Origin of the sequence: Streptomyces sp. BE20 (genome assembly GCF_036322525.1) — a bacterium.
Classification (GTDB): Bacteria; Actinomycetota; Actinomycetes; order Streptomycetales; family Streptomycetaceae; genus Kitasatospora.
Window position 1 is genome coordinate 230687 of the sequence record NZ_JAQYWW010000904.1, and the last position, 56494, is coordinate 287180.

The 56494-nt window shown below is 74.9% G+C and carries 49 protein-coding genes (2 of these 49 cut by a window edge); 21 read left to right on the plus strand and 28 right to left on the minus strand.

The annotated features are described in order from the left end of the window. A protein-coding gene (locus tag PUR61_RS20455) for an aldo/keto reductase (protein ID WP_329880523.1) crosses the window boundary here: on the plus strand, positions 1-763 show its 3' portion. It extends 227 nt beyond the left edge of the window; the window shows 763 of its 990 coding nt (coding positions 228-990); the start codon falls outside the window, past its left edge; it ends in the stop codon at positions 761-763. Positions 764-1012: 249 nt separating this feature from the next. Here the strand turns inward: PUR61_RS20455 and PUR61_RS20460 are convergent, their stop codons facing one another. The 6 genes from PUR61_RS20460 to PUR61_RS20485 all read right to left on the minus strand — a co-directional run bounded on the left by PUR61_RS20460 (position 1013) and on the right by PUR61_RS20485 (position 7070). Further along, positions 1013-2089 carry an LLM class flavin-dependent oxidoreductase gene (locus tag PUR61_RS20460; protein ID WP_329880524.1) on the minus strand — a complete coding sequence of 359 codons (1077 nt, stop codon included), beginning with the start codon at positions 2087-2089 and terminating at the stop codon, positions 1013-1015. 3 nt (positions 2090-2092) lie between these two features. Further along, on the minus strand, positions 2093-2998 hold the full coding sequence (locus PUR61_RS20465) for an ABC transporter substrate-binding protein (protein ID WP_329880525.1): 906 nt from the start codon (positions 2996-2998) through the stop codon (positions 2093-2095). Between the two features lie 95 nt (positions 2999-3093). Next, the gene (locus PUR61_RS20470; RefSeq protein ID WP_329880527.1) at positions 3094-3867 is read right to left on the minus strand and encodes an ABC transporter ATP-binding protein; all 774 of its coding nucleotides are present in this window, start codon (positions 3865-3867) and stop codon (positions 3094-3096) included. Next, entirely contained in the window at positions 3864-4670 is an 807-nt protein-coding gene (locus PUR61_RS20475; protein ID WP_329880655.1) for an ABC transporter permease, read from the minus strand. Before PUR61_RS20475 ends, PUR61_RS20470 begins: the two co-directional genes overlap by 4 nt. Positions 4671-4855: 185 nt before the next feature. Then, positions 4856-5875, minus strand: a complete 1020-nt coding sequence (locus PUR61_RS20480) for an ABC transporter substrate-binding protein (RefSeq protein ID WP_329880529.1) — start codon at positions 5873-5875, stop codon at positions 4856-4858. A gap of 145 nt (positions 5876-6020) precedes the next feature. After that, positions 6021-7070, minus strand: a complete 1050-nt coding sequence (locus tag PUR61_RS20485; protein ID WP_329880531.1) for an ABC transporter substrate-binding protein — start codon at positions 7068-7070, stop codon at positions 6021-6023. Between the two features lie 386 nt (positions 7071-7456). Between PUR61_RS20485 and PUR61_RS20490 the strand changes: the two genes are divergently transcribed. Further along, entirely contained in the window at positions 7457-8239 is a 783-nt protein-coding gene (locus tag PUR61_RS20490) for an IclR family transcriptional regulator (RefSeq protein ID WP_329880532.1), read from the plus strand. A 197-nt stretch (positions 8240-8436) separates the two neighbouring features. Here the strand turns inward: PUR61_RS20490 and PUR61_RS20495 are convergent, their stop codons facing one another. From PUR61_RS20495 to PUR61_RS20520, 6 genes are all read right to left on the minus strand, one after another. Further along, positions 8437-9246 carry a winged helix-turn-helix domain-containing protein gene (locus PUR61_RS20495; protein ID WP_329880534.1) on the minus strand — a complete coding sequence of 270 codons (810 nt, stop codon included), beginning with the start codon at positions 9244-9246 and terminating at the stop codon, positions 8437-8439. 82 nt (positions 9247-9328) lie between these two features. Then, entirely contained in the window at positions 9329-9460 is a 132-nt protein-coding gene (locus tag PUR61_RS20500; protein ID WP_329880535.1) for a hypothetical protein, read from the minus strand. A 654-nt stretch (positions 9461-10114) separates the two neighbouring features. Beyond that, positions 10115-10792, minus strand: a complete 678-nt coding sequence (locus PUR61_RS20505; RefSeq protein WP_443035202.1) for a GTP-binding protein — start codon at positions 10790-10792, stop codon at positions 10115-10117. After that, positions 10773-11102 (minus strand): DUF742 domain-containing protein, encoded by a 330-nt coding sequence (locus PUR61_RS45460; RefSeq protein ID WP_380362063.1) that lies wholly within the window; start codon positions 11100-11102, stop codon positions 10773-10775. The genes PUR61_RS20505 and PUR61_RS45460 overlap by 20 nt, the downstream gene beginning before the upstream one ends. Before the next feature lie 263 nt (positions 11103-11365). Further along, a complete protein-coding gene (locus tag PUR61_RS20515; protein WP_329880538.1) occupies positions 11366-11785 on the minus strand; it encodes a roadblock/LC7 domain-containing protein in 420 nt (139 codons plus the stop codon). Then, positions 11782-14808 (minus strand): nitrate- and nitrite sensing domain-containing protein, encoded by a 3027-nt coding sequence (locus PUR61_RS20520; RefSeq protein WP_329880540.1) that lies wholly within the window; start codon positions 14806-14808, stop codon positions 11782-11784. The genes PUR61_RS20515 and PUR61_RS20520 overlap by 4 nt, the downstream gene beginning before the upstream one ends. 557 nt (positions 14809-15365) lie before the next feature. On the opposite strand from PUR61_RS20520, the gene PUR61_RS20525 reads away from it, so the two are divergent. The 3 genes from PUR61_RS20525 (at position 15366) to PUR61_RS20535 (ending at position 20160) form a co-directional block, all read left to right on the plus strand. After that, positions 15366-17210: an AMP-dependent synthetase/ligase gene (locus PUR61_RS20525; protein WP_329880657.1), complete on the plus strand. Its 1845-nt coding sequence runs from the start codon at positions 15366-15368 to the stop codon at positions 17208-17210. A gap of 204 nt (positions 17211-17414) precedes the next feature. Then, positions 17415-18623: a polysaccharide deacetylase family protein gene (locus PUR61_RS20530; protein ID WP_329880541.1), complete on the plus strand. Its 1209-nt coding sequence runs from the start codon at positions 17415-17417 to the stop codon at positions 18621-18623. 436 nt (positions 18624-19059) lie between these two features. Then, positions 19060-20160 (plus strand): nitroreductase/quinone reductase family protein, encoded by a 1101-nt coding sequence (locus PUR61_RS20535; protein WP_329880542.1) that lies wholly within the window; start codon positions 19060-19062, stop codon positions 20158-20160. Positions 20161-20258: 98 nt separating this feature from the next. On the opposite strand, the gene PUR61_RS20540 is transcribed toward PUR61_RS20535, so the two are convergent. The 3 genes from PUR61_RS20540 to PUR61_RS20550 all read right to left on the minus strand — a co-directional run bounded on the left by PUR61_RS20540 (position 20259) and on the right by PUR61_RS20550 (position 23634). Next, a complete protein-coding gene (locus PUR61_RS20540) occupies positions 20259-21059 on the minus strand; it encodes an SGNH/GDSL hydrolase family protein (RefSeq protein ID WP_329880543.1) in 801 nt (266 codons plus the stop codon). 448 nt (positions 21060-21507) lie between these two features. Beyond that, positions 21508-22125 carry a hypothetical protein gene (locus PUR61_RS20545; RefSeq protein ID WP_329880544.1) on the minus strand — a complete coding sequence of 206 codons (618 nt, stop codon included), beginning with the start codon at positions 22123-22125 and terminating at the stop codon, positions 21508-21510. Between the two features lie 210 nt (positions 22126-22335). Beyond that, positions 22336-23634 carry a hypothetical protein gene (locus PUR61_RS20550; protein WP_329880545.1) on the minus strand — a complete coding sequence of 433 codons (1299 nt, stop codon included), beginning with the start codon at positions 23632-23634 and terminating at the stop codon, positions 22336-22338. 203 nt (positions 23635-23837) lie between these two features. Between PUR61_RS20550 and PUR61_RS20555 the strand changes: the two genes are divergently transcribed. Both PUR61_RS20555 and PUR61_RS20560 read left to right on the plus strand, forming a co-directional pair. Continuing rightward, on the plus strand, positions 23838-25007 hold the full coding sequence (locus PUR61_RS20555; protein ID WP_329880547.1) for an exonuclease SbcCD subunit D: 1170 nt from the start codon (positions 23838-23840) through the stop codon (positions 25005-25007). Continuing rightward, positions 25004-28120, plus strand: coding sequence for an SMC family ATPase (locus PUR61_RS20560; protein ID WP_329880548.1), 3117 nt, complete (start codon positions 25004-25006; stop codon positions 28118-28120). The genes PUR61_RS20555 and PUR61_RS20560 overlap by 4 nt, the downstream gene beginning before the upstream one ends. Before the next feature lie 55 nt (positions 28121-28175). On the opposite strand, the gene PUR61_RS20565 is transcribed toward PUR61_RS20560, so the two are convergent. Then, complete coding sequence (locus PUR61_RS20565; protein WP_329880672.1) at positions 28176-28439, minus strand: hypothetical protein; 264 nt, start codon at positions 28437-28439, stop codon at positions 28176-28178. Positions 28440-28592: 153 nt separating this feature from the next. Between PUR61_RS20565 and PUR61_RS20570 the strand changes: the two genes are divergently transcribed. Beyond that, positions 28593-29258: a DUF1990 family protein gene (locus PUR61_RS20570; protein WP_329880550.1), complete on the plus strand. Its 666-nt coding sequence runs from the start codon at positions 28593-28595 to the stop codon at positions 29256-29258. Positions 29259-29354: 96 nt separating this feature from the next. On the opposite strand, the gene PUR61_RS20575 is transcribed toward PUR61_RS20570, so the two are convergent. Both PUR61_RS20575 and PUR61_RS20580 read right to left on the minus strand, forming a co-directional pair. Further along, positions 29355-29798: a secondary thiamine-phosphate synthase enzyme YjbQ gene (locus tag PUR61_RS20575; protein ID WP_329880552.1), complete on the minus strand. Its 444-nt coding sequence runs from the start codon at positions 29796-29798 to the stop codon at positions 29355-29357. 238 nt (positions 29799-30036) lie between these two features. After that, on the minus strand, positions 30037-30306 hold the full coding sequence (locus PUR61_RS20580; protein WP_329880554.1) for a hypothetical protein: 270 nt from the start codon (positions 30304-30306) through the stop codon (positions 30037-30039). 722 nt (positions 30307-31028) lie between these two features. On the opposite strand from PUR61_RS20580, the gene PUR61_RS20585 reads away from it, so the two are divergent. Further along, complete coding sequence (locus tag PUR61_RS20585) at positions 31029-33245, plus strand: bifunctional glycosyltransferase/CDP-glycerol:glycerophosphate glycerophosphotransferase (protein ID WP_329880555.1); 2217 nt, start codon at positions 31029-31031, stop codon at positions 33243-33245. Between the two features lie 119 nt (positions 33246-33364). On the opposite strand, the gene PUR61_RS20590 is transcribed toward PUR61_RS20585, so the two are convergent. After that, a complete protein-coding gene (locus PUR61_RS20590) occupies positions 33365-33577 on the minus strand; it encodes an EF-hand domain-containing protein (RefSeq protein WP_329880556.1) in 213 nt (70 codons plus the stop codon). A gap of 283 nt (positions 33578-33860) precedes the next feature. Here PUR61_RS20590 and PUR61_RS20595 point away from each other — a divergent pair, with 283 nt between their 5' ends. Beyond that, the gene (locus PUR61_RS20595) at positions 33861-34529 is read left to right on the plus strand and encodes a lysophospholipid acyltransferase family protein (protein WP_329880557.1); all 669 of its coding nucleotides are present in this window, start codon (positions 33861-33863) and stop codon (positions 34527-34529) included. Positions 34530-34658: 129 nt separating this feature from the next. Here PUR61_RS20595 and PUR61_RS20600 read toward each other — a convergent pair whose 3' ends face one another. Next, positions 34659-36515 (minus strand): ABC transporter ATP-binding protein, encoded by a 1857-nt coding sequence (locus PUR61_RS20600; protein WP_329880558.1) that lies wholly within the window; start codon positions 36513-36515, stop codon positions 34659-34661. A 192-nt stretch (positions 36516-36707) separates the two neighbouring features. Next, positions 36708-37484 (minus strand): SDR family NAD(P)-dependent oxidoreductase, encoded by a 777-nt coding sequence (locus PUR61_RS20605; RefSeq protein ID WP_329880559.1) that lies wholly within the window; start codon positions 37482-37484, stop codon positions 36708-36710. A gap of 181 nt (positions 37485-37665) precedes the next feature. On the opposite strand from PUR61_RS20605, the gene PUR61_RS20610 reads away from it, so the two are divergent. The 4 genes from PUR61_RS20610 to PUR61_RS20625 all read left to right on the plus strand — a co-directional run bounded on the left by PUR61_RS20610 (position 37666) and on the right by PUR61_RS20625 (position 41092). Next, entirely contained in the window at positions 37666-37866 is a 201-nt protein-coding gene (locus PUR61_RS20610) for a hypothetical protein (protein WP_329880560.1), read from the plus strand. 225 nt (positions 37867-38091) lie between these two features. Further along, positions 38092-38952, plus strand: coding sequence for a hypothetical protein (locus PUR61_RS20615; RefSeq protein WP_329880561.1), 861 nt, complete (start codon positions 38092-38094; stop codon positions 38950-38952). Further along, entirely contained in the window at positions 38949-39887 is a 939-nt protein-coding gene (locus PUR61_RS20620) for a DUF6895 family protein (RefSeq protein ID WP_329880562.1), read from the plus strand. Before PUR61_RS20615 ends, PUR61_RS20620 begins: the two co-directional genes overlap by 4 nt. A gap of 5 nt (positions 39888-39892) precedes the next feature. Then, entirely contained in the window at positions 39893-41092 is a 1200-nt protein-coding gene (locus tag PUR61_RS20625) for a serine hydrolase domain-containing protein (RefSeq protein WP_329880563.1), read from the plus strand. 55 nt (positions 41093-41147) lie between these two features. Here the strand turns inward: PUR61_RS20625 and PUR61_RS20630 are convergent, their stop codons facing one another. Genes PUR61_RS20630 through PUR61_RS20640 form a run of 3 tightly spaced genes read right to left on the minus strand, consistent with a single transcriptional unit; the run spans position 41148 to position 44613 of the window. Beyond that, complete coding sequence (locus PUR61_RS20630) at positions 41148-42041, minus strand: SDR family oxidoreductase (RefSeq protein WP_329880564.1); 894 nt, start codon at positions 42039-42041, stop codon at positions 41148-41150. After that, entirely contained in the window at positions 42038-43063 is a 1026-nt protein-coding gene (locus tag PUR61_RS20635; RefSeq protein WP_329880565.1) for an alpha/beta fold hydrolase, read from the minus strand. The genes PUR61_RS20630 and PUR61_RS20635 overlap by 4 nt, the downstream gene beginning before the upstream one ends. Continuing rightward, positions 43060-44613, minus strand: a complete 1554-nt coding sequence (locus PUR61_RS20640) for a flavin-containing monooxygenase (protein WP_329880658.1) — start codon at positions 44611-44613, stop codon at positions 43060-43062. Before PUR61_RS20640 ends, PUR61_RS20635 begins: the two co-directional genes overlap by 4 nt. 294 nt (positions 44614-44907) lie before the next feature. Here PUR61_RS20640 and PUR61_RS20645 point away from each other — a divergent pair, with 294 nt between their 5' ends. The 3 genes from PUR61_RS20645 (at position 44908) to PUR61_RS20655 (ending at position 47594) form a co-directional block, all read left to right on the plus strand. After that, complete coding sequence (locus tag PUR61_RS20645) at positions 44908-45684, plus strand: MerR family transcriptional regulator (protein WP_329880567.1); 777 nt, start codon at positions 44908-44910, stop codon at positions 45682-45684. 181 nt (positions 45685-45865) lie between these two features. Continuing rightward, positions 45866-46873, plus strand: a complete 1008-nt coding sequence (locus PUR61_RS20650; protein WP_329880570.1) for an ABC transporter substrate-binding protein — start codon at positions 45866-45868, stop codon at positions 46871-46873. Between the two features lie 124 nt (positions 46874-46997). Beyond that, complete coding sequence (locus PUR61_RS20655) at positions 46998-47594, plus strand: GNAT family N-acetyltransferase (RefSeq protein WP_329880572.1); 597 nt, start codon at positions 46998-47000, stop codon at positions 47592-47594. On the opposite strand, the gene PUR61_RS20660 is transcribed toward PUR61_RS20655, so the two are convergent. Next, the gene (locus tag PUR61_RS20660) at positions 47546-49462 is read right to left on the minus strand and encodes an SMI1/KNR4 family protein (protein WP_329880574.1); all 1917 of its coding nucleotides are present in this window, start codon (positions 49460-49462) and stop codon (positions 47546-47548) included. The genes PUR61_RS20655 and PUR61_RS20660 overlap by 49 nt on opposite strands. Before the next feature lie 458 nt (positions 49463-49920). Here PUR61_RS20660 and PUR61_RS20665 point away from each other — a divergent pair, with 458 nt between their 5' ends. Together PUR61_RS20665 and PUR61_RS20670 are read left to right on the plus strand one after the other, a co-directional pair. After that, positions 49921-50466: a GNAT family N-acetyltransferase gene (locus PUR61_RS20665; RefSeq protein WP_329880576.1), complete on the plus strand. Its 546-nt coding sequence runs from the start codon at positions 49921-49923 to the stop codon at positions 50464-50466. A gap of 70 nt (positions 50467-50536) precedes the next feature. Beyond that, positions 50537-51244: a bleomycin resistance protein gene (locus PUR61_RS20670; RefSeq protein ID WP_329880578.1), complete on the plus strand. Its 708-nt coding sequence runs from the start codon at positions 50537-50539 to the stop codon at positions 51242-51244. Between the two features lie 16 nt (positions 51245-51260). Here PUR61_RS20670 and PUR61_RS20675 read toward each other — a convergent pair whose 3' ends face one another. From PUR61_RS20675 to PUR61_RS20685, 3 genes are all read right to left on the minus strand, one after another. After that, positions 51261-52031 carry a dienelactone hydrolase family protein gene (locus tag PUR61_RS20675; protein ID WP_329880580.1) on the minus strand — a complete coding sequence of 257 codons (771 nt, stop codon included), beginning with the start codon at positions 52029-52031 and terminating at the stop codon, positions 51261-51263. Positions 52032-52207: 176 nt separating this feature from the next. Next, positions 52208-52609 carry a VOC family protein gene (locus PUR61_RS20680; RefSeq protein ID WP_329880582.1) on the minus strand — a complete coding sequence of 134 codons (402 nt, stop codon included), beginning with the start codon at positions 52607-52609 and terminating at the stop codon, positions 52208-52210. Positions 52610-52643: 34 nt separating this feature from the next. Further along, positions 52644-53624, minus strand: a complete 981-nt coding sequence (locus PUR61_RS20685; RefSeq protein WP_329880584.1) for a (2Fe-2S)-binding protein — start codon at positions 53622-53624, stop codon at positions 52644-52646. A 691-nt stretch (positions 53625-54315) separates the two neighbouring features. Between PUR61_RS20685 and PUR61_RS20690 the strand changes: the two genes are divergently transcribed. Continuing rightward, positions 54316-55566, plus strand: a complete 1251-nt coding sequence (locus PUR61_RS20690) for an ATP-grasp domain-containing protein (RefSeq protein WP_329880660.1) — start codon at positions 54316-54318, stop codon at positions 55564-55566. Continuing rightward, positions 55563-56494: the 5' end (the start) of an IucA/IucC family protein gene (locus PUR61_RS20695; protein ID WP_443035203.1), read on the plus strand. Its footprint extends 1063 nt past the window's final position; only the first 932 of its 1995 coding nucleotides appear in the window; its start codon is at positions 55563-55565; its stop codon lies off the right edge, out of view. Before PUR61_RS20690 ends, PUR61_RS20695 begins: the two co-directional genes overlap by 4 nt.

A 56494-nucleotide genomic window follows, 5' to 3' on the forward strand; every position in this document is an offset into this window, starting at 1 on the left:
CTTCGGCCACCTGTTCGCACAGGACTTCCGCCCGTACCGGGACGAGCTCTTCATCGCCTCCAAGGCGGGCTACGACATGTGGCCCGGCCCGTACGGCGAGGGCGGCAGCCGCAAGTACCTGCTGGCCAGCCTCGACCAGTCGCTGGGGCGGATGGGCCTGGACTACGTGGACGTCTTCTACTCGCACCGCTACGACCCGGACACCCCGCTGGAAGAGACGATGGGCGCGCTGGCCTCGGCCGTCCGGGCGGGCAAGGCCCTGTACGCGAGCATCTCCAACTACCCGGCGGAGCAGCACCGGGAGGCGGTGGCGATCCTGCGCGACCTGGGCACGCCGGTGCTCCTGAACCAGTGCCCGTACTCGATCCTCAACCGGTCGGTGGAGGACGGGGTACTGAACGCGGTCGGCGACACCCAGACCAGTCTGATCGCCTACTCCCCGCTCGCCCAGGGCCTCCTGACGGACCGCTACCTGTCGGGCGAGGTGCCGTCCGGTTCGCGGATGTCGGTCGGGCACTTCCTGAAGGAGGAGGCGCTCACCGGGCGGAAGCTGGAGCAGTTGCGGGCGCTGAACAAGGTCGCGGAGCGGCGCGGCCAGACGCTGGCGCAGCTGGCGCTGTCATGGGTGCTGAAGGACCCGCGGGTGGTCTCGGTGATCATCGGGGCCAGCAGCGTGGCGCAGCTGGACCAGAACATCGACGCGCTGGCCGGCGGTCCTCTGACGGCCGAGGAGCTGGCGGAGATCGACTCGCTGAGCGGCTGAACGACCGAGGAGTCGAGCGGCTGCGGTCGAGCGGCCGCGGGCGACGCGCCCGCCGTGGCGCCCGACAGCGGCACCCGGCCGGTCACTGGTGCGTGACCGACCGGGTGCCGCTGTCGTTGGACCGTCCGTACGCGACCGTCGAGACACTCGGGAGCCACCGTGCGGACCTACCTGCTCAGGGCCGTCGTCCGTTTCGCCCGCCAGTTGGCGCTGACCTCACCGGTTCCGTTCCCCCTCGGACCGGGCGTGCTACCGCCGGTTGACACCCAGGGCCGGTAGCACCGTCTCGGCGACCCGGTGGGCCTCCTCCAGCAGTGGATTGCCGGAGAGGATGAAGGTGTCCACCCCGAGCGACTCGAACTCCTGGAGCCGTTCGACCACCTGGGCCGTCGATCCGACGACCGCCGTCCCCGGGCCGGGACGGAACAGGCTCATCCCCGGCCAGAGGTTGGGGTAGACCTCCAACTCCCGCGCCCGCGCCGGGACCTTGCCGCCGTGCTGGCGGAACTGCCGCTGCCAGCCGACCCCGTCCTCGCCCCGCGCGTCGCCGAGCTGGCGGGCGTAGGTGGCCTCGCCGGTGACGTCGAGCAGCCGGTCCGCGGCGGCCCAGGCCTCGTCCTCCGTGTCACGGACGATCAGGTGCAGCCGCAGCCCGATCCGCAGCGTCCGCCCGTGTGCGGCGGCGCGCTCGCGGACCAGGTCGAGCTTCTCCTTGAGGAGGTGCGGCGGTTCGCCCCAGGTCAGGTAGACGTCCACGTGTTCCGCGGCCATCTCGATGCCGGGCGCCGAACTGCCGCCGAACCAGAGCGGGATGCCGCCCGGCTGGACGGGGGCCAGCTCGCGCAGGCTCGCACCGGCGTTCTTCAGGTCGTAGAACTCGCCCTTGTGGTCGAAGACCTCGCCGGCGGTGAGCCGCTTGACGATCGACCAGTACTCCGCGCTGAGCCGGTAGCGGTCGTCGTGCTCGACGTGCAGGCCGTACTCGCGCAGCTGGGCGGTGGACCCGTTGACCACGTTGAAGCGCAGCCGCCCGCCGTGCAGGTGGTCGAAGCTGAGCGCCATCTTGGCCAGTAGGGTCGGCGACACCAGCCCGGGGTGAACCGCCAGCAGGGGCTTGAACGCCGGTGTGGTCGCGGCGGCCAGCGCGTTGCCGAGGTCCCAGACGTCGTAGAGGTCGGTCGCCAGCAGCGCGCCGGTGTAGCCCAACCGCTCCACACTGCCGGCGAGTTGCTGGAGGTAGCGGAGGTCGACCGGGCGCCGGCCGGCCGGCTCCCACGGGTAGTGGCCCTCGCGCGGGATGATGTACCAGAGGAACTCGGAGGCCATCGGTCAGACCGCCTTGGCGAGCGCGGCGGCCACCGGGGCCTCCAGAGCGGGAAGGTGGGCGTCGGCGACGGTCACCGCACGGTCGATGAAGCCGACGCCGTGGAAGATGTCGGCCGCCTCCTGCTGCTCGGTGACGAACCCGGCGGTGGCGGGCTCAAGCCGCCACGGCAGCACGGCCAACGCCGCCTCCCAGTCCTCGGAGCTCCCGCCCAGGTCCTCGGCGGCGATCGCGGCCGCCTCCGACAGGTGGGCGGCCACCCAGGCGTCCGCACGGCTCAGGGCGGCACCGATCGCGGCGACCACCTCGGGGCGGTCGGTGGCGAAGTCCCGGCGGGTGAAGAAGACCGAACGGTCGGTGATGACGTCGCCGGTGCGGATCAGCTCGCGGAACCCCCCGGTGCGGCGGGCGGCGGCCAGCTCGGCGCCCTGGGCGATCCAGCCGGCGATCTCGCCGTCGCGCAGCCGGCGTGCCTGGTCCTCGCCCGCGGCCGGGCGGACCGCGGTGATGTCGGTCGCGTAGGAGAGGCCCTCGGCGTGCAGGGCCTTCGCCAGCAGGTGGGTCTGCCAGGAACCGATGCCGAGGACGACGGTGCCGCCCCGGAGGTCACCGACGGTGTGCACCGGCCCGTCGGCGCGCACCAGGAGTGCGCCGTGGTCCGGGCGGGGCGCCGAGACCGCCGCGTACACCAGGTCGTGGCCGGCGGCCTGGGCGGTGACCGGCGGGGTGGAGCCGGTACCGCCGAAGTCGATGGTGCCGTCGGCCAGCAGGGCGCCGGTGCGGGTGCCGTCGGCGTAGTGGTGGAACGCGCCGCTCTCACCGAGCGGGGCCAACTCCTGCTCCAGGTAGTCCAGTCGGGACAGGTAGTAGAGGGAGGGGTTGCTGGCGTGGACGCCGAGGGTGATGGCCATGGGGATCAGCTCCTGTGGTGCGGGCGGTGCGGGGCGGGTGGTCCGGGCGGGGCGGGCGGTGGGTGCGGTGCGGCGCGGGCGTGACGGGTGGGTGCTCAGTGCACGCCCAGGTCGGCCAGCAGGCCCCGCCGCAGCTCGGCGAAGGCCGGATCGGCCGGGTCGCGCGGGTGCTCGACGGCGACCCGCTCGTCGCGGACGAGCTTGCCGTCGCGGAGCACGGCGACCCGGTCGGCCAGCCGGACGGCCTCGTCGACGTCGTGGGTGACCAGCAGGACCGCGGGGCGGTGACGGCGGACCAGGTCGCCCACCAGGTCCTGCATGCGCAGCCGGGTGAGGGCGTCCAGGGCGGCGAACGGCTCGTCCAGCAGGAGGAGCTGGGGCTCGCGGACCAGGGCGCGGGCGAGCGCGACCCGCTGCGCCTCACCCCCGGAGAGGGTGGCCGGCCAGGCGTCGGCGTGCCGCTCCAGGCCGACCTCGGCGAGCGCCTTCAGGCCGGTCTCCCGGGTGGCGGCCCCCCGTGGCAGGCCGACGGTGACATTGGCGAGCACCCGCTGCGAGGGCACCAGGCGGGGCTCCTGGAAGACCACCGTCCGGACCTGCGGGACGAGCACCGTTCCGGCGTCGGACCGGTCCAGAGCACCGAGGATGCGGAGCAGGGTGGTCTTGCCGGTGCCGCTCGCGCCGAGCAGGGCGACGAACTCGCCGCGGGCGATGTCGAGATCGACCCCGTCGAGGACGGCCCGGGTGCCGAACACCCGGCGCAGGCCCCGGAGGTGGACGGCCGGGGTCTCGGCGGGTGCGGGCCCGTCGGACGGGGCGCTCCCCGGGGTCGGGGCGGTGTGGGTGGTGGGGACGGTCGGGGTGCTCATCGGCCGGCTCCTTGGGTGGCCTTGCGCCAGGGCATCAGGTATCGCTCCAGGAGGCGGACGACGCCGTCGGCGGTGAGCCCCAGCAGTCCGTAGATCAGGATGCACACGGCGAGGACGTCGGTGCGGGAGTAGTTCTGCGCCTGGGCCATCAGGTAGCCGATGCCCTCCGTCGAGTTGATCTCCTCGGCGGCGATCAGCGCGATCACGCTGAGGGTCATGGAGAGCCTCAGCCCGGAGAGGAGTGAGGGCAGCGCGCCGGGCAGGACGACGGTGCGGACGATCGCCCAGCGGCCGAGGCCGAAGCTGCGCATCGCCTCGATCAGCTTGCGGTCGCTGTTGCGGACCCCGCCGGAGGTCGACACGTACATCGGAAAGCTGGTGGCGACACCGATCAGCGCCACCTTGGCGGTCTCGGTGATACCGAACCAGACCATGAACAGGGGCACCAGGGCGAGGAAGGGGACGGTGCGCAGGACCTGCACCGCCGAGTCGAGCAGTTCCTCGCCGAGCCGGAAGAAGCCGGTGACCACACCCAGCACCAGACCGACGGTGGCTCCGAAGAGCAGGCCGAGACCGGCCCTGGTGAGCGAGACGGTGAGCGCGTCGGTGAGTTGGCCGTTGCCCCAGAGCTCGCCGACCGCCTCGGCCACCTGGGCGGGTGAGGCGAGCACGTCCTGGGTGAGGGCGCCGGTGGCGGAGGCCAGGGCCCAGCCGCCGAGCAGGGCGACGGGGCCGAGGGTGCGCAGGACCAGGGCGAGGGCGCGGGGGCGCGGGGTCTGGAGGCGGGTGCGCGGCTCGACCAGGCCGGCCGCGCGGGCGGCGGCCGTGCCGGTGCCGGTGTCGTGGTCGGTGTCGGTGCCGTGGCCGGCGCCCTGGCCGGTGCCGGCGTCGGTGCCGGGCCCGCCGCCCTCGGGCCGGCCGTCGACGGCGCCGGCCGGGCCGGAGGCGTTCTTGGCCGTGGCGCCGGTCGGCGCCTGGGTGGTGGCGGTCACTTGGCGCCGTCCGCGAGCTTGCTGATGTCGATCAGGTAGGGCTTGACGTCGACCTGCTCCTTGGTGACCTTCTGGTCGGCGAAGAACTTCGCGACGGTCCCGAAGCGGGTGATGTCGGCGTCGCCGATGACGTCGGCGGTGGCTCCCTGCCTGCCGACGTTGACCGCGACCTCCTTCTCCGCGGGGGTGACGGCGGTCGGACCGGAGTCCGTGAAGACGTTGAGGTAGGCGGCCGGGTCGGCCTTCTCCTTGAGACCGTTGTCGTGCAGGTAGGTGTAGAAGGCCTTGACCACCTCGGGGTGCTTGTCGGAGAAGCCGTTGCGGACGGCCCAGACCGCGTAGTTGTCGGAGCCCACCTCCTTGCCGTTGACCAGGAAGTGCGAGCCGGAGTTGGCGATCGACGGGGTGGAGAAGGTGTTCCAGGTGGCCCAGGCGTCGACCTGGCCGGAGTTGAAGACGCCCGAGGTCTGGTCGGCCCGGAGGTAGACCCTCTCGACCTTGTCGGTCGGGACGCCGTTCTTCTCCAGCGCCTTCAGGAGGAGGTACTCGCTGGTGCCGCCCTGACTGACCGCGACCTTCTTCCCGACCAGGTCCTGCACGGTCTTCACCGGGGAGTCGTTCTTCACCAGGATGCCCTCGCCGACCCCGTCCGGCGCGGTCTGCGCGAACAGCTTGAAGCCGGGCTTCTGGGCCAGTGCGGCGACGGCGGAGGTGATCGAGCCCTGGGCGACGTCGAGCTGGTCGGCGGAGAGCGCCTGGGCCGCGGGGGCGAACGGGCCGGCGCTCCCGGTCCAGGCGACCTTGGCGTGGACGGCGGCGAGCGCCTTGTCCAGCGAGCCGTCCTTCTTCCCCAGGGCGAGGAAGCCGTTGTTGCCCGGGTCGGGTACGCGGAGGACCACCTCGGCCTTGCCGCCGTCGGCGGAGGCCTTGGCCCCGTCGGCGGACGAGCCGCAGGCGGCCAGGGCGGTGGTGGCGAGCAGTGCGGTGGCGGCGAGCGCGAGGCGGGAGGGGTTCACGGGGTCGACTCCTGAGGAGAGCGGGGCTGACGAACGTTCGAAGGCCGTCGGCGGGCGGCCGGGGGAAGGCCGGGGGCGGGACAGCGGGGGGAGCGGTGGGGAGACTGCGGGGGCGGGGTTGACGGACGGCCGGTGGCGGCGGCCGTCAGCCGTCCGCGCCGCGGCGGGCGGCGAGCAGGGCGCGGGCGGCACGGAGCGGTTCGGGATCGGCCCAGGCGCGGACGTCGACCGGGGCCTCCAGGAAGCCGTGCCGGTGGAGGAACCGTTCCTGCTGCTCCAGCAGACCCAGCCGCTCCTCGGAGAGGTCGAGATGCAGGGTGCGGTGACTGCCCGGCGCGTACGCGCCGGCCACGCCCTCCTCCCCCGCGCCGGTCTCGGCCTGGAGGATGCGGCCCACCTCGGCGGGGTGCTCGGCGGCCCAGTCGGCGGCCTCCAGCAGCACCGAGAGGAAGCGTGCGACCAGGTCCGGGTGCTTGTCGAGGAGGTCCTGGTGGACGGTGATCGGGCGCGGCGTGCCGTTGTTGACCCGGGCTCGGCGGTCCGGCGCCACGTCCAGGTCGACGGCGACCTCCGCGCCGATGCGCCGGGCCGCCTCCACGGCCAGCGCGCCCTTCACGTACACCGCGTCCACGACGCCGTCCCGCAGGGCGGCCAGCTCCGCGGCCCACTGCCCGCCGTCCGGGGCGGCCGGGACGTCCACCCACTCGGCATCGTCCGCAGTGAGTCCGGCGAGCGACAGCGCACCGTGCAGGCCGGAGAGGGCCATCGCCCGCCAGAAATCGATCCCGATCCCATGACGTGGGACGGCCAGGCGTCGGCCGCGCAGCTGCTCCGGGCCTGCGATGCCGCTCCCGGCCCGGACCAGGACGACCTGCCGCTCCTCGATCCAGGTGAGCCCGACCAGCCTGGTCCGCTCGCCGCGCGAACGGGCCCAGAGCGCCGGCACGTTGCCGCCCTCGCGGAACAGACCGGTGAGGGCGTGGGTGTAGTGGTGGTCGGCGGCGACCTCCGGCGGCACGTCCTGGAGCGAGCGGACGGCGATGCCGTCGGCGGCGAACTCCCGGGCGAACCGGCCCTGGTCGGCGGCGATGCCGGTGGCGGTGGGGACGGGGCAGCGGGTGAACCACAGGGTCGGCGGGGCGTCGGAGGCGGACGCCGGCGCGGTGGCGGCGGTCCTGCTGGTGGGGCTGGGCACGGTGGCGGGTTCCTCTGCGACGGGGTGCACGCGGGTGCGGCGGTGCGCGGCACGGGGCGCGCACCGGCCTTGCGGCGGCGGGGCGTAGGCGGTGGGCGCGGACGACGCGTCAGCGACAACAGGCGCAGGAGGCGGGGCACCGGTGGGTCGTCACGGCGCTGCTCCTTCCTGCGGTCCGGCGCGGTGGACGGGGCTCGTCCGGTGCGCTGCGCCGAGCGTTCCACGACGAGGGAGCCAGAGGCAAGCCTTTGCCACATCGTGGGATCACTTGTTCATGAACGGCATCCCATTGCAACGCTGTTGACACAATCCCGCAGCACGGGCTGCCCTAGTCTGGGAGCGACTCCGGTGAACCGGCCGGAGCGCCGGACAGAACGTGAGGTGCCATGGCCGAGGCCGCCACCGCCGTCCAGAGCCCACCGGCCGGCGCCCAGGCCGTGCAGCGGGCCCTCGGCCTGCTGCACTGCTTCCACGACAACGGCCCCGACCTGAGCGCCTCCGACCTGGCCCGCCGGACGGGCCTGTCGGTCTCGACCGCGCACCGGCTGGCCCGCACCCTGGTCAGCGCCGGGTTCCTGGAGCAGGACGAGCAGTCGGCCCGCTACCGGCTCGGTCCGGCCGTCGCCGAACTCGGCCAGCTCTCCTTCCACCAGCGCGGCCTGCACCTGGCAGCGCCCGAGCTGGAGTTGCTCTCCCGGCGCACCGGCGCCACCGCCGACCTGGCGATCCGCAGCGGCCCGCACGCGGTGATCCTGGTCGGCGCGTCCGTCCGCCCGGAGAGCGGGCTCGGACTGCGCCGCCCACTGCACTCGACGGCCCTGGGCAAGGTCCTGCTGGCCTGGCCGCGCCCGGGCGAGGCCGGGGTGTCGGCGCTCGGCCCGCTGCCACCGTTCACCGACCGGACCATCACCGAACCGGAGCGGCTGGACGAGGAGTTGGCGAAGGTCCGGTCGGCCGGGTACGCGCTCAACGACGGCGAGTCGGCAGCCGGAGTGCGCACGGCGGCCGTACCGGTGCTGGACGGCACCGGTCACGCCCGGTTCGCGCTGGCCGTCCGCTCGACGCCGGCCCACCTCACCGACGACCGGCTCGACTGGTTCCTCGGACACGCGCGATCCTGTGCCGACGCGCTCGCCGTGCTCCTGCTCCCACCGGACCAGCGGGCCTGACCGGCCGCGGCCACGCACGTACGGGCCGGGCGTTCAGGGGAACGCCCGGCCCGTACGGCCGTGCTCGACGACTCTCGGTGGTTCTCGACGGCCGCCGACGGCTGTCGACGGCCGGCCCGCACCGCACGCACCGCGGGACACGGCGCCCGGCACGGAGCGGGTGGAGCACAGCGGATCCGGCACATCTCAGGGGCGGTTCACGCCACCGGGGTGTACTTGTAGCCGACCCGACGGACCGTCACGATGCTGTCCCGGTAGGCCACGCCGAGCTTGCGGCGGAGCCGGGCGACGTGGACGTCCACCGTCCGGCCGTCACCGACGTGGCCGTAGCCCCACACGGCGGAGACCAGGTGGTCGCGGGTGTGCACGCGCTGCGGGTGCTCGGTCAGGTGCGCCAGCAGCTCGAACTCCAGGTAGGTGAGGTCGAGCAGCCGGCCGTCGACGTAGGCGTTGCGCCGCTCCACGTCCACGGCGATGCCGCGGCCGGCGGGCCGGACCGGGCGGACGGCGGCGGACGCGGCACCGGCCGGTGCGACGCCGGCGACCGGGGAGGCGGTCGGCGCCGCGGGAGCGGGGACGCCCGCGCCGGGAACCGCACCCGGGACGGCGCCGGCGACCGACGCGTTCTCGGCCGGGACCAGCACCAGGTACCCGACCATCGGGTGACCGGCGGCGGCGCCGAACTGGGCACCGTACTGGGCCAGCAGAGCCTGCGGGAGCGTGCCGTGCGGCAGCGCCGCGACGACCGCCGCGCCTTCCGGCAGGGCCGCCAGCAGCGCCTGGGGCGGCACCGGGACCTGGCCGAGCTGCGGGACGTCCGACCCGTACGACGGGTGCGGGACCGACGGCGGAACCGCGGCCGCGGAGGGGACGGACTGGGCGCCCGCCGCACGCGGCGGCACCGGCCCGCCGTGCCATCGTTCGCCGTTCGAGGGGACGGAGCGGACCGCGCGCAGGTGCGGGGTCGCGGCGGGGAGGGGAAGGGTGGCCGTGGAGGAAGAAGACATGATGCCGCTCATTTCGCGCGTGACGGACGGGGTGGAGTCGTCTGCGCGTCGACCGGGCGTGCTGCCGAGAACTGACCCGAGGTCAGCGGAGGGAGAGCCGGGACGCGCTGGGCGACCCCGGACACGTCTGGTCGAACAGGTGCGGCTGCCGGGACGGCCAGAACGGCTGGAGGTCGAGGCGACGACCTCTGCTGCTGTCCGCGACGTGGTTCATGCGCCCATTCAACCATGTGAACGGACCGTTGCACCGCTCCGTCCGGGCAGCCCCGACCGCACGGGCGGTCATGGCGGCAGCTGCCGGAGGAAGGGCGGGACGGGATCGGTTCACTGGTGCTCTCCGCGAAGCGGGCAGGGTTGACGGCGGCCCACAGGACGGCTGTCCGGTGCTGCCGGGTCGACGAATTGATGGACCGTCAGATTCCGCGGAGGGGCCTGCGGTGCGGACCCTGGCGGGACGCGCGGACCGGGAGGCTCCTCGGAAGGACGACGACGGGTACGGCGACGGCTGGCAGGGTCACCGACAGCAGGCGCTGCAGATGAGCGCGTGGTCGATGTAGCGTCGAACGGTCAACGCCGGAGTGACCGGGGCCGGGGCGGGCGCGGCTGCTGCGTATCGCTGCTCGAAGCTCACGACACTGCCCTCCCCCTCTGGATCACGGTGCGTCCGCACGGCTCGTGCGGCACTGCGCCGCACGCGTTGCGTTCGCCGGTCGAGGCGTCCCGGCAAGGGGCCGGACGGCCTTCGTCGACAGAGCCTTCCATGCCCGGGCGGTCAAGGCAACCTACCCGGCCAAGATCGTCCGACATGTGGACACGAGAATGAGACACGGCCGTCACCGAGGCGTCACAAGTCCCCCGCCGGACCGCCTCAGCGCCCGGCGGGCCCGACGGACCGGCGGCGGACGGCGGCGTGCTCCACCAGCGCGACCAGGATCTCCTTGCCGTCCTCGCGGAGGCGGGCGTCACAGAGCACGACCGGGATGTCCGGGTCCAGGTCGAGGGCGTCCCGGACCTCCTCGGGGGCGAACACCTCACTGCCCTCGAAGCAGTTCACCGCGACCAGGAAGGGGATCCCGCGCTGCTCGAAGAAGTCCACCGACGGGAAGCAGTCCGCCAGCCGGCGGGTGTCGGCGAGCACGACCGCGCCCAGCGCACCACGGGCCAGCTCGTCCCAGACGAACCAGAACCGGTCCTGGCCGGGCGTGCCGAACAGGTAGAGCGCGAGTCCGGGCTTGAGGTCGATCCGGCCGAAATCCATCGCCACCGTGGTGGTGCGCTTGGTCTCCACCCCGGCGGTGTCGTCCACCGGGCGGCCCAGTTCGCTCAGCTCCTCCTCGGTGCGCAGCGGACGGATCTCGCTGACCGAGCCGACGAGGGTGGTCTTGCCCGCGCCGAATCCGCCCGCGACCAGGATCTTCACCGCGACCGCCGGGCCGCCCCGCCACCGCGGGTCGCCGGACTGCGCCGCGGGGGCGGCCCGGCCGGGGGCGGAGCCGGGGACCGGGGCGGCGGCGGTCACGGGCAGGTCAGAGCGCACGGAGTCCATTGATCACGTCTCGCAACAGGCGCTCGTCCGGCAGCTCGGCGAGCGGAACGGGTCGGGTGACGCTGATCAGCTCGGCGTCGTAGAGGTCGCCGAGCAGGACGCGCACCACGCTGACCGGCAGGTCGGTGTAGGAGCCCAGTTCGGCCACGGAGAGCGGCCCCCGGCGGCACCAGGCCAGGATGGTCCGGTGCTCCGGGTCGAGCACGTGCGCGGGCACGGCCCCCGCGGCCGGAGCGGGATCGGCCGCGGTGACCAGCGAGATCAGGTCGAACAGGCCGTCCTCGACCGGCCTGGTCCGGCCGCGGGTCATCGAGTACAGCCGCACCACCGGGCCGGCGTCGTCGTCGAACCAGCGGTCGTCGACCGGGGTGCGGGGCCGGAACAGGTCGAGATCGGACGGGTCCGCACCCGGGCCGTCGTCGACCGCGCCGTCGTCGGCCGGACCGCCGCCGACCGGACCGCCGTCGGCCCGGCCGCCCGGGCGCGGGTCGCCGGAATCCTGTTCGTCCACGATCCGCTCGCCCGCGGCCCGACCGTCCGGCGCGGGCCTCGACTCCTCCGCCACAGGGCCGCTCATCTCACCGGCGGGGCCACGTCGGCGCGCGGCTCGGCGGCCAGGTGCTCACCGACCCGCTTGACCAGCAGGGCCATCTCGTAGGCGATCTGGCCGATGTCCGCCTCGGCCTCGCTCAGCACGGCCAGGCAGCTGCCGTCGCCGGCCGCGGTGATGAAGAGGAACGCCTCGTCGAGCTCGACCATGGTCTGGCGGACCCCGCCGACCTTGAAATGCCCACCGGCGCCCTTCGCCAGGCTGTGGAAGCCTGCGGCGACGGCGGCCAGGTGCTCGGCGTCCTCCCGTTCGAGGCCCCGGGAGGCACCGGTGGCCAGCCCGTCGCTGGAAAGGATCACCGCGTGCCGCAGGGCCGCGACACGTCCTACCAGGTCGTCCAGAAGCCAGTTGAGGTCTCCGGACGACTGCGTCGACAAGGTCATGAATCTGTTCCTTCCGCTGGTGCGGGTGGTGCGGGTGGTGCGGATCGAGCCGGTCGTACGGGTCGTACGGGTGAAGCCGGTCCTGCGGATCGTACGGGCGCTGCGGGTGGTGCGGTGCGTGCGGGCGGTCCCTCGGTCAACGGACCGGCGGGTGCGCCCGGTTCCGCGAGCGGGAGCGCGGCCGGGGCGATCCTGGCCGGCGGCCGGACGGGCGCGCGGCGCGCCAGGGGCGCGGTTTCGCCCGCGGCGGGACCGGGCAACGCCGGGGGCGCCGGTGCCGGAGCGATCGCCCGGCGGTCCGGGTTCTGCGGCAGCCAGGCGGCCACGGGCGGGGGCGCCGTCGCGGGCCCGGCGTCCGCCGCCGGGCGCCCCGCCCCCGACGGGCTGCCGGCGGTCCGGCCCCGGGTGAACCCGCGTTGGAAGGAGGCGAAGGTGGCCCGGGCCTCCTCGGGCGAGCGCTCGCGCGCAGGGTCGGCCTCGACGCCGTCGGAGCCCGCGCCCTGCCGGGCCGCAGCCCGGTCCCGCAGCTGCGGGGCGAGGCTGGCCTGCCGGATGCGGCGCGGGAGGGCGCCCGGGCCGGCGGCCCCGGCGGCCGTGACGCCCCGTCCGGGCGCGGCGTCCTGCGGGACCGTGCCCGCGGCCGGCGCCCCGTCCGGCGCCGCCCCGGCGGCGGGCACACCGTCCGGCGACAGGACCCCGGGGGCGGAGCCGTCCTCCCGGCGGTGCCGTCCGGTCCCCTGCCCGGCGGGCTCGCTGGCGGGCGCCGGCACCAGGACCGGCCCGCCGCCGCGGGAGCGGCGCGGCAGACCGCCCGGTGTGCGGGCCGGCTCGGGCGCCGAGGGCCGCGGTCCGCCGGCGCCCCGGTGCCGTCCGCCCTGACCGCTCGCACCCGCCGACCGTCCGGCGCCGCCCGGGCCGTCGGCCCGGCCGTCCTCGCCGGCACCGTCCGGGCCGAGCGCGGGCACCGCGACGAGGTCCCGCTGCCCGCGCCGCCCCGCCACCGGGCGCCGTCCACCGGACGGGCCGGTCGCCGGTCCGGCGGCCGGGCCGCCGTAGGCGCCGCCGGTGCCGCCGCCGTACGGGCCGCCCGCCGAACCCGTGGCCGGGGGCGGTTCGGGCAGTCCGTCCGGCGCCTCGGCCAGCAGTTCGCGCGGGATCAGCACCACCGCGGTGGTGCCGCCGTACGGCGAGGGCCGCAGGTGGACCCGGATGCCGTGCCGCCGGGCCAGCCGGCTGACCACGAACAGGCCCAGCCGGTCGGTGTCGGCGAGGTCGAACTCCTGCTCCACCGCGAGTCGTTCGTTGATCTCGGCGAGCGCCGAATCACTCAGCCCGAGCCCGCGGTCGTCGATCTCCAGCGCGAAGCCGTGCGCCACCACCTCGCCCTGGACGGTGACCTGGGTGCTCGGCGGGGAGAACACCGCCGCGTTCTCGACCAGTTCGGCGACCAGGTGGGTAACGTCCGCGACCGCGCTGCCGAGCAGCCCGGTGCCCGGGAACGGCCGGACGATCACCCGCGCGTAGTCCTCGACCTCGCCCACGGCGGCGCGCACCACGTCCACCATCCGCACCGGCTTGCGCCAGGCCCGGCCGGGCGAGCCGCCGGCCAGGATGATCAGGCCCTCGGCGTGCCGGCGCATACGGGTGGTGAGGTGGTCGACCTTGAACAGGTCCTCCAGCTCCGCCGGGTCCTCGGTGCGCCGCTCCATGGTGTCCAGCAGCGTCAGTTGGCGGTGCAACAGCACCTGGCTGCGGCGGGCCAGGTTGACGAAGACCGCCGAGACGCCGCGGCGCAGTTCGGCCTGCTCGACCGCCGCCTCGACGGCGGCCCGCTGCACGGCGTTGATGGCCCGCCCGACCTGGCCGATCTCGGCGGAGCCGAACTGCAGCTCGGGCGCCTCGGTCGCGACGTCCACGGCCTCGCCCTTGCGCAGCCGCAGCATGACCGAGGGCAGGCGGGTGCCGGCCAGTTCGTTGGCCGCGTTCCGCAGGCCGATCAGCTCGCGGGCCAGGCCGCGGCCGATCCGGTAGGAGATGACGATCGACAGCACCACGGCGACCAGGCCGATCACACCGGCGATGCCGCCGCGCCAGAGCATGCCGATCGCGTAGGAGTGCTCGCGGTCGTCGATCGTGCCCGCCAGCCGGGTGTTGATCGCCGCGAGGTCGCCCAGCGCCCGGTCCGCGGTCTCCCGCCACGCGTCGCCGTTGATCGCCTGGACCACCCGCTCCGGGCCGCCCGCGCCGACGAAGTCGGCCTCGGCCCGCGCCAGCGCGGCCCACGCCTCACCGCCGCGCAGCGCGATGTAGTCGGCCTGGTCGGCCGGGTCGAGCTCGGCGATGTAGACGGTGAACAGCGCCTGCTGGTTGTGCAGGGCGTCGATGGCCACCTGGTACTGCTCCGCGGTGGGCCGACCGGTCGCGGTCCGGAGCCCCTCCATGGCCGCGTCCTCCTGGGCCAGGTACTCACGGGCGCGCACCAGCTCGATGAGGATCGTCCCCTGCCGGGGCAGTTGGCCGCTCTGGCGGGCGACGAAGGCGGACCGGAAGCCGAAGGTCGGCTTGATCAGGTCGCTGTACTGGCCGAGCGTGAACTCCCAGTTGAGCGCGCCGCGGTTGATCTGGGAGCGCAGCGGTGCGAGCTGGTCGGCGGCGGCGAGGACTTGGAGGAGTCGCCCGCGCTGGGCCTCGTCGAGCCGGCCGCCGTCACCGTCCTTCAACTGCCGCAGCAGGGTGAGGCTCCGGTCGGTGGTGGCCTGGGCCTGTTCGAAGGCGTCCCGGGTGGCCCGTGAGGCGGGGTCGGCCAGCCGCTTGACGGCGGCCCGGCGCTCGACCTGGAGATCGTGTGCGTACCGGTCGACCGGGGGCCCGAACTTCTTGTACGTACTGCTGATCTCCAGCCGGCTCCAGACGTCTCCGGTGGTGGCGAGCGTCGCGTACACCCAGAGGGCGGTCAGGGCGACGATGGGCACCAGGAGCAGCGCGATGATCTTCGCGCGGATCGAGCTGCTGCGCAGACGCATGGAGTCCTCGGTCGGGAAGTGCCAGGCGCGGACGGGGCGTGGGGGTGGAGCGGTGCGCGGACGGGCGTCCGAGCGGGGTCCGGACCTGGGCTCCGGGCTTGGGAGCCGGGCTGGGCGGGAGCGGTGCGGGGGCGGAGCGGGCGTGGAGCCGGGCGGGGCGGGCGGAGCGTGAGCCGGGCGACGCGGCACGGGGGCGGGCGGAAGGGAGTGCGAACGACAAGTGGTACAGACCAAGCCTGGATCGAGTACGGACCGGTGCCGATTCGGGCCCGGCCGGGGAGGTCCGGCCCGAAGTCTGCGAGAGCCTACTACGCCCTGACCACTCGTTCGAGGGTCGAACCCGTCCTCTTCCCGCACCCGGCCGGATCGTGTCCGGATCGTTCCCAAGATCCCGGATCCCGCCGCATTCCCCCGGGTCCGGAGCCGCCCCCACCCCGGCACTCCCCTCCTGGACCGGTGCCGATCTCGTCGCGTCACGGTCACAACCCTGGGCAGTCGGGGAGCTATCCGATAGTTTCGCTCCACCTGCAGGAGGGATCGGGGTGATCGGGGGGATCGTGCGCGAGTTCACCACCCCCGCCCCCACCGGACCACCGGTCACCGGCGGACTGGCCGACTCGCTGTACGACACCGCCGAACGCTCCCCCGGCCTGGTCCAGCTGGCCCGCCGCGACGGCGGGGCGCACGGCGCCCCCGGCGGCGAGTGGCACGAGGTGACCGCCGCGGCGTTCCGGGACGAGGTGCTGGCCCTCGCCAAGGGCCTGCTCACCCGCGGCGTGCGCTACGGCGACCGGGTGGCCCTGATGTCCCGCACCCGCTACGAGTGGACGCTGTTCGACTACGCGCTCTGGTCGATCGGCGCGATACCCGTCCCGATCTACCCGACCGCCGCCCCGGAACAGGTCCGCTGGATCCTCGCCGAGACACAGGCGGTCGCCTGCCTGGTCGAGAACGAGGACCACGCGATGACGGTCGGCGCGGTCTGCGACGCGCTGCCCGAGCTGACCGGCATCTGGCAGCTGGACCGGGACTGCGTCGCCTCGATCGTCGAGGACGGGCGCGGGGTCCCCGACGCGCTGGTCCACCGTCAGCGGCTCGGCGTCTCGCCGGAGAACATCGCCACCGTCGTCTACACCTCGGGCACCACCGGCCGCCCCAAGGGGTGCCTGATCACGCACGCCGGCCTGGCGTCGGCCGCCGACGCGCTGCTCGACGGCTGGGGCGACATCTTCGCGGACACCGGCGGCGGCCAGGCGTCCACCCTGCTCTTCCTCCCGCTGGCGCACGTGTACGGGCGGATGGTGCAGATCGCGGCGGTCCGCGCCGGGTTCCGGATCGGCCACGTCCCCGAGGTGTCGACCGACTTCCTGCTGCCCGCCCTCGCCTCGTACCGCCCGACCTTCCTGCACGTCGTCCCGTACGTGCTCGACAAGGTGTTCCAGCAGGCCCGGCGGGCCGCCGAGGAGGCGGGGCGCGGCGAGCTCTTCGAACAGGCCCGTCAGGTGGCGGTCGACTGGGCGACCGCACGGGAGCAGCGCGCCTTCGGACAGGGCCCCGGTCCGGGCCCCGGCCTGCGGCTGCGTCACCTGGCCTACGAGCGGACGGTCTACCAGCGGCTGCGCGCGGTGTTCGGGGGCCGGGTGCGCGGCGTGATGTGCGGCGGTTCGACGCTCGACCGCGAGGTCGCCCTCTTCTTCACCGGGATCGGCTTCCAGCTGTACGAGGGGTACGGGCTGACCGAGACCTCGGCCGCCGTCACCGCCAACCCCGCCGGACGCCGGCGGGCGGGCACGGTCGGCCGGCCGGTCCCCGGCGCCACCGTGGCCATCGCCGACGACGGCGAGGTGTGGGTACGCGGCCCCGGCGTCTTCGACGGCTACCTCAACCACCCGCGCTGCACGGCCGAGTCGCTGTACGACGGCTGGTTCGGCACCGGCGACCTCGGCAACCTGGACGAGGACGGCTACCTGACGATCACCGGCCGCAAGAAGGACCTGATCGTCACCAGCAGCGGCAAGAACCTCGCCCCCACCGCCCTGGAGAACCGCGTGGAGGCGCACGCGCTGGTCTCCCAGTGCCTGGTGGTCGGCGACGACCGCCCGTACGTGGCCGCGCTGATCACGCTCGACCCGGCGGCCCTGGCGCACTGGCTGAAGTCGCGCGGGCGCGAACAGCTGGACCCGTGGGCGGTGCTCTCGGACGCGGACCTGCACGCCGAGATCCAGCGGGCGGTGGCGGCGGCCAACACGGCCGTCTCCCGGGCCGAGTCGATCCGCGCGTTCCGGCTGCTGCCGCGCGAGTTCGGGCTGGACCAGGGACTGATGACGCCGTCACTGAAGCTTCGGCGGGCGGCGATCACGGAGTACTACGCGGACGACATCGAGGAACTGTACGTCCCCTGACGGGTCGTCTTGTCCCGTTTGCCGCCCCGGAGACGGCGCGCGGTTCACCGGCGGTTCCCTTGACGATCCGAGTGGTCCAGTCCATTGTTGCCTCGGTCTGAGTGCGGCACGCCCAAGGCTCCCGCCCCTCGGGGAGCGCCCCAACCCGTTCTCCGCGCGCCCTCCCCACGGGCGCGTCCCCCACGCAGGAGTCGCCACGTGTCCATGTCCTCGCGCCTGTCCGCGCGCCTGTCGCCCCGCCCGGCGGCGCACGTCCCGGCCCGCCCGGCCTCCCCGCGCGCCACCTCGCGGGTCGCCGCCCGCCTCTCCGCGCTGGCCGCCTCGGCGGCGCTGCTGGCCGCCGGCTTCGCCGCGCCCGCCTCCGCGGACGCCCCGAACGCCTCCGCGCCCTCCGTCAACATCGCCACCAACCCCGGGTTCGAGATCCCCGCGTCCTCGCTCGCCGACTGGGGCAGCGTGCCCGGCTGGCGCTGCACCGGCGGTCCGGCCGAGGCCGCCCTGACCAGCGTCGCCCCGCACTCGGGCACGTCCGCCCTCGGCGTCACCCCGGTCGGCGACGACTCCACCGGCGAGTGCGTGCAGACCGTCTCCGTACAGCCCAACACCACCTACACCGCCTCCGCCTGGGTCCGCGGGAAGTACGTCTTCCTCGGCGCCACCGGCACCGACCGCCCGACCGCCCCCGCCTGGACGGAGAACACCAACGGCGGCTGGCAGCGTCTGACCACCCGCTTCACCTCCGGACCCACCGCGAGCACCGTCCGCCTCTACGTGCACGGCTGGTACCAGCAGGGCCCGTTCGCCGTCGACGACGTCCAGGTGGACGGAGCCCTGCCCGCCCCCGCGACCGGTGCGGGCTCCGTGCCGACCAGCGACAAGGTGGTCTTCTTCACCGTCGACGACGGCTGGCAGCGCACCCCCGAGGCCGAGCGGTTCATCACCGACCACAAGCTGCCGATCACCGCCTTCCCGCTGCCGATGCCGGCCGCCGCCGACCCGGGCTTCTTCCAGCGGGTCACCGCCGCCCCCGGCTCGTCCATCCAGAACCACAGCGTCTCGCACGCGGACCTCAGCACGCTCTCGCTCGCCGAGCAGCAGGTGGAGATCTGCGACGCCCGGGACGCCCTGGCCCGGACCTTCGGCACCACCCCGACCGTCTTCCGTCCGCCGTACTTCGCCTGGAACGCCGTCACCCTGCAGGCCGCCGCCAACTGCGGCTTCCGCCACGTGCTGACCGCCAACGCCGACTTCAGCTGGGGCGCCTCCAACGTCTGGCACGAGGGCACCCTCTCGCCCGGCGACGTCGTGCTGCTGCACTGGACCGACACCCTCGCCACCGACCTCCCGCGCGCGCTGGCCGCCGCCGAGGCCGCCGGCCTCAAGCCCGCGGGCCTGGCCTCCTACCTGCGCTGAGACCTCCACGGCAGGGCGCGTCGCCGGTCCCCAGGGACGGGCGGCGCGCCCTTCGTCCTGTCGCGACCGGGTGACGGCGCGGGTGGGTGAACGCGTGGGCGCGTGGCGGCCCGGGCGCGTGGCGGCCGTGCTCCTCGACGCCGCCCCGACCGGCCCGGCGGCCCTCCGGATCCCGCTCGTTGACAGACGGCGGGCCCGGTGGCTCTAATGATCAGGTGCAGCGTGGCGCCGGCCAAAGAGAACTGGGCCGGCCGGTGGCCGAGCGAGCACCTTTCACCGAGGGACGATGCGCGATGAGTTCACACTCCGCTCCCCTGATCTGACCCGAGCGGCCGCGGCGGTTGCCCGCGCGCTCGCTTCGTCCTGTTGCCTGCCGCGCCGGAACCGGTGTGCCGCTGTGGCCTTCACTCCCCTCGTTCGGAGACTCCACAGACGTATGTCCGTTTCTGCCAGTCCCATCTCCCCGTCCGATCCCCCCGGTTCCTCCGGTTCCTCCGATTCGCTCACCCCGCCCGGCTCGTCCGACGCGCCCGACACGCCCGATCCCCGGTCCTCCGGTTCCTTCGACTCGTTCAACCAGGCGGTCGTCGCGGAGTTCCGGTCCAACGGCGGACGGGTCGGCGGCCCCTTCGAGGGCGGCGACCTGCTTCTCCTCACCACCTCGGGGGCCGTCACCGGCCGACCGCACACGGTACCGCTCGGGTACGTGCGAGCGGAGGGGCTGCTCCTGGTCATCGCCTCGGCGGCCGGGGCGCCCGAGCACCCGCAGTGGTACCGCAACCTGCTCGCCAACCCGGTGGTCGGGGTGGAACTCGGCACCGGGACCTTCGACGCGGTCGCCGTTCCGAGCGAGGGCCCGCGACGGGACCGCCTCTTCGCGGCCGCGGTGCGGGCGGCCCCCGGGTACGGCGACTACCAAACACTCACCGACCGGGTGCTCCCCGTCGTCGTGCTGGAGCAGTCCGGCACCGAACCGGCCGGGGCCGGGTCCCCGGAACCCCGTGAGGTGGCGAACCTCGCCGACAAACTCCTGGAGGTGCACACCTGGCTGCGCTCCCAGTTGCGGCACGTACGGGCCGAGACCGAGGCGCACTTCGCTCGCGGCCCGGCGGCCGCGAGCGGGCGGGCGCCGGAGGACCGGTCTGCGGCGGGCGGCCGGTCGGCGGCGGGCGGAGGCCCGGCCGCGGACTCCGGGAACGCTCCGGCGCTCGGACTGCAGATCCGCCAGCACTGCCTGGCGTTCTGCCAGGGCCTGACCGTGCACCACACCGGCGAGGACCAGGGCGTCTTCCCGGCCCTGGCCCGCAGCCACCCGCACCTCCGGGAGGTGCTCGACCGGCTGGCCGAGGAGCACCGGGTGGTGACCCGGCTCAAGGACGAGCTGGTCGCGCTGGTGTCCGACATCGGCGCGGCCGAACCTGAGCGGTTCCGGGCCGAGCTGGCCCGGATGTCCGCCGAACTGGAGGCCCACCTCGCGTACGAGGAAAGGGAGCTGCTGCCGGTGCTCGCCCTGATCCCCTTCCCGCCGGGGCGTTGAACGCGGCGCCCGCCGGTCGTGCTCACGGAGCAGGACCGGCGGGCGCCGCGCGGTGGGCGGGTGAGCGCCGCGCGGTGGGCGGTCGGCCGGACGGGCGGTCAGGCCTGGGCGGAGAAGACCGGCAGGTAGCCGCCCGAGTGGCCGGAGGCCTTCGGGTGGTAGCTCTCCTCCACCGGCAGGGTGGTGCTGTTCAGCCAGGTGGTGGAGGAGCCGCAGATCTCGTGCTCCCGGAACACCGAGCGGACGTCACCGAAGGCGAAGCCCGCGTTGGCGGCGCGCTTGGCGAGCACGTCGGCGAGGACGTCGGCGGCGCTGTTGATGGCGGCCCGCTTGGTGTCGCCGATGCCGAAGATGCAGTTGCCGCCGACCTTGTAGAGGTGCGGGTAGCCCAGGACGACCACCCTGGCGTTGGGCGCCTTGGCGTGGATGGCCGCGTAGACCTGGTCGAGCTTGCCGGGAAGCGTGGTGGTGGCGTAGTTCTTCGCGGTGGCGACGGCGTTGAGGCACGCGCTCTCGGAGTCCAGCACGCAGGTCTGCATGGTGCCGGCGAAGCCCGCGTCGTTGCCGCCGACGCTGATGCTGACCAGCGTGGTGCCCGCGTTCAGCGCCGAGAGCTGGCTGTTGAGCACGTCACCGGTCTTGGCGCCCGAGCAGGCGACGAAGGCGAAGGAGGACGGCGCGTGCGCGTTCTTCCAGAGGTACGGGTAGGCGTTGGTGCTCCGCTTGCAGTTGCCGCTCTCGCCGGTGTAGCTGCCGGCCCCGAGGCCGGACGCGTACGAGTCGCCGAGCGCGACGTAGTTGACGCCTGCGGCCTGGGCCGAGGAAGCCGTGAAGAGGGTGGTCAGGGAGAGGAACGCCGCGAGGGTGGCGACGGACATGGCACGGGCAGGACGTAGCATGACACCTCCTGGGAGTGACGTGCGTCACATCATTTGATACCAGGCGGTAGGTATCGCGGGAAGCGGTCATGCCAAGGCAATTGACAGTCGGTCTGACAACGATGGAGTGAACTGCCGTGCCGGCGACGGAAAGTGCGACGTGCACGCCGGTGCGACGGACAACCCGTTCGGGGGACACGAGGGCAGCTCCGGGGCACGGCGCCCCGGGTCGTCGACGCGCGGTGCCGGGGACGACGGGGGACGACGGGGGACGACGGCGGTGTGGCGACCCGACGTCAGGTCACCGCACCCCTGTGGGCGGTCTCCGTTCGACCGGCCGACGGACGATCAGGCGCGGCGGCCACCAGTGCCCGTACGGTCGGTCGGCGATCCTTCGGTCCGACCCGGGCTCGGTGGCGCGGAGCGGTCCCGCGCCCCGGCCCCGAGCCCCAGGCCCGAGCCCGCGGATTCACGCCCCCGGATTCACCCCGGGGAACACCTCGCAGCCCTCCACCGGGAGCTCCTCGATGGCCTCGTTGGCAGCGGCCGGCACCCCCAGCCTCCGGACGGCGGTCGCCACGGCGGCCCGGGCCTGGCGCAGCCCGGGCGCACCCCAGCCGAGGAGTTCGACCGCGAGACCGGGCGCGACCAGCAGCCGCCGGTAGTGCCGCCCCGAGGCCGGGTCCGGAGCGCTGGGGCCGACCGCCCGCAGCGCGGCGGCCATCCGGACGCGGGCGCACTCGTGCCCGCCGTTGGCCGAACCGACCCGGTCGTAGAGGTAGCCGAGGTAGTACGGCGTGCCGATCAGCGCCTGGGCCTCCTCGGCAGCCTCCCGGGCCAGCGCGGAGCCCGGGTCGCCGGCGTCCTCCGGTTCCAGCGACCCGCCGGGGAGCGAGACGATGCCGTCCTTGGGGTTGACCAGGGTCAGCACCCGGCCGTCGGGGGCGAACAGCCACCCCCAGGACTGCTTGACCGGGAGCCCGGCGGGCACCCGCTCGCCCGGCCGCCACGGCCACCCCGCGGTGGGGCGACGGCGCACCTTCCCGAGCAGTTCGGCGACCTCCGCGCTGAACTCGATCCGACCCATGCGCCCCCCCCCTTTCGGTCTCGGGCTCGCCGGACCGACGGGGCGCGGGGTGGACCCGCAGTGCGCGCGGTTCGGGGCTGAGCGGCGGGGTCGGCGGCGTGGGGCACCGGCCGTTCCCACTGTTGATCTTCCCCGAAATCTTCCCCGAACAGGCGGTCGATGAACAGTCCCCAGCGCCGCTCGGTGGACGCGCCGGACCGAAAGGGCAGGTCAGCCCACGGGCCCACCGTCCTCCCCGGGCCGCGCGCCGGTAGGCCGTCCGCCGGGCGCGCCCGGGCCGGGCGGCGGCGGGTCGGCGGAGGAATCCGGGCCCTCCGGCGGCGCCTGCGGGAGCGGGAACCCCGGCAGCGGGACCGCCGCCGGGGGGAAGGGCATGCCCCGGCCGACGTCGTCCGCGAGCGAGTCGAGCACCTCCCGGACGGTCATCGGCCGCAGCCGGCCCCCGTCGAGCGCCCAGCCGCGCACCGTCTGGCCTCCGGGCGCCGCCGGGTCGCCGTGCAGCACCATCGCGCCCGCGCCGCCGCCGGCCACACCCGCCGCCAGCGTCACGCAGAACGCCTCGGTGTCCCGCCCGCCCGCGCGGAGGCGTCCGCGCTCCACCCGGACGTCCGCCGCCGAGGACAGTTCCTCGCCGTCCTCGGGGCCGTGGCAGCGGATCGTCACGAGGTGGACGCCCTCGCCCGCACCCTCGGCCAGCGCGAGGAGGACGCCGACGGCGTACCTCGTCACCGCCGCCGACCGCCGCTCCGCCGCCGGCCCCTCGCCGACCGCCGACAGCAGCGCGGCCATGGCGACCGAGATCCGCACCCTGGCCCGGTGGTCGTCGGCCAGTTCGGGGAGGAGCGCCACCAGCCGCTGGCCCGCGTAGACGAACGGCTCCCCCGCCAGCTCGGGATCGGCCGCGTACGCGACCCGGGCCGCCGCGTCCGCCGGGTCGAAGCCGAGCGCTTCGCAGTAGTCCTCGAAGTCGGCCGGGTCGAACACCCTCAGGTGCACCTCCAGGCCCTGGCCGTACAGCGCCCGGAGCTGGACCGCCGCACGCCTCAGGTAGGCCCGGAAGGGCAGGTCGCCGAAGAGGCCGTGCCGGGACAGGTCGGCGAAGTCGGCGGCGCGGACGACCAGCGCGAGCGCCACCGGCTGCGGCGGCGGCGCACCGCGCGGTCGCCACCGGCGCCGGTCCCCGGCACCGGGCCCGGCCGGACCGGCCGACCCGGGGCCGCTCGCTCCCCCGCCCGGGGGGCGCCCACCGGGGGGACCGGCCGGCACGCCGCCGGCGGCCGGTCCCCCCGGTCCGGGGCGGCGCCGGGCCGGACCGGGCGCCCGAAGCCGCACCGCCCGCCGCGCGGCAGCACCGGCCCGGGCCCGCCGACCGGGGCCGGGGCGGTCCCGCAGGCCCGGGGGATCGAGGTGGTCGACGTGGTCGACGTGGTCGACGTGGTCGACGTGGTCGACGTGGTCGAGGAGATCGAGGAGGTCCTCGGGGAAGAGGAAGCGGAACTGCCCGGTCATGGCCGTGTCCTTCCGTTCGGTCGTTCTCGCGGTCGCCGCCGGACCGCCCCGCACCTGCTGGCTCCCGGCGACCGCGAACATACACACCGTCACTGACAATCGACCGAGAGCGACCTCCGCCGGACCGGGGCAGGTCACGGCGGACGGGCCGCCGTCCCCGTTCCGGACCGCGTTGTCGGTGACGCCCGTTATGGTCGGGGACCATGCGACTGCTGCATACCTCCGACTGGCATCTCGGACGCTCGTTCCACCGGGAGAGCCTGCACGACGCCCAGCGCGCGTTCCTGGACCACCTGGTGGCGGTGGTCCGGTCCGAACGCGTGGACGCCGTGCTGGTCGCCGGCGACGTGTACGACCGGGCGCTGCCCGGCCTGGAGGCGGTCGCCCTCTTCGACGACGTCCTGCACCGGCTCGCCGACCTGGGCGTGCCGACGGTGTTCATCAGCGGCAACCACGACTCGGCCCGCCGGCTGGGCGTCGGCGCGGGCCTCATCGGCCGGGCCGGCGTCCACCTGCGGACCGACCCGGGCGAGTGCGCCGCGCCCGTCGTGCTCGCGGACGCGGACGGACCGGTCGCCGTCTACGGGCTTCCGTACCTGGAACCGACACTGGTGCGGGAGCGGTTCGGGCTGGCCCGCGGCGGTCACGCCGCGGTGCTCGGCGCCGCGATGGACCAGGTCAGGGCCGACCTGGCGGGCCGCCCGGCGGGCACCCGGGCGGTCGTCCTGGCGCATGCCTTCGTCACCGGGGGCGAGCCCAGCGACAGCGAGCGGGACATCGCGGTCGGCGGCGTCGCGGCGGTGCCCGCGTCCGTCTTCGACGGCGTGCACTACGCGGCCCTCGGTCATCTGCACGGCTGCCAGACCCTCGCCCCGCACCTGCGCTACAGCGGTTCCCCGCTCGCCTACTCCTTCTCCGAGACCGACCACCGCAAGACGATGTGGCTGGTCGACCTCGCGGCGGACGGCTCGGTCGCCGCCGAGCGGGTCGACTGCCCGCAGCCCCGGCCGCTGGCGCGGCTGCGCGGCCGGCTCGACGAGCTGCTGACCGACGAGAGCCACGCCGCCGCCGAGCAGGCGTGGGTGCAGGCGACGCTCACCGACCCGAGCCGTCCGACCGAGCCGATGGAACGGCTGCGACGCCGCTTCCCGCACACCCTCCAGCTGCTCTTCGAGCCCGAGGCGACGACGGCGGACGCCTCCCCGTCCTATGCGGCCAGGGTCAGCGGACGGACCGACCTGGAGATCGCCGAGGGCTTCCTGCGGCACGTCCGCCCCGGTGCCGATCCGGACGCCGACGAGCTGGGCTGGCTGCGCGAGGGCTTCGAACGCGTCCGGCAGACCACCGACCGGAAGGCCGAGCTGCCCCGATGAGACTGCACCGGCTGACCGTCACCGCCTTCGGCCCGTTCGCGGGCAGCGAGACGGTCGACTTCGACACGCTGGCCGCCGGCGGGCTCTTCCTGCTGCGGGGAGCCACCGGCGCGGGCAAGAGCAGCGTGCTCGACGCCGTCTGCTACGCCCTGTACGGCGAGGTCCCCGGCACCCGGCGGGCCAACCGGCTGCGCAGCGACCACGCCGATCCGAAGCGGCTGACCTCGGTCCGGCTGGAGCTGACGCTCGGCGGGCGGCGGCTGGAGATCACCCGGCTGCCCGAGCAGCCGCGGCCGAAGAAGGTCGGCAAGGGCACGACGGTCGAGCGTGCCCAGACCCTGCTCCGCGAGTGGTCGACGGACGGCGGCGACGCTACCGGGGCCGGATCCGGGGGGAACGGAGACGGCGACGGGAGTGGCGGGCCGGGCTGGCGGGCGGTCAGCAAGTCGCACCAGGAGGCCGGCGAGGAGATCCACCGGCTGATCGGGATGAGCAGGGACCAGTTCTGCCAGGTGGTGCTGCTGCCGCAGGGTGACTTCGCGCGGTTCCTGAGGGCCGACTCGGAGGAGCGCGGCAAGCTGCTGCGGCGGCTGTTCGACACCGAGCGCTTCCAGTCCGTCGAGTCCTGGCTGGCCGAGCAGCGCCGGGCCCAGGAGGCGGCCGTCCAGACCGGCCGCCGCAGGCTGCGGGACTTGGCCAACAAGGCCGAACAGGCGGCCGGCCCGGACGCCGAACCCGTCGAGGGCTGGGTGCCGGCCGAGGACGAGCCGGTCCCGCCGACCGGCGTGCAGGCCGGCACCGAGCTCACCACCGGGGTGCTCGGCTGGGCCGCCGTGCTGCGCGGCGGCGCGGCCGAACAGCTCGCCGTGACCGAGGCCGCGCTGGCCGGCGCGGAGGAGGCCCACCTGGAGGCCCAGCGGGCGGGGGCCGCCGCCGAACAGCTCGCCGACCGACAGCAGCGGCACCGGCAGGCGGTGGCCGAGGCCGCCCGCCTGGCCGGGGACGAAACGGCCCGGACGGCCGACCGCCGCCGACTGACCGCGGCCCTGGCGGCGGTCGGGGTCGAGTCGGTGCTGCACCTGCGCGACTCCGCCGCGGTCGCCCACCGGACGGCCCGCGAGGAGGAACGACGGCACCGCGCGGCACTGGCAGCCGCCGGCGGCCCGGACGGCGAGGGCCGCGCCCTGGCGCACGCCGAGGCCGAGGAGCTGGCCGAGGCCGAACGCGGGCTGCGTGCCGAGCTGGTCCGGCTGGAAGCGGCGGCGGCGGACGAGCGGCGCTGCGCCGAGCTGGACGGCGCACAGGCGTCGCTGGCCGCCGACCGGCAGCGCGCCGAGGACCTCGCCGAGGAGGCGGCCGACTGGCTGTCCGGCTTCGAGGCGCGGTTCGCCGCCCTCCAGGAGGAGCAGTCCGTCGCGCGGGACGCGGCCGCGCAGGTCGACCGGCTGGACGTCCGGCGCAGCGAGCTGACCGGCCGCCTGACCGCAGCACGCGGCCGGGACGCGCTGCAGCGGGAGATCGACCGGGCCCGGCCGCAGGCACTCGCGCTGCGCTCCGACGCGCTGGACGCCCGCCGGCACAGCCAGGACCTGCGCGAGCTCCGGCTCGCCGGCATGGCCGCCGAACTCGCGGCACAGCTGCGGGCCGGTGCGCCCTGCCGGGTCTGCGGCTCCCCCGAACACCCGGCGCCCGCCCGACCGTCCGGCGAGCAGGTCCGCGCGGCCGACGAGGACCGCGCCCAGGCCGCCCAGACGGCCGCCGAGCAGGCGGCCGACACCGCCGAACGGGAGCTCGCCGACCTCCAGGTGCGCCAGGCCGCCGCCGCCGGGGCCGCCGGTGCGGAGAGCACCGACGCCCTGGCCGAGGCCCTCGGTCGGCTGGAGCGGGAGCACCGCACGGGGGTCCGGGTCGCGGAGGGGCTCGGCGCGATCGGGCGACGGATCGAGCAGACCACCCGGGAGCAGGCCGCCCGGCTCACGGCCCTCGGCGACGCGCGTGAGCGGAGTGCCGAGCTCGGCGCCCGGATCCGCACCCTGCACGCCGAGCGGGAGGAGCGGGGCGGCCGGGTGGCGGCGGCCCGGGGCGGCGCGCCGTCGGTCGCCGCCCGCGCGGCCGGCCTGGCCCGCCTCGCGTCGGCCGTGTCCGCCCTGGCGGGCGCGGCCCGGACGGCTGCCGAGGCGGCGTACCGGCTGAAGGAGGCCGAGGGCGAGCTGGCGCGGGCCGCCGTCGCGGCCGGGTTCCCGAGCGCGGAGGACGCCGTCGCCGTCCTGCTGCGCCGGGAGGAGCGCGAGCGGCTGGAGCTGCGGCTGGAACGCCACCGCGCCGAGCTGGCGGCGGCCGAGCGGCGGCTCGCCGAACCGGAGCTCGCCTCGGCGGCGGCCTGCCCGCCGGCGGATCTGCCCGGCACCCGGGCCCGGCTCCACGCCGCCACCGACCGCCTGCGGGCGGCGCACGCCGCCCGGGACGCGGCGCGCGCCCGCTGCGACGCGCTCGCCGGGATCGGACGGCAGCTCGCCGAGCTGGCCGGCTCGCTCGCCCCGGCGCTGGCCCGGTACGGCCGGATCAACCGGCTGGCCGCGCTCGCCGCCGGCACGTCCGCCGAGAACCGGCTGCGGATGCGGATGGAGTCGTACGTCCTGGCGGCCCGGCTGGAGCAGGTGGCCGCGGCGGCGAGCGACCGCCTGGTCCGGATGTCCGGCGGTCGCTACACCCTGGTCCACAGTGACGACCGGGGCACCGGCACCAAGCGTTCGGGTCTGGCCCTGCGGGTGGTGGACGCCTGGACCGGCACGGAGCGCGACACCGCGACCCTCTCCGGCGGCGAGAGCTTCTTCGCCTCGCTCGCGCTGGCCCTGGGCCTGGCCGACGTGGTCACCGACGAGGCCGGCGGCATGCCGCTGGACACCCTGTTCATCGACGAGGGGTTCGGCAGCCTCGACGAACACACCCTGGAGGAGGTGATGGACGTCCTCGACGGTCTGCGCGAGCGGGACCGCGCCGTCGGCATCGTCAGCCACGTCGCCGACCTGCGGAGCCGCATCCCGACCCAGCTGCTGGTCCGCAAGGGCCGGCACGGCTCCACGCTGGCCCTGGCGGGGCGGGAGGACGCCTGACCGGGGGACCGGCGGCGGGCGTTCGGAACGCCGGGGAGCGCAGGGCCCGGCGCGGTCAGCCGGAGCAGGCGATCCGCTGCGCCTGCTGCCAGGCGCACACCGGGCAGAGCGTGGTGCCCGGGTGGTCGGCGGGCAGCTCGGTCGGGTCGCCGCACAGGACGCAGTCGGCGCGCGGACCGGTCAGCTCCGGATCGCGCACCAGCGCCGCCTCTGCGCCACCGGGCGCCAGGGCACAGACCCCGCTGTCCGTGGCGTCCGTCGCGTCTGGGACGTTCCGGACGTTCGGGGCGTCCTCGTGGTTCGTGACCGCTTCGCTCATGCCGCCTTCCTACTCCGCACCCCGGCCCTGCCGCAAGGCGCCGGGGAGACCGCCCCGGGGGCGCGGCGCGAGGAACCGGGCCACCGCGGACGGCGAGACCTCGGGCGAAGGGCACGTCCTGACGTCCGGGAGGCGGCGGGTACGGTGAACCGCATGCCCGACGCCCCTGCGCCGCCCCCCGCCCTGCACCGACGGCTGCTGACCGCCCGGGCCGCCGAGCCCAGCTACCCGGAGGTCGGCGCCACGCGGGACGCCAGGCTGCCGGACGGGTACGCGCACCTGCGACGACGCGTCCATCTCGGACGCGGGCCCGAGGTGCTGGAGCGGGCCGGACGGTACGTACTGGGCTGGGGCAGCCAGCTGGGCACCGGCTTCGCCGTGTATCCGCACGCGCCCGCCGAGCCGGGGGCGACCGTCCTGCTGCGCCTCAGCCTGCCCGGCACGCGCCGCCCCCGGATAGTGATCCCGTGCCGGGTGGTGTGGACCGTCGACGAGCCGGACCGGATCGGCTTCGCCTACGGAACGCTGCCCGGCCACCCGGAGTGCGGCGAGGAGGCGTTCCTGGTGTCCATGGACGCGGCGGGCGAGGTCTGGTTCGAGGTGACCGCGTTCTCCCGGCTCGCCGCCCGGTACGCGCGGATCGGCCGACCGGTCGCGCTGCTCTGCCAGTACCTGGCGATCGAGCGGTACCTCGCCGCCGTGGCCTCCGCCGCCGTCGGCCGCCCCCGGACCGGCCCCGACGACACCGGCCCCGCCGAGGTGGCCGCCCGGCCCGCGCCGGACGCGCGGCGTACTCCACCGACGGTCGCCGCTCCGTAGCCGGCAGCCGCCGGGGCCCGGACGCCAGGGCCCGGTGCGGCCCGGCCCGTCCGATCCCCGGCGCCCCCGGCCGAGCCCGGCCCGGGCCGGCCCGGATCAGCCCAGGAACGAGAGCCGGACGGACCGCCGGGGGTTGTCGCCGTTGGTGTCGATCAGGACCACGGACTGCCAGACACCCAGGGCCAGTTGGCCGCCTATCACCGGCAGGGTGGCGTGCGGGGCGACCAGTCCGGGAACGACGTGGTCGCGGCCGTGGCCGGGACTCCCGTGCCGGTGACGCCAGCGGTCGTCGGCCGGAATCAGCTCGCGCAGCGTGGCCAGGAGGTCGTCGTCGCTGCCCGAGCCGGTCTCCAGTACCGCGATGCCCGCCGTGGCGTGCGGCACGAAGACGTTGAGCAGGCCGTCGCGTCCGACCGCGTGGTCGTTGAGGAACCGCGTGCAGCGGTCGGTGATGTCGAGCGCGACCTCGCGGCTGCCGGTGGTGATCTCGAAGGTCGTGGTCCGGAAGGTCGTGGACGTGGTGTACGTGTGGTCCGCCATGCCGTCATCCTGGCTCACGCCGGGGGGTGCGGCTGCCAGCCTCGCCGACTCCCCGTGCCGGGGCGGCAAGTCACCGTAGAGTGAGAGGTTCAGACCTCTCGGAGGCCCGGGCACCCGGTCCCGCAGGTCACCTGCGGGAGGCGTGCGGGGTACGGCGAAGACCCGACGGTTCTGTGAGGATCCGCCGGGCCGGTGCTGGTGGGTGCGAGGGATAGCGGGCACCCCGGGCCTGGGGCCCTCAGCCGCGCCCACCGAAGAGACCTCGTCGCAGCCGGCGCAGCGGCGCCAGCAGCTTGACCCGTGCGTGACGGCGCGGCGGCGCGGTCGGGGCACTGGCGCCGCGCGGCGTCAGCTCCCTTATCAACCCGAGCGCCTCGGCGGTGTCCACCGCCGGGAGTGCGGGCGCGCCGAGCACAGCCAGGTGGCGCTCGATCCGGCGGCCGGTCGCGCCGACACCGCACTGGATCGCCGGCACGCGGGGCCGAGTCCGGACTTGCATCTGTTCCATCAGTTTCCCACCCCTACGAGGCGCCAGGGCCGTGAGGCGAAGACTATCCGTGAGAGACGGCCTTCGCGCAACCGTCCTAGTGTGCTGCCACCGTATCGTGCGGCGTCAACTGACACTGCACCAGGGGCCGCTCGGCCGGTCACGACTAGGCATCAATGATGGTGCACGACCGGCCGTACGTCAGCGGGGCCTACGGGGCACACGCCCGGCGCCCGCCCCGAAGGTGTGCGCCGGGGCGCACGGAGTCACCACCGTCTCACCTCCCGTAGCCGCCGGGCGAGCGGTGGAGCGAGGGTCGAGCGAGGGTGGCCGGCCACAATCGGAGCCCGACTGTCCGTTTAGGAAGTGAACACAGACGAGGGATTGACGCGAGCCTTGGCTCCAAGCAATATCTCTAACGACCGCGCAGGCGTGATCCCCTTCCGCAGGCCCGTTCGACTGATGAAGATTCCGGCTCCCCCGAGCCACTGCCGGGCCGCCTCGACGCTGCGGCGACCCGGCTCGGGCGGTGCCCGGACCGGCGGCCGGCCGTAGAGGGTCGGCCGGGCCGCCACCAGGCTGCCGGTGCCGCCCCGCACGGGTCCGGCACCGGCGGTCCCGGGAGTCCCCGCGTCCACCCCGCCCGCACCCCCGCACCCCGCCCCGTCGGACCGGCCGCAGTGTGCCGCCGGGACCGCCCCGTCCGACGGGTACGCGCACGCCGCTCGGTAGACTCGGCCAGCGTGCCAGTTCTCCTCAGCATCGTGCTTCCGGTCCACGGGGTGGAGCGCTTCCTGCCCCGCTGCCTCGACTCCCTCTTGGCGGGCGCCCCCTCGTCCGAGTCCCGCTTCGAGGTGATCGCGGTCGACGACCGCTCGCCCGACGGCTGCGGCGCGATCCTGGACGCGTACGCGGCCCGCGACCCCCGGCTGCGCGTGCTCCACCTCGCCGAGAACCAGGGCCTCGGCGGCGCCCGGACCGCCGCCCTCCCCGAGGTCCGCGGCACCTACGTCTGGTTCGTCGACAGCGACGACTGGGTGCCCGAGGGCACCGTCGCCGCCCTCCTCGACGAACTCGCCGGCGAAGCGGCCCGGGAGGAGCGGGGCGAGACCCCCACCGACGTCCTGCTGACCGACTTCACGCACGTGTACCCGGACGGCGGGACCGAGCCCAACCCCTGGCGGCACGTGCTGACCGGCTCGCCGCTGGTGGCCGGATGCACGCTGGCCGAGCACCCGGCGCTGTTCAGGACCGTGATGTCGGTCTGGAACAAGGTGTTCCGGCGCGAGTTCCTGCTCGCCCTCGGGGTTTCCTTCGGCCGCGGCTACTACGAGGACATCTCGGTCACCTACCCGGCGCTGCTCGCCGCCGGACGACTGCGCTACCTCGACCGCCCCTGCTACTTCTACCGGCGGGGCCGCGCAGGTGCGATCACCAGCACGGCCTCCCCCCGGCACGCCGACGCCTTCGCCCAGTACGACGCGATCTTCGACTTCCTGGACCGGGAGCCGGAGGCCCGGCCCGGCCCGCCCGTCCCCGAGTCGCTGCGCACCCTGGTCTTCGAGCGGACCGTCCAGCAGGCGCTCACCGTGTACGACACCCCCGGGCTGGTGCCGGTCGGGCTGCGCCCCGAGTTCTTCCGCCGGATCGCCGGGCACTTCGCCCGCCACCGCCCGGCGGGCTACCGGTTCCCCGGCGGCGTGCGCGGCGTGCAGTACCGGCTCGCGGCGCGCGGCTCACGGCGCGCGTACGCCGAGCTGCGCCGCACCGGCCGGCTGCCGCGCGAACTCGGACGCGGGGCCCGTGCGGTGGCGCCGGCCCTGAAGAAGGGCGTGCGCAGCGGCGCCCGGTTCACCGCGTACAACGCGTTCCGCCGACTGCCGCTGGACCGGCACCTGGCGGTGTACGCGGCGTACTGGCACCGCGGTTACGCGTGCAGCCCGGCGGCGATCTACGAGAAGGCGAAGGAGCTGGCGCCGGGGATCCGCGGGGTCTGGGTGGTGGAGAACCGCAAGCAGGCGGCGACCCTGCCGGCCGGCGTCCCGTACGTGATCGTCAACACGCCCGCGTACCTGAGGGCGATGGCCACCGCCAAGTACTTCGTGAACAACGTCAACTTCCCGCGGACGATGGCGAAGCGCCCCGGGACGGTACATGTCCAGACCCAGCACGGCACGCCGTTGAAGGCGATGGGCATGGACCTCAGGGACCACCCGGTGGCCGCCGACGGCATGGACTTCGACCGGCTCCGGGAGGCCGTCGACCGCTGGGACTTCCTGGTCTCCTCGAACCCGCACACCAGCGAGCACTTCGCCCGGGCCTTCCCCGGCCGGTACGAGATGCTGGACACCGGCTACCCGCGCAACGACCGGCTGGCCGTCGCCGCGCCGGCCGAGGTGGCCGCGATGCGCGAGCGCTTCGGGCTGCAGCCCGGGCGCACCGCCGTGCTGTACGCGCCGACCCACCGGGAGGCGCGCGGCGGGTACGTGCCGCTGCTGGACGTGCGGGACCTGGCGCGTCGACTCGGTCCCGGGTTCACGCTGCTGGTGCGCACCCACTACTTCCACACCGGCGGTCCGGGCGACCTGGCGGCGGACGAGGGCGCGGCCGAGATCCTGGACGTGTCGGCGCACCCGACCGTGGAGGACCTGTACCTGGCGGCGGACGTCCTGGTCACGGACTACTCGTCGATGATGTTCGACTATGCCGTGCTGGACCGGCCGGTCGTGATCTTCGCGCCGGACTGGGAGGAGTACCGGCGGGACCGCGGCGTCTACTTCGACCTGTTCGAGCAGCCGCCGGGCGCGCTGACCACGGACCCGGACGGTCTGGCGAGCGCCCTGCTGGCCGGGGACCCGGAGCCGGAGGCGCGGGCGGCGTTCCGTCGGCGGTTCTGCCCCTGGGACGACGGCGGGGCGGCGGAACGGGTGGTCCGCCGGGTGTTCCCGACGACCGGCTGAACCCCGCGGAGCCGCCGGCCCGGGCGGGCCGGAAGACGGCGGGCGGGCCGGAAGGCGGCGGGCGGGCCGGAAGGCGGCGGGCGGGGCCCGGAGAGATCCGGTGCCCCGCCCGAGCGGCCTCAGCCCTGGCGCGCGGCCAGGAACTCCTCGAACGTCAGCTCGCCGTCGTGGTTGGTGTCCATCTGCTTGATGACGGCCTCGGCCACGGCGATCGAGGTGGTCAGGTCGCCGAGCTCGCGGGCGACCTTGGCGTACTCGGTGGCGGTGATACGGCCGTTGCCGTTCACGTCGAACTTGTCGAACGCCGCGCGGATGGTGTCGACGTCTGCCATGGGTGGCCCCTCCTGAGGACTGATGAACTGCCGATCCCCCGAGCCCGCGATCTGCTGATCCATTGATCTACAGATCTGCTGATCCAGAAGACCTGCTGATGTGCGTTTCCGACGGCCGTACCCTACCCGGCCGTGGTGAGCGCCACGGTCGGCGGGAGTGGACGGGCTCGGGGGTGGGTGTCGTAGTCTGCGGGTCTGATCCCGGCCCGGCCGGGGGAACGACCGCCGCTCGTCGTATCTCAGGCCCGGGCACCTCTCGGGCGTGCTCGTCCAGGGAGGGACCATGCTCGATCTCGTCACCAGGCTGGTGCTGAAACCGCTCGCCCGGGGGATCTGGCGGCCCACCATCGAGGGCATGGAGAACGTACCGCGCAAGGGCGGCGTCATCCTGGCCAGCAATCACCTCTCCTTCATCGACAGCGTGGTGATCCCGCTGACCGCGCCGCGCCGGGTCCACTTCCTGGCCAAGGCCGAGTACTTCACGGGCACCGGGCTCAAGGGCTCGCTGTCCAAGGGCTTCTTCGAGGCGATCGGCGCGGTGCCGGTCGAGCGCGGCACCTACCGGTCGGCGCAGGCCTCCCTGGAGTCCGCGCTGGAGATCCTGGAGGACGGCAAGGCCTTCGGCATCTACCCGGAGGGCACCCGTTCGCTGGACGGCCGCCTCTACCGGGGCAAGACGGGGGTGGCCTGGCTGGCCCTCACCGCCGGTGTCCCGGTGGTTCCGGTGGCCCTGGAGGGTCCGGACCAGATCCTGCCGATCGGCAAGCGGGTCCCGCGCGTCCGGAAGGTCACGGTGCGGTTCGGGGAGCCGCTGCACTTCGACGACCTGCACGGCCAGGCCCGCTCGCTCAAGGCCCGCCGGCAGGTCACCGACGAGGTGATGGCGGCGATCCAGAAGCTCTCCGGCCAGGAGCGCGCGGAGACCTACAACGAGATCCCCAAGGCGGCCTGAACCGGGCCCGCCGGCACCCGTGTCGACCGCAGGGCGGCCACCCCACCGGGTGGCCGCCCTGCGGCGTGCTGCGGGCACCCGGTGGGTCGGTCGGGCATGCCGGGCGCCGCGGACTCGTCGGCGGGGCCGTCAGGCGCGGCCGGGGACGGCGGCCGGGGTCCGGTCGTGGCCGGACGCCTGCGGCGCGGCGGCCGGGACCTCACGGCGGAGCAGCGCGGCGTAGCGGCCGTCCGCCTCCAGGAGCTCGTCGTGGGTGCCCAGTTCGGCGATCCCACCGCGGTCCAGGACGGCGATCTGGTCCGCGGCGCGGACGGTGGAGAGGCGGTGCGCGATGGTGATCGTGGTGCGGCCCGCCGCCAGGGTGTCGATGGCCTGCTGAACGGCACGCTCGGTGCTGTTGTCGAGGGCGCTGGTGGCCTCGTCGAGGATCAGCACGGGCGGGTTGCGCAGGATGGTGCGGGCCAGCGCGAGCCGCTGCTTCTCGCCGCCCGAGAAGCGGTATCCGCGTTCGCCGACCAGGGTGTCGAAGCCGTCGGGCAGGGCGGCGATGGTGTCGTGGATCTGTGCGGCCCGCGCGGCGGCGGCCAGTTCCTCGTCGGTGGCGTCCGGCTTGGCGAAGCGCAGGTTGTCGGCGACCGAGGCGTGGAAGAGGTAGGTCTCCTGGGAGACCACGCCGACCGCCCGGGACAGGGTGTCGAAGGAGAGCTCGCGGACGTCGACGCCGTCGATGGTTACCCGGCCGCCGGTGACGTCGTAGAGCCGGGGCACCAGGTAGCTGAGGGTGGTCTTGCCGGAGCCGGTCTCGCCGACCACGGCGAGCGAGCTGCCGGCCGGGACCTTCAGTTCGAGGCCGGCCAGCGTGGGCCGCTCCTGGTCCGGGTCGTAGCGGAAGTCGACGCCCTCGAAGCGGACCTCGCCGTGGATGGTCTCCAGGGTGACCGGGCGGTCGGGTTCGGCGATCTCCACCGGCAGGTCGAGGTACTCGAAGATGCGCTGGAACAGCGCGAGCGAGGTCTGCACCTGGACGCCGGTGGAGAGCAGGCTGACGGTCGGGCGGAACAGGCCCTGCTGGAGGGAGACGAAGGCGACCAGGGTGCCGACCGAGACGATCGGCGCGCCGCCGGCCGCCGCCAGTCCGGCCGCCCAGTAGATCAGTGCGGGCATGGCCGCCATCACGATCTGGATGGTGTTCATCCGCCAGCGGCCCGCCATCGAGGCGCGCACTTCGAGGTCGGCCAGCCGGTCGGACTGGGCGGTGAACTCGCGGGAGAGCGAGTCGGAGCGGCCCATGGTGCGCCCGAGCAGGATCCCGCTGACCGAGAGCGACTCCTGCACCGCCGAACTCATCGCGGCCAGCTGCTTCTGGCGGTCACCGGTGATCTTCTTGCGCTCCTGGCCGACCCGGCGGCTGATCCACACGAACAGGGGCAGCAGGACCAGCGAGACCACGGTGAGCCGCCAGTCCAGCGCGGCCATGGCGACCACCGAGGCGATCACGGCGGTGAAGTTGGAGACCAGCGAGGTGGCGGTGGAGGTCACCGTGGACTGCATGCCGCCGATGTCGTTGGCGATCCTGGACTGGACCTCGCCGGTCCGGGTCCGGGTGAAGAAGGCGAGCGACATCCGCTGGAGGTGGCTGTAGACGTCGGTGCGCAGGTCGTGCATGACGCGCTGGCCGACGGTGGTGGAGATCAGCGTCTGCAGCACGTTGAAGATGCTGTTGACGACCGCGGCGGCGACCATGCCGAGCGCGAGCAGGGTGAGCAGCCCGGTGCGGCCCTGCGGGATGGCGGTGTCCAGGACGGCGCGGAGCAGGAACGGCGTGGTCACCGAGACCACGGCGGAGGCCGCCACGAGCAGGCCGACGGTGGTGAGGCGGCCGGAGTACGGGCGGAACAGGCCGAGGATGCGCCGCCACTGGGTCGGCGGGCGGGGTTCGCCCTCGGCGAGGGCGGGCGGGGTCCACTGGGTGCGTTCGGGGCGCACGGGCGCTCCTCCCCGGGTCGGCCGCCGCGCGGGCGCTGCGCACGGGGCGCGCGCCGACGGCGGGTGGGCGGTCGGTCGCCCGCCAGCATAGCGAGTGAGGCTCATAGTTAGCAAAGCTAATAGTGAGATGGCCTCTGCTCCATCCGGCGCACGTGCGACCCGACCGCTCCGCCCCCGCCGCCGGTCAGGTGGTCAGGTGGTGCGATAGGTGCGCGCCGCCTTGGACGAGACCCCGCCGAGCCTGCCGGACGGCAGTACCCGGGCGATCGCGACAGCCAGCTTGTACCGCTTGCTCGGCACCGAGAGCGACCGCCCCCGCGCGAGGTCGCGCATGGCCTCGTCGACGACCCGCTCGGCGGAGAGCCAGCCCCAGGCCGGGATGTTCCCCGTCCCCATGCCGGCCCGCTCGTGGAACTCGGTGCGGGTGAAGCCCGGGCAGAGCGCCATCAGCCGCACGCCGGTGCCCCCGAGGTCGCGCATCACCCCCTGCGTGAAGCTCACCACCCACGCCTTGCTCGCCCCGTAGGTGCCGCGCGGGAGGAAGGCCGCCACCGAGGCGACGTTGACGACCGCGCCGCGACCGCGCTCGCGCATCCCGGGCAGGGCGGCCGTGGTCAGCCGCAGGATCGCCTCGACGTGCACCTTCAGCATGTCCAGCTCGTCCTGGAGCGGCACGGTCGCGAACGCGCCGCGGTTGCCGAAGCCGGCGTTGTTCACCAGGAGGTCCACCGGCCGGACCCGGTCGGCGAGCCGGGCCTCGACGGCCGCGATGCCGTCGTCGGTGGCGAGGTCGGCGGTGAGCACCTCCGCCTCGACGCCGAACCTCCCCCTCAGGTCCGCGGCGGAACGTTCCAGCCGCTCGGTGTCCCGGGCCACCAGGACGAGTCGGTAGCCGCTCCGGGCGAGCCGACGGGCGAACGCGGCTCCGATGCCGGCGGTCGCGCCGGTGATCAAGGCAGTGGTGGTCATGCACCCGACCGTACCTACTCGCGGGTACCCGGCGGAACCACGGCAGGCCACGCGGGCACCCCCCTCCCGGGAACGGTCACGGAGCGTACTGCGGTGGCGGCCGATGGTTCGCACTCGTATCGTCTTTCGAGGGGGGCGCCGCCGGACCAGGCGGTGAAGATCCGATGAGGAGGCACATCTGATGCTTGCTCAGCACCTGACCGGAAGGGCCCCGGCGCCGCTCGCGACCCGGGCCGAACTCGACGCACTCGGTGCGCTGATGGTGGAGGACGAGGCCGTCGTGAGCGACGCGCCCACGTACCGTCCCGAAGCCGCTGCGCTGCTGCTGGTGGGACTCGCACTCCTGCTGTCGCCGAAGCAGCCCAAGGAGAAGACCCGGTAGCCGGAACCACCCGGCCCCCCGGGCCACCCGCGGAGTCTCCCGACCCTACGGCTCACCGGCCCGACCGGAGCCGCGAACCGACGGGCAGGGGCCGCAGGCCATGAGCCCGGGCCCGGCGGAACCTCCGACACGCGGACGCGCCACCGACACGGGGACGCACCGCCGTCACGCGGGCCCGCCGCAGCCCTGAGACACCGCGACACCCCTCAAGGAGAATCACGCACCATGCCAACCGCCGATCTCTCGCTCCGCGACGAGTACGCCGCAGCGGTCGAGCGGCTGGCGGGCCGCACCCTCGACGCCCTCCGGGGCGTCGAGGGTGCGGTCGCGCTCGCCGATCCCGGTACCGGCACCGCGCCGCGTCCGGTCCTCGCCGCCGCCCGGGTGCTCGGGCCGGACCTGCTCGCCCCACGGCTGCTCGGTGCGGCCGGCCCCGACGACGAGGCCGTCCTGCTCCTGGCCGAGGCCCTCCTCGCCTTCCCGCCCGCCGCACTCCCCGCGGGCGCCGCGTCGGCGCCCCCCTCCCCCGGCCTTCCGTCCGGCACCGCCGCCTCCCCCCGGCACGGTCCCGACGGACACGGTCCCGACGGCGGACCGGACGGGCTCGGCCCCGACGCCACGGCGGTCGTCACCGCCTGGCGGGACTGGGCGGCCGGAGCCCTGCTCACCCGGGCCCTGGCGTCCACCGCCGACCTCGCCCGCCTCGCCGCCCCCGGCGTGAACCTGGCCGCGCCGCAGCCGGACCGCGTCCCGCGGCTGGAACCCCACGCCTGGCAGGTCTGGTCGGTCCGGATGGCCCAGCTCTCGTCGCTCGCCCTCCCGGACCTCGACGGCCCCGTCCACGACGCGGCCCGCGCGAACACCCTCGCCCTCGCCCGCGGGGCCGTCCGCTCGATGCTCCGGCGCGACCACCGGGTCGCCGCGCGGCTGGCCCGCTGGCTCGCCTGGGCCGCCGCCGACGGCCGGCCGGTGCCGCTGGAGATCGCCCCCGTCCTGGAACGGATCCAGGTCGTCGGCGACGGCAGCGCCCGCACCGCGCTCGAACTCTCCATCGCGGACGCCCTGCTGAGCGGAGCCACCCCATGACCGACCACCGGATCCTCTCCACCGCGCAGCAGATCGGCTCGCGCGCGATGGCCTGGCTGCACGCCTCCCACGAGATCGGGTTCGGCAAGCTCTCCGACAACATCACCATCGACCTCGCCGACCCCAACAACGCCTACAAGCCGCTCGGTGAGTGTGCGCTGGCCGCCTCGCTCGTCCTGCGCGACGGCGTCACCGGCCCGCACGACGCACGGATCGCGCGCGAGCTGCTCGACTTCGGCTGGGCCCAGCTCCGGGAAGGGAACCTGCTGTACGAACGGCAGTTGCGCCACCTGGTGATGACCGACCCGCTGGAGACGTACGTCCACTTCGCCAGGTCCGGCTACCGGCACCCCCCGATGGACGAGCTGTTGGAGTCGCTCGCCAAGCTCCGCGCCGTCCAGGTCGCCGAGATCCTGCCCAGCCGGCGGCTCGCGGTCGCCAACGCGCGCCGTGTCGTGGGCCTGCGCAACCAGCCCGACGACTGGGCCGCACTCGCAGCCGGGACCTGGCTCGGCGCCACCCCCGAACCGTGGGCCGTCGACTGGATGACCGGGTACGACATCACCCACACCGTCTTCCACATCACCGACTGGGGCGCCCGGCCCGAGAACCTGCCCGAACCGATGCGCGACTACGTCCGCGCCTGGCTGCCCGCCTGGGTCGACATCTGGCTGGAGGTCGGCCAGTGGGACCTCGTCGGGGAACTGCTCGTGGTCGACTCCTGCATCGGCGAACCGGTCACCGGGGCACAGGGCTGGGAGGCGCTCGCCGCCGTCCAGCGCGAGGACGGCCTGATCCCGCGCGACAACTCCGAACCCGTCTCGGACGACCCCGAACAGGCCTTCCGCGACCACGAGCACACCGCCGTCGTCGCGGTGGTGGCCGGTACCGTCACGCTGTCGCGCGCGCTCGGCGGCGCCGCGGTCGCGGCCTGAACGCGATGCCCGGCCCGGACGCGGTGGCAGGCCCGGACGCGACGGCAGGCCCGGACCCGGCCTCCCGGCGGGCGGCAGGCCGTCCGGGCCCGTCCGCCGGCACCGGCCCGGTGGACGGCCGCGGTGGCGTCACGGACGCCCGGGGCCGCGAGGCGGCGGACGGCGAGGACAGCTCCGACGGTCCGGGCGCCGCGCAGGCCGCCGCGCTCGTCCGGGCCGCCGCGCCGCACGCCACCGCCGTCACCCTGGCCGTGGCTCGCGGAGACCGGACCGCCGTGCACTGCCACGGCCGGACCGCCGTCGATGGGGAACCCTGCACACCCGACACCGTCTTCGAACTCGGCTCCGTCACCAAGACCTTCACCGCCCTGCTGCTCGCCGTGATGGCCGAACGCGGTGAACTCGCCCCGGACGACCCGATGGAGCGGCACCTCCCGCCGAACTGGCAGGCGCCCGAAGTCCGTCGGGGCGGCCCGATCAGGTTGTTGCACCTCGCCACCCACACCTCCGGCCTGCCCAGGCTTCCGCCCGGACTGCTCGCGACCGCCCTCCCCGCCTGGACCGCCAACCCGTACGCCGGCTACGACGAACGGCTGCTGCGCGCCGGTCTGGCCCGAACCACCGTGCGCCACCGACCCGGTGAGCGGTACGGCTACTCCAACTTCGGCGTCGGGCTGCTCGGCCGGCTGCTCGCCGAGACCGGCCGCACCGGCTACGCCGAGTTGCTCGCCGACCGTGTCTCCCTCCCCCTCGGCCTGCGCGCCACCACCTGCTCCCCCGACGCCCCGCACCGCGCCACCGGCCACCGGCGCGGCCACCCGCTGCCGCCCTGGCGCATCCCCGGCCTGCCGGGCGCCGGAGCCGTCCGCGCCAGCGGCACCGACCTGCTGCACTACCTCCGCGCCCACCTCGCCCCGGACACCGACGCGTTGGGGCGCGCCCTGCGCGAGGTCCGGCGCCCGCGGCTGCGCCTGCCGCGCTCGGCCGACCGGCTCGGGCTGGTCTGGAACTGCCGGACGACCGCGGACGGGCGCGACCTCCTCTTCCACTCCGGCGCCACCCGCGGGTTCACCGCACTGGTCGGCTTCTGCCCCCAGACCGCGACGGCGGTCGCCGCCCTCACCAACACCGGTCCGTCGCTCGACGGGCGCTTCGTGCAGGCGGCCTACGACAGCCTGAAGCAGCTCGCGGAGCCGACGGGTTGACCGAGGCCGCGGACGCTGCGTGCCCGCCGTCCGGGCCGGACGGCGGGCACGGGGGTCACTGCTGCTCGGACCGGGCCGCCGTGTCGGCCTCGCCACCGGCCCCGACGGGGCGCAGACGGGAGGCGGCGGTGGCCGCGAGCTGCGGGGCGAGGCGCGCGACGTCACGGGAACCGACCGCGGCGATCAGGGCCGGCAGCATCCAGCGGACCGGCTGCATGCCGCGGAGCCACGCCTGGGCGTAGACGTGCGCGGAACGCCGGGCGATGCCGGCGACCAGGCGGTCCACGGCCGGGTCGAGCGGGTAGGTCTTGTTGGCCGGCCACGGCAGGCGGTCCCGCATCTGCCGCAGGACGGCGTCCTCGTCGGCGCCGCGCACCATGTCCGTGTCGGTCCAGCTCAGGTAGCCCACACCGACCTTGACGCCCTGGTGGGCGACCTCGGCACGGATCGCGTGGGCGAACGCCTCGACCCCGGACTTGCTGGCGCAGTACGCGCTCATCAGCGGCGCCGGAGTGAGCGCGGCCAGCGAGGCGATCTGCAGCAGGTAGCCGCGGCTCTCGGTGAGGGCGGGGAGGAAGGCCCGGGCGGTGGCCACGCTGCCGAGCAGGTTCACCTCGATGACCCGGCTGAACGCCCGGTGGTCGCTGTCCAGCAGCGGGCCCCCGATGGCGATGCCGGCGTTGGCCACGACCGTGTCGATCCGGCCGTAGTGCTCCTTGATCCGGCCTGCGACCTCGGTGAGCGCGTCGACGTCGGTGACGTCGGCCTCCCAGGCGGTGGCGGACGGGCCGCACTGCGCGGCGACCGCCTTGAGTTCGGCCGGCTCCAGGCCGACCAGCGCGACCCCGGCCCCGCGCCGGGCGAGCGTGCGGGCGAGGGCGGCGCCCACACCTCGGGCGGCTCCGGTGACGACGGCGACCTGGGTGGAGAGCGGCGGGGTGGCGGTCATGCGGCGGCGGTCCTCTCGGGGGTGGCGGTACCGGTGACGGACTGGGAGCCGGCGGCCCCGGAGGGCGCAGCGGCCCCGGCGGGCAGGCCGGTTGCCCGCCCGGCGGCCGCGCCGGGCAGATGGGCGACGGCGAGCCGGTCGATCTCGTCGGCCACCTCGGCCGGCCGCTCGATCGGCGCCATGTGACCGACGCCGGGCAGCAGGAGCAGCCCCTGCGGGTCGGCGAGCGCGGCGACGATCCGGTGCGCGTGCACCGGCGGGGTGAGGCGGTCGTCGGTGCCGACCACGACCGCCGTCGGCACGGTGAGCCGGGCCAGTCCGGCACGGACGTCCAGCCGGTCCAGCACCAGGGCCCAGTTGGCCCGGACCGCGGTCGGGCAGGCGTGCACGATCCGGGCCGTCGCCTCGACCCGGTCGGCGGGCGAACCGGCGCCCATGGTCCCGTACTTGAGGCCGGCCCGGGTGACCGGACCGATCGGCCCGAGCGGCAGCCGGGAGCGCAGGATCCGGCGGTGCAGGAAGCGCCGCAGCCCCGGGGAGCGCACCGCGTCCGGGACGACGCGCAGATCGGCGACCAGGTCGGACGAGCCGGTCGAGATCAGTACGGCGGCGGCCGTCCGCTCGGCGACCTCGGGCCGGCCGGCGGCGGCCATCACGGTCATGCCGCCCATGCTGTGGCCGGCCAGGACGGCACGTTCCCCCGCCGGGACGGTCCGGTCGAGCACGGCGGAGAGGTCCTCGGCGAGCGCGCGGGTGGAGTAGCGGACCCTGCTGGGCGGGACCTCGCTGCGGCCGTGGCCGCGCTGGTCGTAGGCGACGACCCGGTACCGGTCCGCGAGCCGGTGGATCACCGGGGCCCAGAAGCGGGTCGAGCAGGTCCAGCCGTGGGCGAGCACGACGGTGGGCGCACCGGGCTGTCCGTACACCTCGACGTGCAGCCGGGTGCCGTCGGCCGAGCGGACGTCCACCTCCTCCGTCGGGGCGGGCGGCACGCAGTCGGCGGGAATCGTCGGGCGCCTCATACCAGGACCTCCTCGGCCTCGGTGGTGGTCGTGCCGCCGGCGGGGTCGCTGCGGCGGATCAGCTCGTACTCGGTGAGGTCGACCCGGCGGGTCGCGCGGCGGAAGGAGCTGGTGGAGGCGGGCCAGAGCACCGTGTTCCTGCCGCTCTTGTCCAGGTACCAGCTGCGGCAGCCGCCGGTGGTCCACACGGTGCGGTCCATCCGGTGCTGGAGTTCGAGGTTCCAGCGGCGTTGGGCCCGGGCGGTCGGCTGCATGGCGGCGGCACCGGTCGAGCGGAGCGTGGTCAACGCGTCGATCAGGTAGTTGAGCTGGGACTCGATCATCAGGATCATCGAGCTGTTGCCGAGGCCGGTGTTGGGGCCGATGACGAAGAAGAGGTTCGGGAAGCCGTGGACGGTGGAGCCGCGCAGCGCCTCCGCCCCGTCCTTCCACTCGTCGGCCAGGCTGGTGCCGGCGGCGCCGAAGACCCGGGCCGCCACGGGGATGTCGGTGACGTGGAAGCCGGTGCCGAAGACGATGGCGTCCACCTCGCGCTCGCTGCCGTCCGCCGCGACCAGGGTCGATCCGCGCACCTCGCCGAGTCCGGAGGAGACCACCTCGGTGTTGGCCGCGGCGAGCGCCGGGTAGTAGGTGTTGCTGAGCAGGATGCGCTTGCAGCCGATCCGGTAGTCGGGGGTGAGCCTGGCGCGCAGGGCGGGGTCGGCGACGCCGTCGGCGAGGTGTCGCTCGGCGAGCCGCTGGACCACCTTGAGCAGGCCGGGCCGCCGGACGAAGGCGTCGACCTGGACCTCGCGGAGGGCGAAGAGGACGCCGCGGCGGAGCTTCGCGGTGGCCGGCAGCCGGCCGTGCAGCCACTTCTCCAGCCGGGTGATCTCGCGGTCGCGGCGCGGCAGGACCCAGGCCGGGGTGCGCTGGAAGACCGTCAGGCTGCCGACCTGCGGCTGGATCGCGGGGATGATCTGTGCGGCGGAGGCACCGGTGCCGACCATCGCGACGCGCTGCCCGGCGAGCCGGTAGTCGTGGTCCCAGCGGGAGGAGTGGAAGACCTTGCCGGGGAAGGTGTCCAGGCCGGGCAGGTCCGGGATCTGCGGATCGGCGAGCGGTCCGGCGGCGGCGACGACGGCGTCGGCGGTCCACCGGCCGGCCGTGGTGACGATCCGCCAGTGGGCCCGCTCGTCGTCCCAGCGGGCTTCGGTGACCTCGGTGCCGAACCGCAGGTGCGGGCGGAGACCGAAGACGTCGGTGACCTTCTCCAGGTACGCGCGGATGTCCGGCTGGCCGGAGAAGCTGCGCGGCCATTCGGCGTTGGGGGCGAAGGAGAAGGAGTAGAGGTGGGACGGGACGTCGCAGGCGCAGCCGGGGTAGCTGTTGTCGCGCCACGTCCCGCCGACCGAGTCGGCGCGCTCCAGGATGACGAAGTCGGTGATGCCGGCACGGCGCAGCCGGACGCCGGCGCCGAGGCCCCCGAAGCCCGAGCCGATGACGGCGACGCGGACGTGGGGGACGGGAGCCTCCTCGACCGGGCCGGCCCCGTCGGCCCCGTCGGTCATGCCGGTCTCGGCGGTCACACCTGCCTCGTCGGTCGCGCCGGTCGCACCGGGGCGGGGGCGCTTGCTGCTGGATGCCATGCGGCGTCCTCCTGGGAGTGGGGCCGTGAGGGTACGTGCTGCCACTGCTCGGCGGGGCGCCGGGTCGCGTCGGTCGTTCCACGCGGACCTCGGGCGCCGATCGAGCCAACCATGCCAGCAATCACTGGCACGATTGGCAGGGTAGCCCTTGCTGACAGTTGATGGAAGAAGCGCGACCGCCCCGGTTCGGCGACCGCCCGTCCTATGCTGATCGCCGTGGACAAGGTCAGCGCAGCCGCCGAGGACAGACAACGCGAGTTCCGGGTGGAGGAACTCGCCAAGGCCGCCGGCATCACCACCCGCACCCTGCGCTTCTACCGGGAGCGGAAGCTCCTCCAGCCGCCGCGCCGGGAGGGCCGGATCGCCTGGTACGGGGAGACCCACCTGGCCCGCCTGCGCATGATCGCCGAGCTGCTGGAGCGCGGCCACACCCTGGGTGGCATCGCCGAACTGATCGGCGCCGGGGAGAGCGGCCGCGACGTGGCCGAGCTGATCGGCCTGGAGGCGGCCATCGTCGCCCCCTGGTCGGACGAGGCGCCGGTGCACCTCGGCTGGGACGAACTGGGGGCGGCCTTCGGGGACCAGCTCACCGAGGAGAACACCGCCGAGGCCGTCGCCCAGGGATTCGTCACCGTCCGGGAGGACGGGATCACCCACGTCAGCCGGCGGCTGATGGACGCCACGACGGCCCTGGTCGCGGAGGGCGTACCGCTCTCCGTCGTCCTGGAGTCCAGCCGGCGGACCCAGGAGCACGTGACCGCGATAGCCGAGATCTTCACCTCGCTGGTCCGCGAGCACTTCCTGGGCGCACTCACCGACGAAGCGCCACTGCCTCCGGGCGAGGCCGCCCGGCTGACCGAACAGATCCTCCGGATCCGCCCGCTGGCCCGGACGGTCACCGACGCCCAGTTCGCGCTCGCGATGGACCGGCGGGTGCACGCCGAGTACGAGGGGCTGCTGCGGCAGCGGCTGGAGAAGCAGGAGGACGACTGACGGCCGGCGGGTTCCGCGCGCCGGCGCCCGACCGCCGCCCGAGCGCCGCCCGCCCTCGGTCCTCCCGCAGCGCGCCCGCCGTGCGCCCTCCGTCACCGGACGTGCCCCTCCGGAGGCGTAGCGAACCGCTTCCCCGGGCAGGGATGGGGCGCCTCGCCGCCTGCCGGAACGGAGTCGCCCGATGCCCGATGCCGCCGCCGCTCGCCCCCTCCCCCGCCGCTCCCTGTTCGCCCTCGCCTCCGGGCTCGCCCTCGCGGCCTGTGGATCCGGCGGGGGCGGCGGGGGCGGAACCGGCCCGTCGCCCGGACCGGCCGGGTCGAGCACCTCCGGCCCGTCGGGCGGCGCTCCCCGGGTCGTCCGGCACGCGCGCGGCGAGAGCACCGTCCCGGCCCGTGCCGCCCGCGTCGTCGTGCTGGACACCGACGCCCTCGACTCGGTCGTCACCCTCGGCCTCACCCCGGTCGGCGCCACCACCGTGGCCGCCGGCGCGCCGCTCTCCGCCTACCTGCCCGCCGACCGGCTGGCCGGCGTCAGGACCGTCGGCACCATCGGCGCGCCCAACCTGGAGGCGATCGTCGCCCTGCGGCCCGACCTCATCCTCAGCAACCAGATCCGCGACGACAAGCGCTACGACGAGCTCTCCAAGATCGCACCGACCGTGCTGAGCGCGACCACGGGCCCCGCGTGGAAGGAGAACGCCCGGCTGCACGCCGAGGCACTCGGCCGGCAGGCGGAGGCCTCCGCCGTGGAGGAGAGCTACCGGACGAAGGTGCGCGAGCTGGTCACCGCGCTCGGCGGCCCGACGAAGGCAGCCGCGCTCAAGGTCGCGATGGCGCGCTTCCTGGCCGGCGCCCCCACCCGGCTCTACCTCAACGACACCTTCGTCGGCTCGCTGTTCAAGGACATCGGCGTCGGCCGCCCCGCCGACCAGGACAAGCCCGGCTTCTCGATCGAGATCAGCCCCGAACAGGTCGACAAGGCGGCGGCCGACGTCATCTTCTACTCCGTCTACGGGGACCAGGCCAAGTCCGACCACGGGAAGATCGTCTCGGGTTCGCTCTGGAGCGGCCTCGACGCGGTGCGCAACGGGAAGGTGTACCAGGTCGACGACAACCTGTGGATGCTCGGCATCGGCTACACCGGCGCGGGCCTGGTCCTCGACCAGATCCGCCGGAGCCTGACGGCCTGACGAGGCGGTGCGTCCGGCTGCGGCCCCGGGGCCCGCACCGGGCGTGGGACCAGGGCTGCGACGGTCGACGAACGGCTGCGGAAACCACGGTGTCCGCGCAGCCTTACGGGCCTACCATCCGATCATGATCGAAGGTAAGGCCGTAAGGCTGCGCGCCCTGCGCGCGGAGGACGCGGAGCACCAGCTCCGGTGGCGCAACGACCCGGAGGTGGTGCGCTGGGCGGCGGCCGGGGACCCGCTGTTCGGGCCGACCACCGCCGAGGCGCTGGCGGACCGCTTCGGCCGTATCCTGCGGCTGAACCCGCGCGAGGCCGCCATGTTCACCGTCGAGGAGACGGCCGGTGGCCGTGCCATCGGCCTGGTCGACTACCGGGGCCTCGACCCGTACGAGGGGGTCGCCGAGGTCGGGATCGCCATCGGTGAACAGGAGTTCTGGGGACGCGGGTACGGCTCGGAGGCGCTGGGGCTGCTGGTGGACCACCTGTTCGGTGCCTACCCGCTGCACCGGATGGAGCTGGACACCTGGAGCGGCAACGAGCGCGCCGCCCGGTCGTTCACCCGCCTCGGCTTCCGCGAGGAGGGGCGCCGCCGCGGTGCGGTGCTGCTGGGCGGCGAGCGGTACGACCGGTTGCTGTTCGGCATGCTCCGGGCCGAGTGGGAGGAACGGCGTCGTCAGGGCGCCTCCGACGACCGGGGTTCGAGGAGCGCCATCGTGAGGTAGGGCTCACCCGGCCCCGGCGGCGGGGGCGCCCAGGACGGGTTGGCGAAGGTGTGCAGCCGCCCCTCGGTGAGGGCGAACCGGGGCAGGCTCACACCGAACTCGACGGCGAGGGCGGCGAGGACCTCGCACTCGCCCTGCCGCCCGTGACGGTCCGGACCGAAGTGCCCGTCCGGGTCGAGCGCCGCCGGGACCGCCTCCCGCCCGGTGCGGTCGACGGCCGTCCCCCGGGCGGTGAACGCGTAACGCTCCTCCCCGCCCCCGGCCACCGACAGGTGGAAGAACCGCTCCTGCGGCGCGACGAAGACCGCGACCACGCGCCCCCCGGTCCGGCCCGAGACGGCTGCGGCCGGGGAGGTGAAGCGATCCACGTCGAACCGGGACGGTCGCAGGTCGAAGGCGAAGCTCCAGGGAGTGGCGGCGTCACCCGCGCGGCCGACCACGGCGGGCTCCGACCCGTCCAACGCCACCAACCCGCCGCCCGCCGGTCGACGGACGGCGGGCTCCCGGCGACTCGTCGGCGGGTCGAGCCGAGCGGCCTCGTCCGCGGCGACGACGACGGGCAGCGCGTCCGGCGCGACGCCCTCGACCAGCACGAAGCGGTAGGGCTCGGGACGCCCGCCCGACGTCGGCTCCGCCGCCAGCCAGGCGAGCCCGTCGGCCTCCTCCGGCAGGTCCGCCCCGTCCGGCCCGTCCGCTGCCGCGACCGGCGTCGGCCGGGGTACGGCTGCGCCGCCCCTCGGTATGCCCAGGAGCTCGTGACCGCGCTCCGGGGTGAGCAGCGGTCCGAGCAGCGGGTCGGCGAGCAGCCCGACGGGCGCCAGGTGGTCCGGCGCGACCGGCGTCCACTGCGGCAGTGCCGCGCGCAGCGTCCGCCAGGCGGCCTCCGTCCCGCCCCAGCGGGCCTGCTCCCGCGCCCGCTCGACGGCCTCGCCGAACGGACCGGGCGCGGTGTAGCGGAAGGTGCGCTCCCGGACCCGCCGGAGCACCGCGTCGGCTTCGCCCCGCAGGCCCTCGGCGAGGATCCCGGTCAGGCGCCCCCAGGACGCGTCGTCGCGGCCCGACCGCACATGGTCGGCCGCGAGGACCGCCACCACCTCACCGAGGAGCCGGGAATCGTGCGGCAGCGCGCCGAACGCCCCGTGGCCCGACAGTCCCCGGAGACGGCGCAGCTGGCCGTACATTCCGACGGCGCGCGGCCGACCGAACTCGGCGGCCTCGGCCAGCGCCGCCTCCGCCCGTTCGGACGCCCCGGCCAGCGCGTCCAGCCGGGCCGCCTCGACCCGGGCGTCCTGCTCACGGGTGGTGGCGTTGCGGAACGCCTCGCCGTGGTCATTCGTCGCGGACCGGTGGAACTCCCGGTACATCGCCTCCATGAACGCGCGGAACGAGCCGAACCGCTCCGGCGGGGCCGCCCGCCACGAGGCGAAGGAGTACGCCGCCCACTCCCCGTCGGCGTCCCGGTCCTCCGGATCGAGCAGGACGAGCACCAGGTCGGACTCGACGTCCAGTTGGAGGGCACGCTCCCACATCCCCGCCAGCCCGTCCTCCCCCCAGTACTCGCTGATCGCGTGGCCGTCCAGGTGCCAGCGCGCCTCGTCGGTGCCGGCGAGGCGGTAGACGAAGCCCCCCGCGTGCCGCCACCCGTCGCTGACGGCGAGGAACTCCCGGTACGACGGCGGCAGCGCGCAGCCCAGCTCCTCCTCCATCGCCGCGATGCGCTCCTCCGGCGCCGGGTCGAAGCCCAGCCGGTGCGGGCGCCCGGCGTCCTCCCCGCCGGGCTGACGGCCCGTCGGGTCGGTGTGCACGTCGGCCCACTCCTCGCTCCAACGGGTGAGGAAGAGCCGCCAGTCGAAGGTCTGCTCGGTCATGGCCGCGATCCTTGCACGCACCACCGACAGCTCCCTTGGACGCCGGAAACGGTCCCGTCCGGCAGCCCTCCGCGCCCCTCCGCGCCGACGCGGCCGACGGCTTCCCCGGGAACCTGGCGGCCGACCGGCGCGCCGACAACGACGGCCCCGACCGGTACCGCCCGGCACGACGGGTCCGGTTCGCCGTCGACCGCTGCGGATCGGCGGCCCTCAGCAGCAGCGACCGGCCGCTCCGCGCAGGACCGGCCGGAGGCTCCCGCACCGTCACCGCACCAGGAGTTCTTCCTTCGGTCACCGCCTCGTACGGGACGGGCCGGCCGTCCACGACCCCGCCACCGGCCCGTCGGGGCCGAGGCCGTCGCGCTCCGGCGGGTTGCCCCACGACCGGCTCCGACCACGGCCCTCGACACACCCCTCGCACTGTGGACCGCCCCGCCTCCGGCGGTCAGACTGCCACCATGGCCGATCTCCGCGTCCTCACCCCCGCCGACCCTGCCGACTGGCCGGTCTGGCGGGACGCCCGGCTCGCAGCGCAGGCCGACGCCCCGCACGCCTTCCGGGTGCGGTCCGCCGACTGGCACCACGGTGGAGAGGCGCGGTGGCGGGCCCGGTTCGACCGGCCGGACGCCGTGCACGTCGTGGCCGTGCGGGACGACGGCCGGCCCGTCGGGCTGGCCTGCGGACTGCCCGGGCCGGACGGCGGAGACCACGGAGCGGGCACGGGCGGAGACGGAACGGACGAGCGCGTCGGCGAGCTGCGGTCGGTCTGGGTCGGACCCGCGGCGCGGGGACAGGGGGTCGGAGACCGCCTGATCGCGGCGGTCGAGGAGTGGGCCCGGCGCGCGGGGTCCACGTCCCTGCGCCTCGCCGTGATTCCGGGCAACGACGCCGCCGTCGCGCTGTACCGGCGCCACGGGTTCGCCCCCACCGGCGCGCCCGGCGGACTGCTCCCCGACGGCGTCACCCGGGAGCTCGTGATGGCCAAACGGCTCCGGACCGCGTAGCACAACCCCCTTGCCGCGCCTGCGGATCGCCATGTGCGCCGGAGGCGGGAGCCGCGTAGAGTCCGCGACCATGGCTGAGACGACAATTCCGATCCTGCCCTGCCAGACCCTCCCGCCCGTGCTGGAGTTCTACACCGCCCTCGGCTTCGAGGTGACCTTCCACCAGAAGAGCCCCAACCCCTATGCCGTCGTCGTACGCGGCGGCGTCCAGCTGCACTTCTTCGGCATGAAGCAGTACGACCCGGCCGCCTCCCACAGCACCTGCCTGGTCTGCACCGACGACGTGGACGAGCTGCACGGCGCCTTCCGGGCGGGCCTCAAGTCCGCCTACGGCCGGGTACCGATCCGGGGCCTGCCGCGGATCGGCCCGGTCGGCGACACGTCGCACGGGGTCCGGCAGTTCCTGATGACCGACCCGGGCGGCAACTGCCTGCGGATCGTGCAGCCGATCGATGACGACCAGAGCCACCGCCCCTCCCCCGAAGAGCCGTTCGCCAAGGCGCTGTACCACGCGGCCCTGCTCGCCGACTCCAAGGAGGACCTGACCGCGGCCGCACGTATCCTGGACCGGGCCCTGGAGAAGGAGGACGAACAGCCCCCGCCCGCCACGCTGTTCCGCCTCCTCGTGCTGCGCACCGACCTGGCCCACCGCACGGCGGACACCGCGGCCGCCGCCGGCCTCACCGCCCGGGCCCGGGCCACTGCCGCCGAACTCACCGACGAAGAACGAGTGTTGCTCGACGACGACTTCAGGCGCCTCGAACAGCTCGCTCCCTGAGGTTCCGCGGAACCGGTCAGAGCGAGCGCTTCAGCAGGGCGAGCAGGGCCGCCCAGTGCCGGGCGTCGGCCTCGGGACGGTAGGAGGCGGTGTCGGACTGGGTGAAGCCGTGCGGCGCGCCCTCGTAGACCTCGCAGGTGTGGCGGACGCCGGCCTCGGTGAGCGCCTTCGCCAGCAGGTCGATCTGCTCCACCGGCAGTGACTCGTCCTGGTCGGCGTGGCCGAAGTACAGCTCGGCGCGGACCAGTCCGGCGAGCAGGTGCGGGCTGTCCGGCTCCGCCGTGGCGAGCAGGCCCCCGTGGAAGCCGGCCGCCGCCGCCACCCGCTCGGGGCGGGCGGCGGCGGTCTGCAGCGCGAGCTTCGCGCCCAGGCAGTAGCCCGTGATGCCGACCGGCCCGTCCGTCGCCGCCGGCGAGTCGGCGAGCCACCGCAGGTAGGCGTCGGCGTCTCGGGCGAAGAGTTCCGCGGTCAGCGAGTCCATCATCGGGCCGAGGCGCTCGAAGAGCGTCGGGTCGGTCCGGGTGCTGATCAGCTCGGGCGGCTCGGGCAGTCGGACGAGCGGCGCGCGCCCAAGTCGGTAGAACACGTTGGGCACCAGCACGGTGTACCCCTGGGCGGCGAGCCGGTCCGCCATCGCCTCCAGGACGGGCCGCAGCCCGAACGCGTTCATGTACAGCAGGACGCCCGGGTGGGCCTGCCCGTCGTCGGGGTGGGAGAGGTAGGCGTCGGCGACGCCGTCGGCGGTCGGGACGTCAACGGAGCTGCTGCGCACGGCGATCGTCGTCACGTTCGGTTCTCCTCGGCTCTCGGCGGTCCGGCCCGCAGAGTATCGGGGACCCGGGACGATTCGTCCACGCAGTTGCCGACCTGTCGCCGACCCGCCACCGGACACCGGCGTCGGGCCGCAGGTGGCCGCCCGCGCACGCAGCGGGACTCCGGCCCCGCGGTCACGGGCAGGCGGGTTCAGGACGCCCAGCCGCGGGTGCAGAGGACGAGGCGGTATCCGTCGGGATCGGTGACGGTGACCCCGAACTCGTCCCAGTAGGGGTTGTGGGCGGGGACGACGGTGCCGCCGTGGGACCGGAGGCGGTCGAGGAGGGCGGGCTCCACCGGCGCACCGAGGTAGACGACGAACAGGTCGTCGACGGTGGGGGTCGGCTCCACCGGGTGGTCGGGGTCACGGGTGAGCTCGAAGTGCCAGCCGCCACCGGACGGCCCGACCATCAGGAGGTCGTGCTCACCGGCGACCCGCTCGGTGCTGCGCCACAGGACGGCGAGGCCGAGGCCCTCGACGTAGAAGCGCTCGGCGGCGGCGAGGTCCCCGGACGGGCGGGCGACGCGGACGTGGGTGGTGGAGTCGATCATGTGCGGGAGCGTACCCGCCGCGCCGCAGGGCTCGTCAGAGTCTGCGCAGCCGTTCCTCGTCGGAGGTGCGCGGGCAGGTGAGGCAGGCGTTGCCGGGCTCGATCGCGTAGTAGAGGCAGCAGCCGAGACGGGTGCGGGTGTGATGGGCCCGACCGTCGGCGCCCCGCAGGAGACGGAAGTCGGCGGCACCGGGGAGCGGTTCGGTCCGGCCGGGCAGGACGGCCCCGGCCGCCGCCACCGCGGTGGCCTCGCCCGGGCCGATGCCCACGGGGGCGACGACCGCGGGGGCGACGACCGCAGGAACGACGTCCGCGGGGGCGGCCGCAGAGCCCGCCTCGGAGACGGGGTGCCCGGACAGCGAGTGCCCGGAAGCGGCGGGATCCGCAGCGACGACCCCGGTCGGGGGCTCCGCGTCGAGCATGCGCCCGAGGTACCAGATCGCCGAGGCGAGGTCGTCGGTGACCATGCCCCACAGGGCCCTGGTGCCGCGCCGGGTGGGAGCGGCGAAGGCGGCGAGCAGCGGTTCGACGTGGCCGACGACGGCGGCCCGCAGTTCCGCGCGGAGCTCGTCCTCTCCCTCAAGGGTCACGTGGGCGCGCGGCCTGAGGACCAGGTCTCCGGTGGGAGCGTGCAGCCAGAGGTCCGTGCCGCGGATCGACGGCACCCGGCGGGCCAGCTGCCAGGGCCCGGCGATCAGCACGCAGACCGACCAGAGGTAGTGGTGCAGCAGCCGGGAGGCGGCCACGTGCGGACGCGGGGCCGTGGCGCCGCGCTCGGCGGCGAGCGGGGCGATCCGGGCGGCCTCACCGTCGAGCGCGTCGGCGAGGGCGGCCGGATCGGTCGCCAGCTCGGCGGCCGAGTACCAGCCCTGGGCGCGGGCCGGGGTGGGTTCGCCGGCTGCGAGCAGCCGGACCCGGAGCGCAGGGCAGAGGTTCAACAGCCTTTGGTAGGCGGCGTCCAGCGGGTTCCGGGCGCAGGCGATGGCGGCAGGCGCGGATGTCCCCGAGAAGATCATCGGCACTCCCGAGATCGCTTTAGGTGAGGCTAACCTTATAGGCACTCAGCAGCACATTCGCGCCACCCCGGGCCGAGGTGCGCGGTATGGACCGACCTGATCAGGATTTGACGCGATTAGGCTTACCTAACCTAATATCTCGCCCCGTGCCCACCACCGATCCGCAGGCGTCCGCTCGCGAGGCTCCGGCGGCGCCGCGCCCCCTGCCGGCCCGGCTTCCGCTGCCGCCGGCCGCCGGGCCCGGCACGCTCCTGCCGGGCGTCGCACCCGGCGTCGCACCGGGCTCACGGACTGCTCCTCCCACCACGGCGCTCGCCGTCGTGACGAGACCTCAGCACGGCAGCCGGGCACGCATCATGACGGTGGTTCGCGCTCCTCGGGCGCCCCTCGACCCGGCGACCGGTACCGCGCCCGGCCGGGACCGGCGGGATCCTGCCGAACCGGGGCACCCCGCTCCGGAGGACCTGGACTCCTGACGGCGAAGTGTCCACCATGCCGGGACGAGGCCAGGACGTCCGGCGCCGGCGTCCGGGTCGCCGGGGCGGTGCGCGGCGACCTCCCCGAGGCCACGGACATCGGCATCGGCATCGGCATCAGTTCGACCGAGTACCGCACCTCCGTCCGGGGCCGGACGACATCGCGCCCACCCCGCCGCCCGCTCCCCACCAACCGGAGAGGACCCCGCGTCGCCATGCGGCTCTACCTGCTCGCCCTCAACCCCACCGACTCGGTGACCCTGGGATTCCTCCCGGCCGCCGCCCGGCTCGGGCTCCCCGTCACCGTGCTCACGGACCGGGCCGAACCCCACCGGCTCGCCTACGAAGACCTGGAGTGCGCCGCCGAGGTGCTGGAGTGCGAGGTCCGGGACTTCCGCGAGGTGGTGGGGCTGATCTCCCGGCACCGGTCGTCCGACCCGGCCGACGCCTCCGGCGGCCCGGACGCGGCGTTCGCGGTCTTCAGCAACAGCGACCACCTGCAGACCCAGACCGCCTTGGTCGCCGAGTACTTCGGGCTGCCGGCCAAGGACTGGAAGGCCACGCTCCGGGCCAAGAACAAGGGCGAGCTGCGGCGCCACCTCGCCGCCTCCGGCCTGGACACCGTTCGTTCGGTCGAACTCGCCCCCGGCCAGGACCCGTCCGGCCTGGGTGAGTTGGATCTGCCCTTCCCCCTGGTCGTCAAGCCGCGCGAGGGGGTCGCCAGCGAGGACGTCTCACTGGTCGCCGACGGCGACGAGCTGGTGCGGCGCTGCGAGGAGGTCCGGCGCCGCCGGACGGACGCGGCCCTGGTCGTCGAAGAGTTCCTGGACGGGCAGCTGTGCACGCTGGAGACGCTCGGCGACGGACGGCGACGGCACGTCCTCGGCGGGTTCCGGACGAGGATCTCCCCTCCCCCGCACTTCGTCGAGGAGATGCTGGAGTTCGTGCCCGCGCACCCGCCGGCCGTGGTCGCCCAGGTACTCGCCCAGCTCGACGCCCTCGGTGTCGGCCTCGGCGCCTGCCACACCGAGTTCGTCGTCCAGCCGGACGGCCGCGCCCGTATCATCGAGGTCAACTACCGTGCCATCGGGGACCACTGCGATCTCATGCTGGCCGAGCTCCTCGGTATCGCCCTGTTCGAACACATCCTCGCCGTCCACCTCGGCCGTGAACTCCCCGCCGACCTCGGTGAGCAGTGCGCCGCCACCGCCCTGCGCGGCCGCAACGAACCGGTCTGCGCCGACCGGGCCGGCACCCTCACCGCCGCGCCCGGGCCGTCCGACGAGCGGCGGGACGGCGTCCGGCTCGCCTACCGACCGCTGCGCGCGGTCGGCGAGCGGCACGAGCACTACCGCACCAACCGGGACTACCTGGGCGTGATCTGGGCGATCGGCCCCGACCGGGCCGCCGTCGACACCGCCGTGGCCCGCTTCGTGGCCGCCAACCGCTGGGAGATCACCCCGTGAGCGAGCTCCCCCCGCACGAGGCCGCCGCAGCCGGACGCCACCCGCACGCCCACGGCGCGCCCGGGCACCGTTCCACCGGGCACTGTGCGGCCGACCGCCCCGGGCCTGCCCGTCCCGCGGACGCCGACCTGCCGGTCGCCGACCGGCTCGCCCTCCGGGTGCTCTCCGCGCTGCTGCGCGAGGACGTGCTGGGGCTCCGCACCCACGGCGAGGTGGAGCACCGCGCGGACGGCCCGTGGCTGGTGGCCTCCCGGCCCGCCGAGCCCCAAATCCAACAGGCCCCACAAGCCCCGCAAGCCCCACAGGCACCTCCGGCCGTCCTGGCCGTGCCGGTCACCGCCGAGGGCTTCCAGAGCGAGTACGCGGCCAGGCTGCCCCTGCTCTCCCTCGACGGCCGCCCGATCGACGGGCTGGCGGACATCCTGGCCGCGCTCTCCGACCTCGCCGGCGCCGAGGACCGGCCCGGCTGGGCCGCCTTCGCCGAGGAGTGCCGGCAGACCCTCGCCACGATGGAGCTGCACGAACGGGTCCGGGACGACGTCCACACCGCCCTCACCGACCTGTACGGCGCCGACCCGGCCCACTGGACCGGGCCCGCCGCCGCGCTCGGCCACGACACCCTCGCCGCCTACCTCGACCACCCCGTCTACCCGACCGCACGCGGTCGCGCCGGCCTCGGCGACGCCCAGCTGCGCGCCCACGCACCGGAGTTCCACGCGGCCTTCGAGCTGCGCTGGCTCGCCCTGCCGGCCGGCACGCTCGTCCGACACGGCGACCGGCCGCTGCCCAGCTGGTGGCCCACCCCGAGCTGGCTCGGGCTCGACCTGCCCGGCGGCGACCGGGCCTGGGAGACCCTCCCGGTCCACCCGCTCACCGTCGGAGCCTCCCTGGACGAGGCCCTGCGCGCCACCGGTCTGGCGGACCGTGC

Coding starts and splice junctions, on each gene's coding strand:
- PUR61_RS20595 (WP_329880557.1), top strand. CDS start 33,861: ATGCTCGATCTCGTCACCAGGCTGGTGCTGAAACCGCTCGCCCGGGGG.
- PUR61_RS20630 (WP_329880564.1), bottom strand. CDS start 42,041: ATGACCGCCACCCCGCCGCTCTCCACCCAGGTCGCCGTCGTCACCGGA.
- PUR61_RS20570 (WP_329880550.1), top strand. CDS start 28,593: ATGCCCGACGCCCCTGCGCCGCCCCCCGCCCTGCACCGACGGCTGCTG.
- PUR61_RS20680 (WP_329880582.1), bottom strand. CDS start 52,609: ATGATCGACTCCACCACCCACGTCCGCGTCGCCCGCCCGTCCGGGGAC.
- PUR61_RS20505 (WP_443035202.1), bottom strand. CDS start 10,792: ATGGACTCCGTGCGCTCTGACCTGCCCGTGACCGCCGCCGCCCCGGTC.
- PUR61_RS20500 (WP_329880535.1), bottom strand. CDS start 9,460: ATGAACCACGTCGCGGACAGCAGCAGAGGTCGTCGCCTCGACCTCCAG.
- PUR61_RS20605 (WP_329880559.1), bottom strand. CDS start 37,484: ATGACCACCACTGCCTTGATCACCGGCGCGACCGCCGGCATCGGAGCC.
- PUR61_RS20520 (WP_329880540.1), bottom strand. CDS start 14,808: ATGCGTCTGCGCAGCAGCTCGATCCGCGCGAAGATCATCGCGCTGCTC.
- PUR61_RS20535 (WP_329880542.1), top strand. CDS start 19,060: ATGTCCGTTTCTGCCAGTCCCATCTCCCCGTCCGATCCCCCCGGTTCC.
- PUR61_RS20550 (WP_329880545.1), bottom strand. CDS start 23,634: ATGACCGGGCAGTTCCGCTTCCTCTTCCCCGAGGACCTCCTCGATCTC.
- PUR61_RS20490 (WP_329880532.1), top strand. CDS start 7,457: ATGGCCGAGGCCGCCACCGCCGTCCAGAGCCCACCGGCCGGCGCCCAG.
- PUR61_RS20560 (WP_329880548.1), top strand. CDS start 25,004: ATGAGACTGCACCGGCTGACCGTCACCGCCTTCGGCCCGTTCGCGGGC.
- PUR61_RS20540 (WP_329880543.1), bottom strand. CDS start 21,059: ATGCTACGTCCTGCCCGTGCCATGTCCGTCGCCACCCTCGCGGCGTTC.
- PUR61_RS20660 (WP_329880574.1), bottom strand. CDS start 49,462: ATGACCGAGCAGACCTTCGACTGGCGGCTCTTCCTCACCCGTTGGAGC.
- PUR61_RS20665 (WP_329880576.1), top strand. CDS start 49,921: ATGGCCGATCTCCGCGTCCTCACCCCCGCCGACCCTGCCGACTGGCCG.
- PUR61_RS20620 (WP_329880562.1), top strand. CDS start 38,949: ATGACCGACCACCGGATCCTCTCCACCGCGCAGCAGATCGGCTCGCGC.
- PUR61_RS20685 (WP_329880584.1), bottom strand. CDS start 53,624: ATGATCTTCTCGGGGACATCCGCGCCTGCCGCCATCGCCTGCGCCCGG.
- PUR61_RS20655 (WP_329880572.1), top strand. CDS start 46,998: ATGATCGAAGGTAAGGCCGTAAGGCTGCGCGCCCTGCGCGCGGAGGAC.
- PUR61_RS20610 (WP_329880560.1), top strand. CDS start 37,666: ATGCTTGCTCAGCACCTGACCGGAAGGGCCCCGGCGCCGCTCGCGACC.
- PUR61_RS20650 (WP_329880570.1), top strand. CDS start 45,866: ATGCCCGATGCCGCCGCCGCTCGCCCCCTCCCCCGCCGCTCCCTGTTC.
- PUR61_RS20460 (WP_329880524.1), bottom strand. CDS start 2,089: ATGGCCTCCGAGTTCCTCTGGTACATCATCCCGCGCGAGGGCCACTAC.
- PUR61_RS20530 (WP_329880541.1), top strand. CDS start 17,415: ATGTCCTCGCGCCTGTCCGCGCGCCTGTCGCCCCGCCCGGCGGCGCAC.
- PUR61_RS20590 (WP_329880556.1), bottom strand. CDS start 33,577: ATGGCAGACGTCGACACCATCCGCGCGGCGTTCGACAAGTTCGACGTG.
- PUR61_RS20615 (WP_329880561.1), top strand. CDS start 38,092: ATGCCAACCGCCGATCTCTCGCTCCGCGACGAGTACGCCGCAGCGGTC.
- PUR61_RS20625 (WP_329880563.1), top strand. CDS start 39,893: ATGCCCGGCCCGGACGCGGTGGCAGGCCCGGACGCGACGGCAGGCCCG.
- PUR61_RS20565 (WP_329880672.1), bottom strand. CDS start 28,439: ATGAGCGAAGCGGTCACGAACCACGAGGACGCCCCGAACGTCCGGAAC.
- PUR61_RS20470 (WP_329880527.1), bottom strand. CDS start 3,867: ATGAGCACCCCGACCGTCCCCACCACCCACACCGCCCCGACCCCGGGG.
- PUR61_RS20545 (WP_329880544.1), bottom strand. CDS start 22,125: ATGGGTCGGATCGAGTTCAGCGCGGAGGTCGCCGAACTGCTCGGGAAG.
- PUR61_RS20465 (WP_329880525.1), bottom strand. CDS start 2,998: ATGGCCATCACCCTCGGCGTCCACGCCAGCAACCCCTCCCTCTACTAC.
- PUR61_RS20575 (WP_329880552.1), bottom strand. CDS start 29,798: ATGGCGGACCACACGTACACCACGTCCACGACCTTCCGGACCACGACC.
- PUR61_RS20690 (WP_329880660.1), top strand. CDS start 54,316: ATGCGGCTCTACCTGCTCGCCCTCAACCCCACCGACTCGGTGACCCTG.
- PUR61_RS20495 (WP_329880534.1), bottom strand. CDS start 9,246: ATGTCTTCTTCCTCCACGGCCACCCTTCCCCTCCCCGCCGCGACCCCG.
- PUR61_RS20670 (WP_329880578.1), top strand. CDS start 50,537: ATGGCTGAGACGACAATTCCGATCCTGCCCTGCCAGACCCTCCCGCCC.
- PUR61_RS20555 (WP_329880547.1), top strand. CDS start 23,838: ATGCGACTGCTGCATACCTCCGACTGGCATCTCGGACGCTCGTTCCAC.
- PUR61_RS20580 (WP_329880554.1), bottom strand. CDS start 30,306: ATGGAACAGATGCAAGTCCGGACTCGGCCCCGCGTGCCGGCGATCCAG.
- PUR61_RS45460 (WP_380362063.1), bottom strand. CDS start 11,102: ATGACCCGCGGCCGGACCAGGCCGGTCGAGGACGGCCTGTTCGACCTG.
- PUR61_RS20640 (WP_329880658.1), bottom strand. CDS start 44,613: ATGACCGACGGGGCCGACGGGGCCGGCCCGGTCGAGGAGGCTCCCGTC.
- PUR61_RS20515 (WP_329880538.1), bottom strand. CDS start 11,785: ATGACCTTGTCGACGCAGTCGTCCGGAGACCTCAACTGGCTTCTGGAC.
- PUR61_RS20635 (WP_329880565.1), bottom strand. CDS start 43,063: ATGAGGCGCCCGACGATTCCCGCCGACTGCGTGCCGCCCGCCCCGACG.